This window comes from Streptomyces sp. NPDC001717, from assembly GCF_042892775.1.
GTDB lineage: Bacteria > Actinomycetota > Actinomycetes > Streptomycetales > Streptomycetaceae > Streptomyces.
On record NZ_JBIAUK010000011.1, the window covers coordinates 84230 to 140219 of the forward strand.

50 protein-coding genes (1 of these 50 only partly in view) are annotated in these 55990 nt (G+C 74.2%); 27 read left to right on the top strand and 23 right to left on the bottom strand.

Annotated features, from left to right (window positions below):
- Nucleotides 1-145: 145 nt before the first annotated feature.
- Complete coding sequence (locus tag ACFYZL_RS19645) at nucleotides 146-334, bottom strand: DUF6381 family protein (protein ID WP_384755307.1); 189 nt, start codon at nucleotides 332-334, stop codon at nucleotides 146-148.
- Nucleotides 335-510: 176 nt separating this feature from the next.
- Between ACFYZL_RS19645 and ACFYZL_RS19650 the strand changes: the two genes are divergently transcribed.
- From ACFYZL_RS19650 to ACFYZL_RS19660, 3 genes are read left to right on the top strand one after another with little or no spacing between them, the layout of a single operon-like run.
- The gene (locus ACFYZL_RS19650) at nucleotides 511-1122 is read left to right on the top strand and encodes a (2Fe-2S)-binding protein (protein WP_388680374.1); all 612 of its coding nucleotides are present in this window, start codon (nucleotides 511-513) and stop codon (nucleotides 1120-1122) included.
- Nucleotides 1119-2117 carry an FAD binding domain-containing protein gene (locus ACFYZL_RS19655; protein WP_388680377.1) on the top strand — a complete coding sequence of 333 codons (999 nt, stop codon included), beginning with the start codon at nucleotides 1119-1121 and terminating at the stop codon, nucleotides 2115-2117. The genes ACFYZL_RS19650 and ACFYZL_RS19655 overlap by 4 nt, the downstream gene beginning before the upstream one ends.
- A 27-nt stretch (nucleotides 2118-2144) precedes the next feature.
- On the top strand, nucleotides 2145-4235 hold the full coding sequence (locus tag ACFYZL_RS19660; protein WP_388680380.1) for a xanthine dehydrogenase family protein molybdopterin-binding subunit: 2091 nt from the start codon (nucleotides 2145-2147) through the stop codon (nucleotides 4233-4235).
- A 2-nt stretch (nucleotides 4236-4237) separates the two neighbouring features.
- Here the strand turns inward: ACFYZL_RS19660 and ACFYZL_RS19665 are convergent, their stop codons facing one another.
- Nucleotides 4238-4984, bottom strand: a complete 747-nt coding sequence (locus tag ACFYZL_RS19665) for a VOC family protein (RefSeq protein ID WP_384755310.1) — start codon at nucleotides 4982-4984, stop codon at nucleotides 4238-4240.
- Nucleotides 4985-5222: 238 nt separating this feature from the next.
- Between ACFYZL_RS19665 and ACFYZL_RS19670 the strand changes: the two genes are divergently transcribed.
- The 4 genes from ACFYZL_RS19670 (at nucleotide 5223) to ACFYZL_RS19685 (ending at nucleotide 8839) form a co-directional block, all read left to right on the top strand.
- On the top strand, nucleotides 5223-6236 hold the full coding sequence (locus ACFYZL_RS19670) for an isopenicillin N synthase family dioxygenase (RefSeq protein ID WP_388680383.1): 1014 nt from the start codon (nucleotides 5223-5225) through the stop codon (nucleotides 6234-6236).
- 148 nt (nucleotides 6237-6384) lie between these two features.
- A complete protein-coding gene (locus tag ACFYZL_RS19675) occupies nucleotides 6385-6918 on the top strand; it encodes a GNAT family N-acetyltransferase (protein ID WP_384755295.1) in 534 nt (177 codons plus the stop codon).
- A gap of 191 nt (nucleotides 6919-7109) precedes the next feature.
- Nucleotides 7110-7727 carry an ankyrin repeat domain-containing protein gene (locus ACFYZL_RS19680; protein WP_388680386.1) on the top strand — a complete coding sequence of 206 codons (618 nt, stop codon included), beginning with the start codon at nucleotides 7110-7112 and terminating at the stop codon, nucleotides 7725-7727.
- On the top strand, nucleotides 7724-8839 hold the full coding sequence (locus ACFYZL_RS19685) for a YncE family protein (RefSeq protein ID WP_388680388.1): 1116 nt from the start codon (nucleotides 7724-7726) through the stop codon (nucleotides 8837-8839). The genes ACFYZL_RS19680 and ACFYZL_RS19685 overlap by 4 nt, the downstream gene beginning before the upstream one ends.
- Before the next feature lie 7 nt (nucleotides 8840-8846).
- Here ACFYZL_RS19685 and ACFYZL_RS19690 read toward each other — a convergent pair whose 3' ends face one another.
- Genes ACFYZL_RS19690 through ACFYZL_RS19700 form a run of 3 tightly spaced genes read right to left on the bottom strand, consistent with a single transcriptional unit; the run spans nucleotide 8847 to nucleotide 10562 of the window.
- Nucleotides 8847-9536, bottom strand: coding sequence for a hypothetical protein (locus ACFYZL_RS19690; RefSeq protein ID WP_388680391.1), 690 nt, complete (start codon nucleotides 9534-9536; stop codon nucleotides 8847-8849).
- A 34-nt stretch (nucleotides 9537-9570) separates the two neighbouring features.
- A complete protein-coding gene (locus ACFYZL_RS19695; RefSeq protein ID WP_388680394.1) occupies nucleotides 9571-9852 on the bottom strand; it encodes a hypothetical protein in 282 nt (93 codons plus the stop codon).
- The gene (locus ACFYZL_RS19700) at nucleotides 9849-10562 is read right to left on the bottom strand and encodes an HNH endonuclease family protein (RefSeq protein WP_388680396.1); all 714 of its coding nucleotides are present in this window, start codon (nucleotides 10560-10562) and stop codon (nucleotides 9849-9851) included. Before ACFYZL_RS19700 ends, ACFYZL_RS19695 begins: the two co-directional genes overlap by 4 nt.
- 204 nt (nucleotides 10563-10766) lie before the next feature.
- Here ACFYZL_RS19700 and ACFYZL_RS19705 point away from each other — a divergent pair, with 204 nt between their 5' ends.
- The 5 genes from ACFYZL_RS19705 (at nucleotide 10767) to ACFYZL_RS19725 (ending at nucleotide 23795) form a co-directional block, all read left to right on the top strand.
- On the top strand, nucleotides 10767-11633 hold the full coding sequence (locus tag ACFYZL_RS19705) for a DUF4132 domain-containing protein (RefSeq protein ID WP_388680398.1): 867 nt from the start codon (nucleotides 10767-10769) through the stop codon (nucleotides 11631-11633).
- On the top strand, nucleotides 11630-16579 hold the full coding sequence (locus ACFYZL_RS19710; RefSeq protein ID WP_388680402.1) for a DNA-binding protein: 4950 nt from the start codon (nucleotides 11630-11632) through the stop codon (nucleotides 16577-16579). The genes ACFYZL_RS19705 and ACFYZL_RS19710 overlap by 4 nt, the downstream gene beginning before the upstream one ends.
- 69 nt (nucleotides 16580-16648) lie before the next feature.
- Nucleotides 16649-17809: an AAA family ATPase gene (locus tag ACFYZL_RS19715; protein WP_388680405.1), complete on the top strand. Its 1161-nt coding sequence runs from the start codon at nucleotides 16649-16651 to the stop codon at nucleotides 17807-17809.
- Complete coding sequence (locus ACFYZL_RS19720) at nucleotides 17806-21771, top strand: DUF5682 family protein (RefSeq protein WP_388680408.1); 3966 nt, start codon at nucleotides 17806-17808, stop codon at nucleotides 21769-21771. Before ACFYZL_RS19715 ends, ACFYZL_RS19720 begins: the two co-directional genes overlap by 4 nt.
- Nucleotides 21768-23795 (top strand): hypothetical protein, encoded by a 2028-nt coding sequence (locus tag ACFYZL_RS19725; protein WP_388680411.1) that lies wholly within the window; start codon nucleotides 21768-21770, stop codon nucleotides 23793-23795. The genes ACFYZL_RS19720 and ACFYZL_RS19725 overlap by 4 nt, the downstream gene beginning before the upstream one ends.
- On the opposite strand, the gene ACFYZL_RS19730 is transcribed toward ACFYZL_RS19725, so the two are convergent.
- A complete protein-coding gene (locus ACFYZL_RS19730) occupies nucleotides 23785-24273 on the bottom strand; it encodes an HAD domain-containing protein (protein ID WP_388680414.1) in 489 nt (162 codons plus the stop codon). The two genes, ACFYZL_RS19725 and ACFYZL_RS19730, sit on opposite strands and share 11 nt — an antisense overlap.
- A 66-nt stretch (nucleotides 24274-24339) precedes the next feature.
- Here ACFYZL_RS19730 and ACFYZL_RS19735 point away from each other — a divergent pair, with 66 nt between their 5' ends.
- Nucleotides 24340-25044: a hypothetical protein gene (locus ACFYZL_RS19735; RefSeq protein WP_388680417.1), complete on the top strand. Its 705-nt coding sequence runs from the start codon at nucleotides 24340-24342 to the stop codon at nucleotides 25042-25044.
- On the opposite strand, the gene ACFYZL_RS19740 is transcribed toward ACFYZL_RS19735, so the two are convergent.
- Nucleotides 25028-26692, bottom strand: a complete 1665-nt coding sequence (locus ACFYZL_RS19740; protein WP_388680420.1) for a carboxylesterase/lipase family protein — start codon at nucleotides 26690-26692, stop codon at nucleotides 25028-25030. The two genes, ACFYZL_RS19735 and ACFYZL_RS19740, sit on opposite strands and share 17 nt — an antisense overlap.
- Nucleotides 26693-26855: 163 nt before the next feature.
- On the opposite strand from ACFYZL_RS19740, the gene ACFYZL_RS19745 reads away from it, so the two are divergent.
- Nucleotides 26856-27845 (top strand): hypothetical protein, encoded by a 990-nt coding sequence (locus ACFYZL_RS19745; RefSeq protein ID WP_384748713.1) that lies wholly within the window; start codon nucleotides 26856-26858, stop codon nucleotides 27843-27845.
- Between the two features lie 365 nt (nucleotides 27846-28210).
- On the opposite strand, the gene ACFYZL_RS19750 is transcribed toward ACFYZL_RS19745, so the two are convergent.
- Together ACFYZL_RS19750 and ACFYZL_RS19755 are read right to left on the bottom strand one after the other, a co-directional pair.
- Nucleotides 28211-29245, bottom strand: a complete 1035-nt coding sequence (locus ACFYZL_RS19750; protein WP_388680423.1) for a PHP domain-containing protein — start codon at nucleotides 29243-29245, stop codon at nucleotides 28211-28213.
- 62 nt (nucleotides 29246-29307) lie between these two features.
- Nucleotides 29308-29796, bottom strand: coding sequence for a MarR family winged helix-turn-helix transcriptional regulator (locus ACFYZL_RS19755; RefSeq protein ID WP_388680426.1), 489 nt, complete (start codon nucleotides 29794-29796; stop codon nucleotides 29308-29310).
- 144 nt (nucleotides 29797-29940) lie between these two features.
- Between ACFYZL_RS19755 and ACFYZL_RS19760 the strand changes: the two genes are divergently transcribed.
- Together ACFYZL_RS19760 and ACFYZL_RS19765 are read left to right on the top strand one after the other, a co-directional pair.
- Nucleotides 29941-30351: an organic hydroperoxide resistance protein gene (locus ACFYZL_RS19760; RefSeq protein ID WP_384578983.1), complete on the top strand. Its 411-nt coding sequence runs from the start codon at nucleotides 29941-29943 to the stop codon at nucleotides 30349-30351.
- Nucleotides 30352-30459: 108 nt separating this feature from the next.
- On the top strand, nucleotides 30460-32091 hold the full coding sequence (locus ACFYZL_RS19765; protein ID WP_388680429.1) for an FAD-dependent monooxygenase: 1632 nt from the start codon (nucleotides 30460-30462) through the stop codon (nucleotides 32089-32091).
- A 13-nt stretch (nucleotides 32092-32104) separates the two neighbouring features.
- Here ACFYZL_RS19765 and ACFYZL_RS19770 read toward each other — a convergent pair whose 3' ends face one another.
- Nucleotides 32105-32470, bottom strand: a complete 366-nt coding sequence (locus ACFYZL_RS19770; RefSeq protein WP_384748724.1) for a DUF6204 family protein — start codon at nucleotides 32468-32470, stop codon at nucleotides 32105-32107.
- 131 nt (nucleotides 32471-32601) lie between these two features.
- Between ACFYZL_RS19770 and ACFYZL_RS19775 the strand changes: the two genes are divergently transcribed.
- A complete protein-coding gene (locus ACFYZL_RS19775; protein ID WP_384748727.1) occupies nucleotides 32602-33873 on the top strand; it encodes a VWA domain-containing protein in 1272 nt (423 codons plus the stop codon).
- Entirely contained in the window at nucleotides 33873-34709 is an 837-nt protein-coding gene (locus tag ACFYZL_RS19780; RefSeq protein ID WP_384748730.1) for a hypothetical protein, read from the top strand. The genes ACFYZL_RS19775 and ACFYZL_RS19780 overlap by 1 nt, the downstream gene beginning before the upstream one ends.
- 64 nt (nucleotides 34710-34773) lie before the next feature.
- Here ACFYZL_RS19780 and ACFYZL_RS19785 read toward each other — a convergent pair whose 3' ends face one another.
- The 3 genes from ACFYZL_RS19785 to ACFYZL_RS19795 form a co-directional block, all read right to left on the bottom strand.
- Nucleotides 34774-37122: a D-alanyl-D-alanine carboxypeptidase gene (locus ACFYZL_RS19785; RefSeq protein ID WP_388680434.1), complete on the bottom strand. Its 2349-nt coding sequence runs from the start codon at nucleotides 37120-37122 to the stop codon at nucleotides 34774-34776.
- A gap of 542 nt (nucleotides 37123-37664) precedes the next feature.
- Nucleotides 37665-38390, bottom strand: coding sequence for a hypothetical protein (locus ACFYZL_RS19790; RefSeq protein ID WP_388680437.1), 726 nt, complete (start codon nucleotides 38388-38390; stop codon nucleotides 37665-37667).
- 126 nt (nucleotides 38391-38516) lie between these two features.
- Complete coding sequence (locus tag ACFYZL_RS19795; RefSeq protein ID WP_388680440.1) at nucleotides 38517-39350, bottom strand: PhzF family phenazine biosynthesis protein; 834 nt, start codon at nucleotides 39348-39350, stop codon at nucleotides 38517-38519.
- 172 nt (nucleotides 39351-39522) lie between these two features.
- Between ACFYZL_RS19795 and ACFYZL_RS19800 the strand changes: the two genes are divergently transcribed.
- On the top strand, nucleotides 39523-39711 hold the full coding sequence (locus tag ACFYZL_RS19800; protein WP_384578972.1) for a hypothetical protein: 189 nt from the start codon (nucleotides 39523-39525) through the stop codon (nucleotides 39709-39711).
- A gap of 116 nt (nucleotides 39712-39827) precedes the next feature.
- Nucleotides 39828-40238, top strand: a complete 411-nt coding sequence (locus tag ACFYZL_RS19805) for a rodlin (protein WP_384579029.1) — start codon at nucleotides 39828-39830, stop codon at nucleotides 40236-40238.
- Nucleotides 40239-40408: 170 nt separating this feature from the next.
- Here ACFYZL_RS19805 and ACFYZL_RS19810 read toward each other — a convergent pair whose 3' ends face one another.
- Nucleotides 40409-40798, bottom strand: a complete 390-nt coding sequence (locus ACFYZL_RS19810; protein ID WP_384748743.1) for a PleD family two-component system response regulator — start codon at nucleotides 40796-40798, stop codon at nucleotides 40409-40411.
- A 98-nt stretch (nucleotides 40799-40896) separates the two neighbouring features.
- On the opposite strand from ACFYZL_RS19810, the gene ACFYZL_RS19815 reads away from it, so the two are divergent.
- Nucleotides 40897-41193, top strand: coding sequence for a hypothetical protein (locus tag ACFYZL_RS19815; RefSeq protein ID WP_384748746.1), 297 nt, complete (start codon nucleotides 40897-40899; stop codon nucleotides 41191-41193).
- A gap of 121 nt (nucleotides 41194-41314) precedes the next feature.
- On the top strand, nucleotides 41315-41593 hold the full coding sequence (locus ACFYZL_RS19820) for a hypothetical protein (RefSeq protein WP_384748749.1): 279 nt from the start codon (nucleotides 41315-41317) through the stop codon (nucleotides 41591-41593).
- Here ACFYZL_RS19820 and ACFYZL_RS19825 read toward each other — a convergent pair.
- Nucleotides 41575-42549: a helix-turn-helix transcriptional regulator gene (locus tag ACFYZL_RS19825; protein WP_384748752.1), complete on the bottom strand. Its 975-nt coding sequence runs from the start codon at nucleotides 42547-42549 to the stop codon at nucleotides 41575-41577. The genes ACFYZL_RS19820 and ACFYZL_RS19825 overlap by 19 nt on opposite strands.
- 104 nt (nucleotides 42550-42653) lie before the next feature.
- On the opposite strand from ACFYZL_RS19825, the gene ACFYZL_RS19830 reads away from it, so the two are divergent.
- Complete coding sequence (locus tag ACFYZL_RS19830; protein ID WP_388680445.1) at nucleotides 42654-43055, top strand: RidA family protein; 402 nt, start codon at nucleotides 42654-42656, stop codon at nucleotides 43053-43055.
- A 90-nt stretch (nucleotides 43056-43145) separates the two neighbouring features.
- Here the strand turns inward: ACFYZL_RS19830 and ACFYZL_RS19835 are convergent, their stop codons facing one another.
- Entirely contained in the window at nucleotides 43146-46619 is a 3474-nt protein-coding gene (locus ACFYZL_RS19835; protein ID WP_388680598.1) for a M28 family peptidase, read from the bottom strand.
- 180 nt (nucleotides 46620-46799) lie between these two features.
- Here ACFYZL_RS19835 and ACFYZL_RS19840 point away from each other — a divergent pair, with 180 nt between their 5' ends.
- Nucleotides 46800-47792: a LysR substrate-binding domain-containing protein gene (locus ACFYZL_RS19840; protein WP_384748757.1), complete on the top strand. Its 993-nt coding sequence runs from the start codon at nucleotides 46800-46802 to the stop codon at nucleotides 47790-47792.
- Here the strand turns inward: ACFYZL_RS19840 and ACFYZL_RS19845 are convergent.
- The 5 genes from ACFYZL_RS19845 to ACFYZL_RS19865 form a co-directional block, all read right to left on the bottom strand.
- Nucleotides 47746-48576, bottom strand: coding sequence for a class I SAM-dependent methyltransferase (locus ACFYZL_RS19845; protein ID WP_388680448.1), 831 nt, complete (start codon nucleotides 48574-48576; stop codon nucleotides 47746-47748). The two genes, ACFYZL_RS19840 and ACFYZL_RS19845, sit on opposite strands and share 47 nt — an antisense overlap.
- A gap of 116 nt (nucleotides 48577-48692) precedes the next feature.
- Nucleotides 48693-48932: an antitoxin MazE7 gene (locus ACFYZL_RS19850; protein ID WP_384748762.1), complete on the bottom strand. Its 240-nt coding sequence runs from the start codon at nucleotides 48930-48932 to the stop codon at nucleotides 48693-48695.
- Nucleotides 48933-48994: 62 nt separating this feature from the next.
- Complete coding sequence (locus ACFYZL_RS19855) at nucleotides 48995-50215, bottom strand: mannosyltransferase family protein (RefSeq protein ID WP_384748765.1); 1221 nt, start codon at nucleotides 50213-50215, stop codon at nucleotides 48995-48997.
- Nucleotides 50216-50306: 91 nt separating this feature from the next.
- Nucleotides 50307-50741 (bottom strand): hypothetical protein, encoded by a 435-nt coding sequence (locus tag ACFYZL_RS19860; RefSeq protein WP_384748768.1) that lies wholly within the window; start codon nucleotides 50739-50741, stop codon nucleotides 50307-50309.
- The gene (locus ACFYZL_RS19865) at nucleotides 50734-51231 is read right to left on the bottom strand and encodes a SigE family RNA polymerase sigma factor (RefSeq protein ID WP_384748771.1); all 498 of its coding nucleotides are present in this window, start codon (nucleotides 51229-51231) and stop codon (nucleotides 50734-50736) included. Before ACFYZL_RS19865 ends, ACFYZL_RS19860 begins: the two co-directional genes overlap by 8 nt.
- A 357-nt stretch (nucleotides 51232-51588) precedes the next feature.
- Here ACFYZL_RS19865 and ACFYZL_RS19870 point away from each other — a divergent pair, with 357 nt between their 5' ends.
- From ACFYZL_RS19870 to ACFYZL_RS19880, 3 genes are all read left to right on the top strand, one after another.
- Complete coding sequence (locus ACFYZL_RS19870) at nucleotides 51589-51792, top strand: cold-shock protein (RefSeq protein WP_030036890.1); 204 nt, start codon at nucleotides 51589-51591, stop codon at nucleotides 51790-51792.
- A 135-nt stretch (nucleotides 51793-51927) separates the two neighbouring features.
- Nucleotides 51928-53052, top strand: coding sequence for a serine hydrolase domain-containing protein (locus ACFYZL_RS19875; protein ID WP_388680454.1), 1125 nt, complete (start codon nucleotides 51928-51930; stop codon nucleotides 53050-53052).
- A gap of 68 nt (nucleotides 53053-53120) precedes the next feature.
- Nucleotides 53121-53810 (top strand): ribonuclease H, encoded by a 690-nt coding sequence (locus ACFYZL_RS19880; RefSeq protein ID WP_384755868.1) that lies wholly within the window; start codon nucleotides 53121-53123, stop codon nucleotides 53808-53810.
- On the opposite strand, the gene ACFYZL_RS19885 is transcribed toward ACFYZL_RS19880, so the two are convergent.
- Entirely contained in the window at nucleotides 53807-54448 is a 642-nt protein-coding gene (locus tag ACFYZL_RS19885) for a beta-glucanase (protein WP_384755874.1), read from the bottom strand. The genes ACFYZL_RS19880 and ACFYZL_RS19885 overlap by 4 nt on opposite strands.
- A 201-nt stretch (nucleotides 54449-54649) precedes the next feature.
- Nucleotides 54650-55990 carry the 3' portion of a SpoIIE family protein phosphatase gene (locus tag ACFYZL_RS19890; RefSeq protein WP_384755865.1) on the bottom strand. Its footprint extends 747 nt past the window's final position, so the window shows 1341 of its 2088 coding nt (coding positions 748-2088); its start codon lies beyond the right edge, outside the window — the gene reads right to left on this strand; it ends in the stop codon at nucleotides 54650-54652.

Sequence of the window (55990 nt, forward strand, 5' to 3'; positions counted from 1 at the left end):
GGGGGGGGGGGGCGCCCGGGCCACCCCCCCCTGGGCCCGGGGGGCGGGGGGGGGGGGGGGCCCCCACCCCCGGGGGGGGGGGGCGGCGGGGGGGGGGGCGGGCGCCCCCCCCCGGCCGGGGTACGGCACCTGGGAGGGGGACGGACTACATGGGGTCCATGCCCCGGTCGTCCATACGGCCCTCCTGCTCGCTCTGCTCCTGGAGGCGGCGCGCCTTCTCCTGCAGTCGGCGGCGCTCTTCCGGGTCGGTCGAACGCTCGGCCGCGTCGTTCAGCTCCTTGGCCTTCATGCGCATCTGCTGGGACCGGCCTCGGGACTCGCCTGAAACGCTCATGATCGCTCCTCGGATCAGTGGGGGAGAGCGGGCGGACCCAGCGAATCAGCACCGCCGCGCGCACGCATCTCGAACCGTCACCGAGCGTGAACCTGATGGGTGGCGTCGGAGCACGGGCCGTTCGCGAATGGCCCACCACGGATGCCGGAGCCGGGCCGCGCGGCGAACCTGTGGGGGTGAGCCCAACAGACCCGGACGAGGACGCCACCGGCACCGCCACCACCGCCGGTACCCCCACACGCACCCGCATCGTGCTGCGGGTCAACGGTGTCGAGCATTCCCTGGAGCCCGACCACCGCACCACCCTGCTCGACGCCCTGCGCGACCACCTCGACCTCACCGGGGCCAAGAAGGGCTGCGACCAAGGCCAGTGCGGTGCCTGCACCGTCCTCCTCGACGGGCGGCGGGTCTGCGCCTGCCTGCTGCTCGCGGTCGCCCAGGACGGCGCCGCGATCACCACGGTGGAGGGGCTCTCCGACACCGCGACCGGGGCCGCGCTCCAGCGGGCGTTCGTCGCGCGGGACGCCTTCCAGTGCGGCTTCTGCACACCCGGTCAGCTCTGCTCCGCCGTCGGCGCCCTCGCCGAAGCCGCCGCCGACCCGGCGGGCCCCGTCACCCTCACCGAGGCGGAGACCAGGGAACGGCTGAGCGGCAACCTCTGCCGCTGCGGCGCCTACCCGGCCATCGTCCGCGCCGTCCGGGACGTTGCCGTACGCGACGCCGTACAGGACGTCTGCGTACAGGACGTCGGCGTACAGGACGTCGCCGCACGGGACGCGGCCCGGTGAAGCCCTTCGGGTACGTCCGCGCCGCCACCCTCCGTGAAGCCGCCGAGGCCCACGCCGCCCACCCCGACTCCCGGTACCTCGCCGGCGGCACCAACCTCGTCGACCTCATGAAACTGGGCGTCGAACGCGCCGGCACCCTCGTCGACATCTCCCGGCTCCCGCTCGACGCCATCGAGGAACGCCCCGGCGGCGCCCTGCTCGTCGGAGCCACCACCCGCGCCGCCGACGTGGCCGCGCACCCCCTCGTACGGACCCGCTACCCGGCCCTCGCCCAGGCCCTGCTCGCCGGAGCCTCCGCCCAGCTGCGCAACGTCGCCACGACCGGGGGCAACCTCCTCCAGCGCACCCGCTGCACCTACTTCCAGGACCTCTCCAAGGCCTGCAACAAGCGGGAGCCCGGCACCGGCTGCTCCGCGCTCGACGGCGTCCACCGCGAGCACGCCGTGTTCGGCCACTCCACCCACTGCGTCGCCACCCACCCCTCGGACCTGGCCGTCGCCCTCGCCGCCTTCGACGCCGACATCGAGCTGTACGGGCCGCAGGGCACCCGCACCGTGCCGGCCACCGACTTCCACCGGCTGCCCGGGGACCACCCCGAACGGGACACCGAGATCCGCGACGGCGAGATCATCACCGGGGTCCTGCTGCCCGCCGCCGCGCCCGGAGCCCGCTCCCGGTACCGCAAGGCCCGCGACCGGGCCTCGTTCTCCTTCGCGCTGGCCTCCGTCGCCGCCGTCCTCGACGTCGACGCCGGGTCCGGCCTCGTCCGCAGCGCCGCCCTCGCCTTCGGCGGGCTCGCCCACCGGCCCTGGCGGGCCACCGCGGCCGAGCGGGCGCTGACCGGTGCCGCGCCGACCCCCGAAACCTTCCGGCGGGCGGTGGAGGCGGAACTGGCCGAGGCCCGGCCGCTGCGGGACAACGCGTTCAAGGTCGTACTGGCCCGCAACCTCGCCTGCGACGTACTGGGCGCGCTCGCCCGGGACACCACCGCATAGCCGCAGCCACGCAGAGGAGCAGCCCCCATGCCACCGCACCCCGCACTCGGCACCCCCACCGCCCGCGCCGAGGGGCCGCAGAAGGTCACGGGCGCCGCCCGCTACGCCTCCGACCGCGTCCCGCCCGGCTGCGCCCACGCCTGGCCCGTCCCCGCGACGATCCCGCGCGGACGCGTCACCGCCGTCGACACGGCCGCGGCCCTGGCCCTGCCCGGCGTGCTCGCCGTCCTCACCCCGTACGACGCGCCGCGCCTGGGCCCCTGGGACGACCCCACCCTCCACCTGCTCCAGGAGCCGGCCGTCCCGCACCGCGGCTGGTACGTGGCCCTGGCCGTTGCCGAAACCCCGGAGGGCGCCCGCGCCGCCGCCGAAGCGGTACGGATCGAGTACGCGACCGAGCCGCACGACTCCGTCCTGTACGAGGACCACCCGGCCGCCCACACCCCCGAAGAGGCCAACGGCGGATACCCCGCCCACCGCGAGCAGGGCGACCCGGACGCGGCGCTCGCCGCCGCCCCCGTACGGGTCGACTGCGTCTACACCGTGCCGCCGCTGCACAACCACCCCATGGAGCCGCACGCCGCCACCGCCGTCTGGGACGCCGAACGGGGCGGGCTCACCGTCTACGACTCCAGCCAGGGCGCGGGCCTCGTCCGCGAGGCGCTCTCCGCGCTCTTCGGGATGGCCGAGGACCGGGTCGAGGTCGTCTCGGAACACGTCGGCGGCGGCTTCGGCAGCAAGGGCACTCCGCGCCCCCACGTGGTCCTCGCCGTCATGGCCGCCCTGCACACGGGCCGCTCCGTCACCCTCGCCCTGCCCCGTCGCCACATGCCCGCCGTCGTCGGGCACCGCCCGCCCGGCCTGCACCGCATCGGGCTGGGCGCGCGCCCCGACGGCACCCTCACGGCCCTCACCCACACGGTCACCAGCCACACCTCCCAGGTGCGGGAGTTCGTCGAGCAGTCCGCCGTGGCCACCCGGATCATGTACGCCGTACCCGACATCCGCACCAGCCACCGCGTCGTCCCCCTGGACGTCCCCACCCCCTCCTGGATGCGCGCTCCCGGCGAGACCCCCGGCATGTACGCCCTGGAATCGGCCGTGGACGAACTCGCCGACGCCCTCGGCATGGACCCGATCGAGCTGCGCGTCCGCAACGAGCCCGCCGTGGACCCGGACAGCGGCCGTCCCTTCAGCGGCCGCCACCTCGTCGAATGCCTCCGCGAGGGCGCTGACCGGTTCGGCTGGACCGCCCTGCGCACACCGCGCCGGGACGGGCCGCTGCTGTGCGGGGTGGGCGTGGCCGCCGCCACCTACCCCGTCTGGCTCTCACCCTCCACCGCTCGGGCGCTGGCCCGGCCGGGCGGCGACTACCTCGTCGAGATCAACGCCACCGACATCGGCACCGGCGCCCGCACCGTCCTGATCCAGGTCGCCGCGGACGCCCTTCGAGTGCCGGCCGACGCCGTCACCATCGCCATCGGCAGCAGCGGTCTTCCGGCCGCCCCGCTGGCCGGCGGCTCCGCGGGCACCGCTTCCTGGGGTTGGGCCGTCCACGAAGCCTGTACCGCGCTCGCCTCCCGCCTGGCCCGCCACGACGGGCCGCTGCCGCCCGAAGGGCTGTCCGAGACGGCCGACACCACCGAGGCGGCCAAGGCGAAGCCCCCGTACGCCCGCCACTCCTTCGGCGCCCACTTCGCCGAGGTCCGCGTCGACACCGTCACCGGCGAGGTACGGGTGCACCGCCTGCTCGGGGTCTACGCCGCCGGACGCATCCTGAACCCGACCACCGCCCGCTCCCAGTTCGTCGGCGGCATGGTGATGGGCCTCGGCATGGCCCTGACCGAACACAGCTCGGTCGACGCGGCCCACGGGGACTTCGCCCAGAGCGACCTGGCCGCCTACCACGTTCCGGTGCAAGCGGACGTACCCGACATCGAGGCGCACTGGCTCGAGGATCACGACGCCCACGTGGGCCCCCTCGGCGCCAAGGGCATCGGCGAGATCGGCATCGTCGGGGTGGCCGCCGCCATCGGCAACGCCGTCTCCCACGCCACCGGGCACCGGCTGCGCAGCCTGCCCCTCACCCCGGACCGGGTCCTGGCCGTCCTCGGCTGAGCTCAGTCCGTGTCCGCCGCGAGGGCGGTGGTGAGGGTGAACAGCGCCCCGTCCGGGTCGCGGAGCGTCACCCACCGCTCCTCCGCGTTCGAGACGACGTCCGAGACCGGTCGCCCGCCGAGCGCCACGGCAGCCTCGATCGCCGGCCGCAGCTTCGGCACCCGGAAGTGGACGTGCCAGCGCGGCCGGGTGTGCGGGGAGTAGGAGGCCAGCTCGACCGGGCCGCTGTTCAGCCGGGCCACGGGCACGCCGTCCTGCCGCAGCACCACCTGGTCCTCCTCGTAGCTGACCTCGCAGCAGCCGGGTCGCTCGGTGGCCCACTCCAGCACCGCGCCGTAGAACATGGCCGCGTCCAGGGCGTTGCGGGTACGCAGCTCCAGCCAGGCCGGTGCCGGGCCCTTGCCCACCCGCCAGTCCGCGGCCACGTCACCTTCCCAGATCCCGAAGACCGCGCCGTCGGGGTCGGCCACCAGGGCCCCGCGGCCGCCGGACTCGAACGAGACCGGCCCGACGGCGATCGTGCCGGTGCGCTCCCGGATCCGGTCCACCGCCACGTCGACATCGTCGACCGCGAAGTACGGGGTCCAGGCCACCGGGACCGCCAGGTCCCCGGCGAGGGCGCCAATGCCCGCCACCGGGACGCCGTCCAGCAGTGCCACCGAGAAGGCCTCGCCGAGGCTGGCCCGCCGGAACCGCCAGCCCGCGACCGCACCGTAGAAGCGCTGTGCCGTGTCGAGGTCGCGGGCCATCAGGCTCACCCAGCACGGCGCCCCGAAGACCTCCCGCGTCGAAATCTCCACCGCTCGCTCCATCCCTCGCGCACCCCCGGTCCCATTCTGGTCCTTTTGAGGACGACCCACCCGGTCGACCACCCCCTTCGTATACGAGAAGTGGCCGGGAATCACGCTCCGTGGCGATCCGGCGGCGCCGCGCGGCGCTACCCTCGGTCGCGGACGCGCACCCGCACCCTCGGAAGGCAGGTCTCCCATGGCCGGTTCCCCGGTTCCCGCGACTTCCCCCACTCCCGCGACCCCCGTCGTCCCCGTCATCGATCTCGGGCCGTGGCGGTCCGGCGAACCGCATGCCCGGGCCCGTACGGCCGCCCGCGTCGACGAGGCCCTGCGCGCCGCCGGATTCCTGCTCGTCACCGGCCACGGCGTGGACCCCGCGCTGCCCGCGCGGATCCGGGAGACGGCGGCGGAGTTCTTCCGACTCCCGGCCTCCGCGAAAGAGCCGTACGCCGTCACGGTCGGCGGGCGGGGCTGGCTCGGGCCGGGTGCCGAGGCCAACAGCTACGCGGAGGGGGAGCCCTCGCCGCCCGACCTCAAGGAGTCCTGGTCCTTCGCGGCGGACGAGCCCACCGGGGTCCCTTCCGTCGACGCCGAGTGGTTCCGCCCCAACACCTGGCCCGCCGAGGTCCCGGCGCTGCGTCCGCTGGTGGAGGAGTACCTGGGGCTGATGCGGGCCCTCTCCGACGAGCTGCTGGAGCTGCTGGCCACGGCCCTCGGGCTCGCCGAGGACCACTTCACCCGCCACACCTCACACCCCACGTGGGGGTTCAACCTCAACTGGTACCCCGGCACCGACACCGTCGGCCCGCCGCTGCCCGGCCAGTTCCGCATCGGTGCCCACACCGACTTCGGCACCGTCACGGTCCTCGACCGCCAGCTCGGCTCGGGCGGGCTCCAGATCCACACCGACGCCGACGGCTGGCAGGACGCCCCCTTCGACCCGGCGGCGCTCACCGTGAACATCGGCGACCTCATGGCCCGCTGGACGGGCGACCGCTGGCGGGCGGGCCGCCACCGGGTGCTCCCGCCGCCCGCCCACAGCCCGGCCGAGGAGCTGATCTCCCTGGTCTACTTCTACGAGTGCGACGCGCACACCCGCGTGGAATCCCTGCCCGCCCCCATCGGCCGGATCGCCCACGACCCGGTGGACTCCCACGCCTACCTGCGGGGACAGCTCGACGCGATCAGCGTGCCTGCGACCTCTGACTGACCGGGGTCGCCGGGAGCCCTCCTCGACGGTCCGACCGCCGACGCCCCGGCGGTCCGCTTCCACAGCCCCTGACCAGGGCCGGGGCAGCCGCGACAGCCACGGCGGGGGCCGATTACGTCGATCCGCCGAACTTCGGCAGGATGGGCCCATGACCGAGATCCGCACCCCCCGACTCCTCCTCCGCCGCTGGACCGACGACGACCTCGTCCCCCTGTCGGAGATCAACGCCGACCGGGAGGTGATGCGCTGGATCGGCGACGGTTCCACGCTCGACCTGGACCAGACCGCCGAGGAGATCGAGCGCATGGAGGAGGAGTGGGACGAGGAGGGCTTCGGGCTCTTCGCCGTCGAACTCCTCGCCTCGGGCGAACTGATCGGTGTCGTCGGCCTCACGGTCCCGGACGGCCCGCCGGAGGTCCTCGCGGACATCGCGATCACCTGGCGCCTCGGCCGCCAGTACTGGGGCCAGGGCTACGCCTCCGAGGCCGCCCAGGCCTCGCTGGAGTTCGCGCTCCAGGACCGCGGACTGGACCGGGTGATCGCCGTGAACCGGGCCGGCAACGAGGAGTCCGAGAACGTCATCCGCAAGCTCGGCATGGAGCTCGAACGGGACACCACCGACCCGGAGCACCACCACCTCCTGCAGATCCACGGCATCGACCTCACCGAGTACGAGGCCTGAACCGGCGGACCGCACGCCGCCCGCGGCCGCATCAACCGATCGGTTGACCGCGGGGTCGTCCGAACGATCCCGCGGGCCGGCCCGCAGGCTGACCGGCCCGCGCCTGCCGCCCGGCGACGATGGACCGGGGCAGCGGGAGGGCGGACCGGACCCTCCCGGCACCTCCCCGCCCCGGAGCCGAGAGGGACACCATGAACACGCACGACCGACAGCTCCTCGACGGCGCCCGGCGCGGCGACACGGCGGCGGTGGGCGCCGCACTCGCCGCGGGCGCCTCCCCCGAGGCCCGCGACGACCAGCTGCGCACCCCGCTGCTGCTGGCCGCGCTCGGAGACCACGTGGCCGTCGCCGAGCTGCTCGTCGCCGCCGGAGCCGACCCGAACGCCCCCGATTCGCGCGAGGACAGCCCTTGGCTGGTCACCGGCGTCACCGGCAGCGTGCGGATGATGCGGCTGCTGCTGCCCGCCGGGCCCGACCTGAAGCAGCGCAACCGGTTCGGCGGGATCTCCCTCATCCCCGCCGCCGAACGCGGACACACCGCGTACGTGCGCGCCGTGCTCGAAGAGACCGCCATCGACGTCGACCACGTCAACCGGCTCGGCTGGACCGCGCTCCTGGAGGCGGTGATCCTCGGCGACGGCGGCCCGCGCCATGAGGAGATCGTCCGCCTGCTGCTCGCCGCGGGCGCCGACCCCGCACTGGGCGACCACGACGGCGTCACCCCGTACGAGCACGCCGCCCGCCGGGGCTTCGACGGCATGGCCCGGCTCCTGCGCGCGGCCGAGGCCGAGCGGGAGACCGGCCGGTGAACGGCCGCGCACGGGTCGCCCGTACGGTCATCGCCTCGCTCGCCGCGGCCCTGCTGCTCGGCGCGTGCACGCAGGCCGCGAGCTCGGCGCCCGACCCGGCACCGTCCGCGGCCTCCCCGCTGCCGGCCGGCGAGCCGACCCCGCAGGGGCTGCTGCTGACCGCCGACTTCGGCGCCGACACCGTCACCTTCGTCGACCCGCTGCGCGGCGCCGTCGCCTCCGTCCCCGTCGGACGGGCCCCGTACGGCCTCGCCGTCGGCGCGGACGGCCGGGCCTGGGTGGCGACCGCCGAGGGGGTCGCCGTGGTCGACACCCGCACCCGGACCCGGGTCGCGAACATCCCCTACCGCACCGGCACGGGCCCGGTCGGCGACGGCGAGTACCGAGGCGGGGGCATGGGCATCGCCCTCTCGCCCGACGGGGCGCACGTCTACGTCGGGGTCAACGTCCCGGGCAGGACCGGCGTGCTGGAGGTCGTCGACACGGCCACGAGCACGGTCACCGCGGCCGTGCCGGTGGGCCGGCGCCCCTTCGACGTGGACGTGTCGCCCGACGGATCCGAGGTCTACGCCACCGGCCACGACTCCTTCGACGTCACCGTGGTCGACACCGCCTCGCTGCGACCGCGCCGCATCGAGGTCGCCCCCTACGGAACCGAGGGCGGGCTCGGTTCCTGGCTCAAGCCGCACTACGCGGCCGTCCGCCCCTCCGACGGGATGCTGCTGCTCCCCTTCGAGGGCGAACGGCTCGCGGTGGTCGACCCGCGCACCGGCCGCACCACCATCGAGCCGATGACCGCCGACACCCACCAGCACGGGGTCGAGCTCACGCCCGACGGCCGCCTCCTGGTGGTCGGCACGGGAGCCGTGGAACCCGGCAAGGGCAAGGGCCCCTCCCTGACGGTCCGTTCCGCGGACGGCACGGAGCGCGTGTACCCCCTCGACGGCCCGCACGAGACGGTGACGGTCTCCCGCGACGGCCGCACCGCGTACGTCACGGGCGGCTACACCCGCGACGGCTACTGGAACGGCATCACCACGGTCGACCTCACCACGGGCACCACCCACCGCCTCCCGACGGGCAACCGCCCCCTGGGCATCGCCGTGCTCTGAGCCCGGCTCAGGCGGACCGGCCGCGCCGGAACCAGCGGCGGGGCGCGGCCGGTTCACCGGGTGCCGGTGCCGGTGCCGGTGCCGGTGCCGGTGCGTGTGCGTGTGCGGGTGCGCCGAAGGGCGGCTGGGACTTGAAACCGTCCTGCAGGGCCAGGGTGGGGGTGATCCGCGCGAGTGCCGTACGCACCAGCGTGAGCGGGTGGTCGGGGAACTGCGCGTCCCATTCCTCGTGGTCGGCGACGTGATGGGGGAGGCCGCCCTCGACACCGGGGGCGTACGGGTGCGGGGTGAAGTACCGGTCGGGGCCGACCCGGTCGGCGACGACGGCTTCCCGCAGGCCGGTCATCCGGCCCTCGGCGGCCTGTACCTTCACCACCGCACTGCAGCCGGCCTTCGGCACGGTCCAGGAGCCGATGAAGATCTGTCCGTGCCCGTTCGGACGCCGGATCTTTATCAACTGCCGGACGGCCGGGACGGAGTCCACCTCGCCGAGCACCGCCTCGATCAGCCCCCCGCCGGCCCGGGCGGCGGACAGGGCCAGTCCGTGCCGCAGGAGGTCGGGCCGGTCCAGAGGCGCGGGCAGGTCCGGGACGAGGCCGAAGTAGTGGACGGACAGGACGAGTCCCCGCTCGTCGGTCCACACGCCGGGCTCCCGTTCGGTGAAGCCGGTGAGGTCCATGCTGGTGATCGGATTCATACGGGACATCATCGCGACCCCCGGACACCCCCGCTCAGTCGGGCCGCGTGCCCGGGGCCTGGGCCCCGTGACCCGTGCGGATCTCGGCCAGGGCGGCGGTGTGCAGGGACCGCGGGCTGCCGCGGTGGGGGAGGGGGCTGCCCGTGAGCGTGTACCACTCGTCGGCGTCCTTGTACTGGACGTCGAACCGGACCCGGTCCCCGGGCAGGACCGTCGTGCGCAGGGTGAGCGGGCCCGTGATGACGCCGACCTCGTCGGTCATGGCGCCGCCCGGGCCGGCGGTCACGTCGTCCTGCCAGCGGAGCGCGTCCGTCATGAGGCGCAGGTGTCCAGCATCGTGGTCAGCATCTTCTTCTCCGGTTCGGTGACGGTCAGTCCGTACGTCGACTTCACGGTGGTCCAGGCCCGTCCGTACACGCACCAGCTCGCCTTGTCCGGCGGCTGCCACAGGTCCGGGCTCTGGTCGCCCTTGGAGCGGTTCGAGGCCGCGGTCACGGCCAGCAGCTGAGGATTGGTCAGGTCATTGGCGAAGGCCTTGCGCTTGGCCGCGTCCCAGCCGGCCGCACCGGAGCGCCAGCCCTCCGCCAGCGGGACCATGTGGTCGATGTCCATCTTCGCGGCGTCCGTGACGACCACCCCGTCGTAGAGGCTCTTCCAGGTACCGGACACGGCCCGGCACTCGGCGTCCCGCTTCACGTCCGTGCCGTCCCGCTCGAGGATCACCTCACGGGTGTCGCACTTGTTCCCCTGCTGGATCCAGTGCGTGAACTTGTCCCGGCTGTAGCCGGCCATCGAGCCCACCGGCGCCACCTTCAGCCCCTCCAACCGGGTGCGGGCGACGGCGACGCTCACCATGCCCGGCAGTACCTCACCGCCGGCGGGCTTCGCGTCGGCGGGCGGCGATGACGCCGCTCCGGACGGCTTCGCGTCCGGAGCGCCGGAACCCATCGTTCCGGAACAGCCTGCCAGTGCCGACAGCAGCGCGGCCGCCACCACCGCACCGCGCACCCTCGTATGACGTCCCATAACCCCACCCCGAACCGGCCACGCTCCGCAACTGACCCCGGAAGACTACCCAGAACCGGACATAAAACCGGCCAGGGACCCTCCGGCAGCCGTTGTCAGTGCCGCTCGCTAGTCTCCCGACATACCGCAGCTCAGGGGGGATTCGTCCCCCCTGTCAAGGCTGCGCTGATCCGTTGGGTACAGGCAAGCGAGGGGCACGGTCTGATGGCATGGCTGGCGGCGGGCGAGGGGTACGAGATCTCCCTCGTGGAAGGGCGGGTGGCGGCGCGGTCCACCACCGGCCGGGCGGCGGGACGGCAGTTGAAGTCACTGCCCAAGGCCCTCAAGGAACACCCCGAGGTGGACCGGCTGCGCCGGCTCTCCGAATGGCTCGACCGGCACGCCGCGGCCTGCGTCGCCCAGGTCGACACCTGGATGGTGTCCTCGCTGCCGGTACCGACCGAGCTGCTCGCCCGGGTCTGGCCGGACGAGGCCTGGCAGGGCGCACTGCGTGACGTCGCCGTCGTCGGCGACGACCCCGACGAGGTCGGCTTCCTGCGGGACGCCACCGAGTCCGGCGAGCTGAAGGTGGTCAACCTCGACGGCGAGACCGTACGCCTCTCCCCGCGCACGGTGATCCTGCCGCACCCGGTGCTGCTGCCCGACCTCGACGACGTACGCGAGTTCGCCGCCGAACTCGGCATCGCGCAGGGCGTCGAGCAGATCCACCGGGCCACCTGGCAGAAGCCCGACACGTTCACCGCCGGCGCCACCGAGGTCCGCGACTACGCGGGCGGGAAGTTCCCCACCCGCTTCAGCCTCGCCGCCCGCGCCACGAGCCTCGGCTACCGCGTCTCCGGCGGCTACGCGACCTGCAAGGTCCGGGACGCGGGCGCCGGCACGGAGGCGGCGGTGTGGATCGGCGAACCGTACTACGAGGACGAGACCACCACCGGGGCCCTGAGCTGGCACGACGAGAACGGCCGGACGGTGGGCCTGTCCGACGTCGGACCGGTGGCCTGGTCCGAAGGCATGCGAATGGCCGCGGCGCTGTACGCCGGGCGCAAGATCGAGGAGGGCACGGGAGCATGAGCACGAACCCGAAGGACAACGACGCCACCGCCACCGCCACCGCCACCGGCGAGGCCGAACTGCTGCTCAAGGCGGGCGCGGTGCTCCCGCCCGGCACCCCCGGCGCCGGGGCCACGGCCGTCGAGCTGACCGCTCGCTCCTACCACCACCCCGCCCTCGGCGACGACCGCGTCGTCGTCCGCCTCGCCCCCGCCGAACTCGGCGCGGCCGAGGACCTCGCCGCCGGGTTCCTGGGCCTCGTACCCCACCAGGCCGAGCCGCCCGTCGTCGGTCTGAGCCGCCGCCAGGCACTCGGCTTCCCCGAATGGGTCCTCGTGCACCACCCCGAGGACGGCCACCACGCCCTCGCCGTCGTCCCCGAACTCGACCGCATCGCACCCCAGGCCAAGACCAAGCCCAAGGCCGCCCTCGACGCCTGCAACGAACTCGCCGGCCGGCTCGCCGCCGCCGTCCCGCACTTCCTGCCCGTCTTCTACGAGCAGGCCGCCCGGATCTTCCTCGCCGTCGAGAACACCACCTACGCCTCCCAGCTGTTCGGCCGCGCCCGGACGGCCGAGGCCCAGCACGGGCTGAGCGTCGACGAGGACCGGCTCGACGCAGTCTTCCTCGAATTCGCCCTGGCCGGCGCCCTGCCCGTGAAGGTGCTCACCGGCTACGGCAAGGACCTCGCCGCCCGCGTCACCCCCGCCGAGGCCCACGACCGCTTCCGCCGCCTGTGCGTGCGCCGCACCGCGGGCGGACTGCCGCCCTCCGCGCAGGCCGCCACCGAGCTGCGCCGCCTCGCCCGGGCCGCCGGCCACAAGGGCACCGAGGCCGAGCAGGAGTACCTCGCCGAACTGCTGCCGCTGCCCGCGACCCTCCGCGCCGCCACCGGCTGGTGGAAGGCCCACCGCACCGCGCTCGTCGCACTGGCCCGACGCGTGCCGGCCGCGCGGGGCACCCTCCTCGGACTGATGCCGCCCGGCGGCGACGTCGAACTGTCCGACCTCTGGCTGCAGATCCTGGAGGAATCCGGCGCGACCGCCGGGCTCGTCGACGCCGGCCTGCCCGCCGAGCAGCGCTGCACCGACGGAGCCGTCGGCTGGCTGGAGCGCTACCACACCGCCCGCCACTCCGGTTGGGGACAGCGCCCCACGCCGCCCGCCCTCCTCGACCTCGTCACCCGCGCCGCCGACCGGCTGCGCGCCGAACTCGCCGAGCCCGGCCGGGAGGCCGGCCTGCGCATCGGTGTCCAGGACGTCGACCTGCTCGACCTGGTCCTCACCCTCGGCATCCGCGTCGCCGACCCCGAGGAGAACGCCCCCCGGTACTACCGCCACGACCAGCTGAACGTGGCCGACTGGGCACGCGCCGACGAGCGCCGCGACCTGCTCGCCCTCGCCGCCGACCAGCGGTTCCGCCCCGCGTTCGGCCGCGCCCTGAACGCCTTCGGCGACGCGACCTCCGGCGGCGACGTCATGCGCCGCCTCGCCGCCTCGCCCGGCGGCCGGCCCATGCTCACCGAATGGATGCGGGAAGTCGCCCGCAACTCCAAGGCCGCGGGCCTGCCCGGGCTGCCCGAGGCGATCAGCCGGCTGACCTGGCTGCCCGCCGAGGCCCTCGAACTCGCCCGCGAGGAAGTGGCCGAGGCGGCCGCCGCCGACCTCGGCGCGATCCTCGCCCGGACCCTGCGCGGAGGCCTCTTCGAGGAGTTCGTCTGGCCCGCGTTCGAGGAGGCGCTCGTCGAACTCGCCGACCGCAAGGCCCTGCACCGCACCAACCTGACCGTCGTCGAGGCCTGGCCCCACCTGATCGTCGCCAACGGCATCCAGGCCCGCGTCATCGACGCCGACTCCACCGTCCTCGTCCACGACCTGCGCGTGCCGACCGGCGGCTCCTACCGGTACGGATTCCACTACGTCGACGGCGCGCTGCTCGTCTTCTGGTCCACCTGGGGCAGCGACGTCCAGGGCTACTGGCACACCGACCCGCAGCACGTCTTCACCCTCAAGACCGACCGCGCCCACTGGTCGCTGCGCTCCGACGAGATCAGCCTGCCCCTGACCGGCGGCGGACGCACCGTCGGCGGCGGGGTCCTGCACGCCGGGGACACGGCACTGCCCGACGAGCGCGCGGTGCTGTGCGACGGCACCTCGTACTGGGTCTGGCGGTCCCGCGACAAGGAGCAGGGCGGCGCCGGCTGGTGCGAGTACAACCCCGCCGACGGCACCCACGGACGCTTCTCCCAGCCGGCCTTCCTCACCGACACGCTGGCCGTCCGCCCCCCGACCTCCAACTCCTCCGCCCGCTCCGCCTGGCTGCGGCCCGCGCCCACCGTCGAGGGCTCGGCCCTCGGGGAACCCGCAGACGGCCTCCTCGGCTGGTGCGCCGTGCGCGTCCGCGACGAGGGCTGGTTCGGCACCGACACCGCAGGCCGTACCGTCCGCACGCCCGAGGACGGCAACATGCCCGTCGCCGCCCTCGCCTTCCCCGGAGCCGACCGGCCGCGCGCCCTCACCCACCGCTGGCGCGAGCTGGGCATCACCGACCCCGACGGCGTCGTCACCGCGCTGACCAACGGCGACCACCGCAACGAGGGCTTCGCCACCGGCAGCGTCGACCTCCCCCCGCTGCCCTTCTGGTACGCCCTGCGCCCCCGCGACCCCGAGGGCTCCACCGCCCTCCGCTCCGCCGACCGCGACACCGTCGCCGCGCTGCTCGCGTCGGCGGCCGCCGTGGAGAAGGTCACCGACCTGCCCGAGGTGGTCGGCGCCGCCTTCCCGCAGATCACCGCGCCCGAGCTGCTCGGCGGCGTCATCGAGGTCCTGCGGTTCGCTCTCGCCCAGCAGAAGTCCCTGGACGAGATCGCCGCCCGGCTCCACGCGGACCAGGACGGGGCCGGGCAGGAGGAGACCGGTCCCCTCGACCGCCTGATCGGCGAGGCACTCGGCGGTCTCCTCGGTACCACGTACTACTACTGGGGTTCCGACCACGACGGTGCCCACCGGCTGCTGCGCTCTCTCGACGCCGCCCGCGCCGACGGCGACGCACCCGAGGTGCCCGGCCGCCTCCACTGGGACATGCCCGCCCTGGAGTACTCCAACTTCGCTTGGACGCCCTGGCTCGACCAGCCCGCCGCCCTCGCCTACCGCGCCGCCGGTTTCGCCGCCACCGACGAACAGCGGGCCGCCCTGCGCTCCCTGCTCGACGCGGTGAGCCGGCTCGGCCTCGACTCGGCCGCGGGCTCCGCGGGCCACTGGCGCCGGGTCCTGCTCCACCTCGACCAGCGCCACCTGCGCACCCCCGACGGCTTCGAACGCAGCGTCCACCACCGCAGTCTGCTCCCGCTCGGAGGCGGCGCCGTACTGGCCCTCACCGAACACAACACGTCCGTCCCCGACGGGCACGAGTTCGGCGCGCTGCTCCACGACCCCACCGGCCGGTTCGCCGTCCCCGGCCCCTACACCCTGCGCGGCGAGGCACCGCTGGGCGACCGGGAGCGGGCCGCCGGCTGGCTGCGCACCTTCCTCGACGCCGCCGACGAGCACGGCCCGGTGCCCTTCCGCCCCGAGGCCGCCGAGGAGTTCGCCCGGCTCACGGGCGTCTCCGGCACCCTCGCCAAGCTGGTCGTCGCCGGCCTCCCGCACGTCGACGACCGCCAGCACAACTTCCTGCCCGCGCCGCTGCGCGCCGTCCTCGGCGTCAAGTCCGCCGACGCCGACCACGCCCGCGACGAACTCCGGGACCTCGACGCCGAGGTCCGGCGCGAGGTGGTCGCCGCCCTGCTGCCCGCCGACCCCGAACGGCTGTGGAGCGACGGCCCCGACGCGGCCGCCGCCGCACAGGTGTGGAACCGGCGCGTGGGACGACGTACGCCCGTTCCCGACTGGCTGCTCACCGAGGCCGCGCGCGCCGTGCGCACCGGATGGTCCCCGCACCGCGCCCTGCCCGCGGTCCTCGACCCCGAGGCCTCGCCCGAGCTCTCCGCCGACGTGCCCTGGAGGGTCAAGGGCGACCGCGCCGAGCCCTCCGAGCCGGCCGCCGCGCCCTTCACCACGACCGTGCTGACCGGCGCACTCGCCATGGCCGCCTGGATGGCCCACCGGCTGCCCGCCGGCGACCCGGTACGAGCGGCCCTGCCGCCCGTGCTGACCGCCCTGCGTCAACGGCTGGCCGCACCCGAACTGCTCCTGCTCATCGGGCACTACACCGACCTCGCCGAGTTCCGGAAGGCGGCCGGCACCCCCACCGAGATCGTGGAGGGCACCGACGGCTACGAACGCTACGGCGCGGTCATCCTGCCCACGCACGACGACCGGCCCATGCCCGTGCTCCGCCCGACGCTGCTGGACTCCACCGGCCGCGACCCGTACCTGCCGCTGCTGCGCGGCGCCGACCAGCAGCCCAGCCGGAACGAGAGCGCCCTTCGCCTCGTCCACGACCCGGCGTTCGCCGCGCTGCTCGCCGACCCGGGAGCACCGGCGGCGGGCACCGTCGACGCCGACGGCACCTGGTGGCCGCAGGACCCGAGCCGTTCCGTGCCCGACCTGGTGGCCGAGGCGCAAGCCGCGCACGGCCTCGGCGCGGACGCGGCCACCCTGTACCTGATGCTGCTCGCCATGCCCGACCCCACGGACCGCAACACGGCCCGCTGGACCGGCTGGAAGCCCGCCCGCCTCAAGGCCGCCCGCGCCGAACTCGCCGCCGGCGACCTGGTGGTGGAAGCCTCCCGGAGCAGGGCCGGGCGCTCCCTCTTCCTGCCCGGCGCATGGTCGGAGCAGAACTCACCGGTACTGCCGGTGGAGCAGTGGAAGCTCCCGATGTACGAGGCCGCCGCCGTGGGCCAGATGGTGCCCGCGCAGCCCGTCGCCGACCTGTACCGCAGGGCCTGGCAGCGGGTCCGCGAGGGCGACACCCCGCGCTTCGAGGAACTCAAGGTCAAGCGCACCCGCGCCCGCCGCCGCTGACCCGCGCGGCGCGCCCCGCCCGGGGCGCGCCGCCCCTCCCTCCCCTTCTCCCTCCCAAGGAACACCCCCATGACCCTCACCGAACAGCCCGCCGCGGCGGCGCCCGCACGCCAGGTACTCCCGGCCGAGGAGCGGTACGCCGCCGAACTGGCCTTCCTCGCCGCCCAGGACCCGGGCCCCCGCCCGCCCGGCTGGGCCCTGACCCCGCGCGCCGTCGTCACCTTCGTGTGCGGCAGCGACGGAACCGAGCTCGCCCTGCCCGGCGGCGGCAAGAGCGGCACGAAGATGGCCATCGCCCCCAAGTTCGTCGGCGAACGCGCCCTGGTCGAACGCTGCGTGGTCACCCTCGCCGGAGAGCGCGGCCTGCTGCTCACCGGCGAGCCCGGCACCGCCAAGTCGATGCTGTCCGAGCTGCTGGCCGCCGCCGTCTGCGGGACCAGCGCGCTCACCGTCCAGGGCACGGCCGGCACCACCGAGGACGCCTTCCGCTACGGCTGGAACTACGCGCTCCTCCTCGCCCAGGGCCCGAGCGCGGGAGCCCTCGTCGACTCACCGGTGCTCGCCGCCATGCGGACGGGGCGGGTGGTCCGCGTCGAGGAGATCACCCGCTGCCTGCCCGAGGTGCAGGACGCCCTCGTGTCGATCCTCTCCGACCGGCGGATCAGCGTTCCCGAACTGACCGCCACCGAGGACGCCGTGGTCAGCGCCGCCCCCGGATTCACCGTCATCGCCACCGCCAACCTGCGCGACCGCGGCGTCAGCGAGATGTCCGCCGCGCTCAAGCGGCGCTTCAACTTCGAGACCGTCGCCCCGATCGCCGACGCCGACGCGGAGGCCACCCTGATCCGCCGCCAGGCCGTCGCCGCCGTCCAGCGGGCCGGGGCGCCCTTCGGTGTGGACGACGCCGTGCTCGACGCGCTCGTCACCGTCTTCCGCGACCTGCGGGACGGGCGCTCCGCCGAGGGCTGGGACGTGGAACGGCCCAGCACGGTGATGTCCACCGCCGAAGCCGTGCAGGTGGCGGCCTCGCTGGGGGTCTCCGCGGCGTACCTGCCCGGCGGTGACGTGCTCGACCTGCTGCCGGGGCACCTGCTGGGCGTGGTCCGCAAGGAAGACCCCGCCGACCACGCCCGCCTCCTCGGCTACTGGGACGGCCCCGTCCGCCGCCGGGCCGAGGACGGCTCGGCGATGTGGCGCCGCCTGTGGGACCTGCGCGGGAGCCTGCGGTGACGCCTGACCCGAAGGCCGCGCTGGACGCCCTCGCGGCCTCCCGTACGCCGTACCTGCTCGGCGTCCGTCACCACAGCCCCGCGCTGGCGGCGGTGGTCCCCGCCCTGCTGGACGCCTCCGGCGCGGACGTGGTGTGCGTGGAGCTCCCGGCGGACTTCCAGCCGTGGCTGACCCACCTGGCCGATCCGGAGACCCTGGCCCCGATCGCCCTGGCGGGCACCTCCGGGGACGGCCGCCTCGCGTTCTACCCGTTCGCGGACTTCTCCCCGGAACTGGCGGCCATCCGCTGGGCCGCGGCGACCGGCGCGACGGTCCTGTGCTGCGACCTCCCCCTCGGCGCGTCCGCCTGGACCACCGGCGACCCGACCGAGGGCTCCCTTCCGGCCCCGCCCCCGGCGAGTCCGGGCAAGCCCCCGGCCCCGACGCGCTCCACGCCCTCTCCGTCCGAGACCCCGGCCTCGGCTACGGGCTCGGGCTCGGCCCCGGCCTCGGGTTCGGCCTCGGGTTCGAGCTCGGCCCCGGCCCCGGGCTCGGTTCCGGGTTCGGCTGCGGCCTCGGGTGCCGGGTCGCCGACGGGCCCGGACCAGGACGCGAACCCGGACCAGGACCCGGGGCGGGACCTGGGCTCCGGGCGCGGGAGGCGTTTCGCGGACGGGCTCGCCGCCGCCGGCTCCGGGCGGGACGGGGACGACATGTGGGACCGGGCCGTCGAGGTGCTCGCACCCGGCTGCGCCCCGGAAGCCGTACGCCGTGCCGCGCTCGGCGTCGGCTGGGCGCTGCGCGCGGACACCGGAGCCGTCGCGCCGACGGACCTGGCCCGCGAGGCCCACATGCGCGAGGTGATCGGCGGCGCCCTCGCCGCCGGCCACCGCGTGGCCGCCGTGATCGGCGCCTTCCACGCCCCGGCCCTCCTGCCGACGCCCCCCGCCGGGGCCTCCGCGAACCCGGCGGCGGGGGAGGAACCGGCCGCCGGGTCCGGGGCGGATGCCCCGTACGGCACCGGTCCGGCGAGCGCCGACGAGCGCCCGAACACCTCCGCCCCGGTGCCCGCGGCCCGCGTACCCGCTCCCGGGCGCGGCGGCGAACCGGTCGCCGGGGCCTCGGCGGGTGCCCCGTACGGCACCGTGCCCTCCGGGGCGGCGGCGGCCGGCGGCAATCGCCATCCCGGTCACGCCACAGCGGCGAGCGTGTCGGCCGATGCCGTCACCTCGCTCGTCGCCTACTCCTTCGATCTGCTCGACTCCCGTTCCGGGTACCCCGCCGGGATCCGGGACCCGCTCTGGCAGCAGGCCGTGCTGGAGGCCGGTGGCGATCCGGCCCTCGTGCGGGAGGCGGCCTCGGGGGCCGTCGTCCGGCTCTGCCGGGAGCTGCGCCGCGCCGGGCACACCGCGGGGACCGGCGAGGCCGCCGAGACCCTGCGGCTCGCCTGCGACCTGGCAGTCCTGCGCGGGCTCCCCGCGCCCGGCCGCGGTGAGCTCCTGGAGGCCGTCACCACCGTGCTCGGCCAGGGCGAACCCCTCGGCCGGGGACGGGCGCTGGCCCGCGCCCTCGAGGCCGTCCTCGTCGGCACCGCCCGCGGCCGGGTCACCCCGCACGCCCCCCGTTCCGGTCTCGGCCCCGCCGTCGAGGCCGAGCTGGCGGAGCTGCGGCTGCCCGGCCCCGACGACCCGGCCTCCAAGGAACTCCGCCTCGACCCGCTCCGCTCCGCCCTCGACGCCCGCCGCGAGGTGCTGCTGCAGCGGCTCCTGGTCTGCGGCGCCTCCTACGGCGAGCCCGCCCCCGTCGCCGCCACCGGCGACGGCACCGCCCTCGGCACCAAGTGGCGGCTGTCCTGGACCCCTTCCGTCCCGGCCCGCCTGGACCTCGCGGGCGTCCGCGGCGTCACCGCCGCCCAGGCCGCCGCCGGAACCCTCCGTGACACGGCCCGACGGGCCGCCGCCGACGGCGGGCCGACCCCGGCGCAGATCCTCGCCGGGCTGGGCGCCGCCGCGCGGTGCGACCTGCCCGAGCTGGTCGACGTACGGCTGCACGAGGCGGCCACCGCCCTGCCGCAGACCGCCACCCTGCCCGAACTCCTCGAAGCCCTCGACCTCCTGGAAGCCCTCCACCGAGGCCACCTCCCCGGCACCACCGACGGGTCCCGGGCCACCGCGAGCGCGCTCACCGCCGATCTCCTCGAAGCGGCCGTACGCTCCCTGCCCGGCCTCGCCGGCAGCGAGGACCCCGCCGACGCGGCCGCCCTCGTGGCCCTCGCCGACCGGGCCTCCGCCCACCGCCTGGGCCTGCGCACGGACGAGGCGCTCGCCGCCCTCGCCGCCACGGCCTCCCCACTGATGCAGGGCGCGGCCCTGGCCGTACGGGTCCTCCTCGACCTCGACCCGGCCGCCCTGCTCGGTTCCCGCGCGGCAGGATGGATCGACGGCGCGGCCGGACCCGACGGCCGGCGCGCCCTCAGCCGTCGGCTCGGCGGACTCCTCACCGCCGCGGGGCCACTGCTCCAGGCCTCCCCGGCCGCCCTCACCCCGCTCCTCGACCGGGTCGAGCGCCTCGACGACGAGCTCTTCCTCGACCGCCTTCCCGCCCTGCGCGGAGGCTTCGACGTCCTGTCGCCGGCGGCCCGCGACCGACTCCTGGACACCGTCACCGAACGCCTCGGCGACCGGATCGACCTCGGACTCGACGCCCCGCCGGCGCTCCTCGCCCTGTGGGCGGCGGCCGACGCGGCCGGACTCGCCGCGGTCCGGGCCCTTGCGCTGCCGTCCGGCGCGGAGGCCACCCGGGTTCCCGAGACCGGGCAGGACCCCGCCCCCGAGCGGGAACCGGTACGTTCCGCGGAACGGCCCGCCCGCCTGGCCCCCGCCGACCGCTGGCGGCTGCTGCTCGGCCGCGAACGCGACCGCCTGCCCGCCGACGCCCGCCGCTACGCCCACGCCCTGGACGAGCTGTACGGCGCCGGACGCGGCGAAGGCGCCGGCGACGCGGGCGGAGCAGGCCGGGGCGGCGGCCAGGAGGCCTCGTTCCCCACGGCCCGTGAGTGGTCCGAGGAACTGGCGGCCCTCTTCGGCGCCGACGTACGGGAAGAGGTGCTCGCCGGCGCCGCCGAAGCCGGCCGCACCGACGTGCTCACCCAACTCGACCCGGCGTCCGTACGGCCCTCGGTGGAGCTCCTGAGCTCCGTGCTCTCCCTCGCGGGCGGCATGCCGGAAGCCCAACTCGCCCGGCTGCGCCCCCTGGTACGGCGACTCGTGGACGAACTCGCCAGGGAACTGGCGACCCGGCTGCGACCGGCCCTCTCCGGCATCGCCACCCCGCGCCCCACCCGCCGCCCCGGCGGCACCCTCGACCTGGCCCGCACCCTGCGCGCCAACCTCGCGCACACCAGCCGGCGCGCCGACGGCAGCGTGGTCGTCGTCCCCGAGCGGCCCGTGTTCAGCACCCGGGCGAGCCGCGAGGCCGACTGGCGGCTGATCCTCGTCGTCGACGTGTCCGGATCCATGGAGGCGTCGGTCGTCTGGTCGGCGCTCATCGCGGCCGTGCTGGGCGGCGTACCGACCCTGTCCACCCACTTCCTCGCCTTCTCCACCCAGGTGGTGGACCTCACCGACCGGGTGGACGACCCGCTGTCGCTGCTGCTGGAGGTCCGGGTCGGCGGCGGCACGCACATCGCCGCCGGGCTCGCCCACGCCCGCTCCCTCATCACCGTCCCGAGCCGCACCCTCGTCGTGGTGGTCAGCGACTTCGAGGAGGGCGCCCCCATCGGCGGGCTCCTCGGCGAGGTCCGCGCGCTGGCCGCCTCCGGCGCCCACCTGCTGGGCTGCGCCGCGCTCGACGACACCGGCTCGCCCCGCTACAGCGTCCCCGTCGCCCGGCAACTCGTCGCGGCCGGCATGCCGGTGGCCGCCCTCAGCCCCCTCGCCCTCGCCCGCTGGGTCGGGGACCGCCTCCGTGGAGAAGCCAGTTGAGCACCGAACTGCCCGCCGTCGCGCCCGAGGTGCTCGCCGAAGCCGTCGAGGGCCTCACCGCGCGGCTGCGCAAGAAGCTGGACGCGGCCATCGAGAGCTGCGGCGAGGGCGCCACCCGAGAGGCGGACGGCAGCGTCACCGTCCGCTTCGGCGAGGACGCGGTGGTCACCCTGACACCGGGTCCCGAGGGCACGGTCACCCGTGCCGAACAGGCCGTGTGCAGCTGCCTGCTGGCACCGCGCTGCCTCCACCGCACCGCGGTCCTGGGCGCGGCCCCGCTGGCGGACGCGCCCCTGGACCCCGACCCGTCCCCGGACGCCGAGCGGCCGGCCCCGGTGGCCGAGCCGCTCCCGGTTCCGGGCGGCGCGCAGCCGGAGGGCGTCGGCGAGGGCCCGTCGGCCCCGGAGCCGCCGCAGACCTCCAGGGGACCTGGAGAGCCGGAGCCTTCGCAGGCCCCGCAGCGTTCGCCGGAACGGCCGCCCGTCGGAGGCTCGCCGGCCGCGGAACCGGCGCGGGTCCCCGGGGCCTCCCGCGCTCCGGGGACCCCTCACGATCCGGGGGCCCCCGCGGCGCCCGAGGCCCCCGTGCCGGCCAAGCCGCTCACCGCGGCCCAGGTGGACGCCGCAGCCGCGCTCTGGCAGGCCGCCGCCGAGGCGCTCGCCGCCGGGGTGACGGCCGGAGGAGCCGTGGTCCAGGCCGAGTTGCTGCGGGCCGCGCACACCGCCCGCCTCGCCGGGCTGCCCGCCGCCGAGGCCGCCGCGCTCCGGGTCGTACGCGGACTGCGCGCGGCCCGCGAGCGCCGGGCCGGCCAGCGGCTCGCCGACCTCACCGGCGTCTTCCGCGCACTCCTGCACACCACCGCACTGCTCGCCGCCGGTTCCGCCGATCCCGCACTCACCGGCACCTCCCGCCGGGCCTACACCCCGGGCGGCAGCCTCCAGGTGTACGGGCTGTGCCGCGAACCGGTGCTCTCCGCCACCGGCTACGGGGGCGTGGTCACCCACCTGCTCGCCCCGGACGGCGCCCACTACTCCGTGGCCGACGTACGCCCCGGCGGTCTCGCGCGCGCCCGCGGGGCGGGGTCCGCCTCCGTGGCCCTCGGCGGTGCCACCCTCGACCACGCCGGACTCGCCCGCGGCGGTCTGCGCATCGTCGGCGCGACCGTCTCCCCGGAAGGCCGCCTCGGCGCCGGACGCTCGGTCAGGGCGACCCCCCTGCGGGGTGCGTCCTGGACCGGGGAGCCCGCCGCCGCGCTCTTCGCCCGACCGGCCGCCGAGGCCGTCGCCGGGCAACTGGCCGCCGGATCCGACGAGTCCGCGCCCACGCTGCTCGGCTGCGACGTCACGGTGGTCGGCGCTGCGGGGGAGCACCTCGTGGTCCGCGAGCTGCGCGAGGACGCGCCGCTGCTGCGGCTGCTGCCCGCGCACCCCCACCCGGAGCTGCCGCACGCGGAGAACCTGCGCAGGCTGGCCCGGCACCCCGGACTCGCACTCCGCGTGCTCGGCCGCCCCGACCTGGACCGCGCGGCCACGCTTCGCCCCCTCGCCGTCGGTCCCGTACCCGGCGCGGAGTACACCCTGCGGCTGCCCGAGGAATGGCTCGGTCGTGCCGACCTGGGCTACGACCGGCTGCAGGGCGCCCACTTCCCGCACCCGTCCACCACGCCCGCCCCGGCTCCCGCAGCCGCCCCCGACCTCCCGGACCCGCTCGCCGACTCCCCGTTGTGGCGTACGCGCCGCCTCCTGGAGACCGGGATCGCGGGAGGCCGCCGGGCCGTCGCCGAGGCCGCCCGCGCCGACGGGCCCGTGGCAGCGTACGGACCGCTGCGTCGGGCAGGCCTCACCGCGGCCGCGGAACTGGCCTCCGCCCTCGCCGCCGAGGCCGACCGGCGGCCCCGCGACGCCTTCGGCCGCCTCTGCGACCCCTCGGCCGACGGTTACGCCCGCGCCTGGCTGGCCGCGGCCACCCACCTCGCGGCGGCGGAGCGCCTGCTGGTCGCCGCCTCCTGGGCGGCTACCCGGTGAGCAGCCACGCCCGCAGCGCGCCGAAGTCCGCGTCGGTGAGGCCCAGTCCGGGATCGACGCGGTGCAGGAGGGCCCGACCGGGGTGGTGGTCGGCCACCCAGGCGCGGTCGGCGGCCGTGATCTCGTCGTCCACCCAGACGAAGGGGCGCCCGGCCGCGTGCCCGACGAGGCCGGGGGTCTTCCAGTGGACCCGGCTCGGCACACCGCGCCCGGCCTCGTCGCAGGGCTCGGGCCACTCCAGCACGGGCAACGGCGGCAGGCCGAGCCGGGGAGCGAGGCACTCGTTGGCCTCCTCCATCCAGGTGGTGGCCCACACCAGCTCGCACTCCAGCGCCGCGAGCCGGGGCCCGACCGTGGGATCGACCCTGGCGAGCAGGGGGTTGTCGTCGTCCCCCTGCGGGTACGGGCCGGCCCCGAACGGGATGAGCGGTCCGTCGACATCGAGGTACAGGAGCGGGCGGGCCGCGGAAACGGTCATGCCCGCACCGTACGCCGTGGAACCGGACCCGGTGTTTTCCCCTCTTGGGAGCCAGGGGGGAGCACCATGACGCAGAGGAACACGAAGGCGAAGACGACGGGCCGAATCCTGGCGGCGGGGCTCTTGTGCGCCGTGCTGGTGGCCTGCGGGACCGGGCGGGCGGGACAGGCCTCGGGTCCCGCCCCGGTCCCGAGCCCGACATCGGAGAAGTGCGCGCTCGACGTACCGACGGAGGAACAGACGGGCGGCTACGCGGGGCCGCCGACCGATCAGGAGACGGGTGGCTACGCGGGGCCGCCGACCGATCAGGAGACGGGTGGCTACGCGGGCCCGCCCACCGATCAGGAGACCGGTGCCTACGCGGGCCCGCCCACCGACCAGGACACCGGCTCCGCCGGCCCGCCCACCGACGGCGACACCACCACGGACGCCGAGATCGGGAACGGCGGTGGCCCCTGCGGCCCGGCGGACTGGTTCGACATGACCCGGGACTTCACCGCCTACGCCGCCGCGCACCGCGCCGAACACGACGAGTTCCTCGTCCGGCAGACCCGCGTCCGCAAGGTCCGCACCGTCGGCGAGGCGAACATCCTCTTCAGCACCGCAGAGGTGGGCAAGGGCCGCGGCGACACGGCCCGGCGCATCGCCGAGCTGTTCTCCTCCTGGCGGCACGAGGTGTACGGGGACCACGGCACGCTGGTCCTCCGCACGGGCGACGGCAGCGACGCGAGCGACGCGAGCGCCGGGATCGTGATCACCGAACGCTGGTGACCCCCGGCCACACCGCGTCCCACAGCGCGCAGTGGTGCTCTGCCCGCGCGTCCACCGTACGGATCCCCCGCGCGCCCGGCGCCAGCGACAGCACCGAGTCCGGCCCTCGGTACCGGGGCCACCGCACGCCGCCCGGACCCGGCTCCGGGCGCCCGGTACGGGCGAAGGACGTCCAGTACCGGGTCATCCGGTCCGCCAGCTCCCGCTGCGGTCCGGCCAGTGGAGCCATCGTGAACAGGTAGGGCAGCTCGAAGCCGTGCGAGGCCCCGTACGGCAGTCCGGCCGGCTCCGGCAGTCCCGTGAAGTTCGGCGCGTCCCGGTCGGCGAACCGGTAGCCGTACGTCGGCACGTGCCGGGCGAGCGCCCCGTCGTCCCGCAGCGCCGGACAGGTGAACGAGGCGTCGGACAGCGCCGCGGCCCAGGCCGCCGCGGGCGTCGGGTGGTCGGACACCGGATACGCCGTCTCGACGGCCCGTGCGGTCCCGGCGCCGAACGACCGTTCCAGCCGTGCCCGGTACGCGGCCGCGTCGGCGACCGGATACGCCGTCAGGGTCTGAGCGACGAAGACCCGCATCTCGTCGCGGGTGGTGCCCTGGAGCACCGGCACCCGGTGGAACCGCCCGCTCTCCAGGGCCCGCCTCGGTTCGACGGGCAGCAGGCCGTTCCCGTACGGCACGAGCGAGAACCGCTGCATCAGCTCGGGGACCGCGAGCGTACGGGCGTCCAGCCGGCGCAGGCAGTCCAGCACCCCGCCCGCCGGTCCGTCGCAGCCGAGCCGGCGGGCCGCCCGGGCCCCGTCCGCGACGGTCCGCGCCTCGGGCACGAAGGGCTCGTACCTGCCCAGTTCGGGCAGCAGCGAGCGCGCGGGAATCGTCGTCGAGCACGAGCCGCTCTGCACGATCGCCTTGTGGAAGAGGCCGGCGGAGGCGGGTGAGGCGAGGTGGGCGCACACGCTGAGCGCGCCGGCCGACTCGCCGAAGACGGTCACGTCGCGCGGATCCGCCCCGAAGCGCGCCGCGTTGGCCCGCACCCAGCGCAGCGCCGCCTGCTGGTCCGCGAGGGCGAGCGCGGGGGCCCCGCCGAGCTCGGGGTGGCCGAACAGCCCGAAGACGCCCAGTCGGTAATTGACCGTCACGACCACCACCGCGCCGCGGACGACGAGCCGCTCCGGCCGGTAGAGGTCGCCCGCGCCGTTGACGAACCCGCCGCCGTGGAACCACACCATCACGGGCAGCCCCCGCGGGCCGCCGCCGCCCGCCGGCGCCGTCAGGTTGAGGAACAGACAGTCCTCCGCGCCGCTCGGTCCACCCGGCCCGATGGCCGGCAGTTGCACGCACCGCGCTCCCGCGGCCCCGGCGTCGCGGATGCCCGCCCAGCGGGCGGCCGGCCGTGGCGGCCGCCAGCGCAGGGCGCCGGTCGGGGGAGCGGCGTACGGGATCCCCTCGAAGGTTCGGTACCCGTCGTGCGCCCGTCCCCGGACCACGCCCCGGTCGGTCTCCACCACAAGCGGCCCGGGCGACGGCGAGAAGACCGGCGCGGGCACGGGCGCCGCGCCGGTCAGGAGCAGTACGACGGGCAGTACGACAGGGAGTACGAGGGTCAGGAGCGGAACGGGCCACCCCCGGCGCCGGGCAGTGGTGTCGGGCACGGGTGACGCCCTTTCCCCGTGGGGCCGGGCGGCCCCCGTTTGCCCGCCCCGAATGGCGCAGCGAGCGGATTCGACCGTAAATGTAACAAAGCGTGCGCTTCCCATGACGCACGATGACCGGCGCGCGATGTGTAGACCCGCGCGTCGGCGAACGGAGCTTTCCATGAATGACCCCATCGCCCTCGCGGCTTCGGACCACGACGACCGCCCCGGGACCCCCGACACCCCACCGCCTCCGGAAGTGCCGGAGGTGCCGGGAGCGCCGGACGCCCGGCCGATACGCACGCTGCTGGAGACCGCGGTCACCTGCCGTCCGCTCGAAGAGGTCACCGCTCTGGTGAGCCTCCTCAAGGAGGACGGCCGCCTCCCCGACGCCGGACACGAGGCGCTGCGCACGGCCGCCGTGACCCGACCCGTCCAGGACGTCCAGCGGATGGTCGCCCTCCTCGGCGAGCCCCCGCACGAGACCGTCGAAGCCGACATCACCCTGCGCGCCGCCGCCGTGGGGCGCCCGATCGAGGACGTCGCCCTGCTGGCGACCATCCTCGGCCACGAGGAGCACCGCACCGCGGACCGGAGGGGTGCCCCGGTGCCCGACGAGCCCGAGGCTCCCGCCCCGGTCCACGAGGAGCCGTTCGCGGAGGAGCCGTACGACCCCGGCTACTCGGAGCTCTACGACGCCCCCTACCAGGAGCGGCCGCGGCGCACCCCCGTGGCGGCGGTTCCGGTCCCCGTCGCCGCCCCCGTGCCCACTCCGGCCGGTGCCGGGGGCCAGGTGCTGCGGCACGTACTGCGCTGGCCCGTGGCGATCGCCCTGCTGGTCAGCGGGGTGCTCCACCTCCCCGCGGACCTGACGGCACTGCAGTCCGCGCCGCCCGAGCGGTACCTGCCGCTGCTGGTCACCGTGGTCTGCCTGGGGCTCGGCGCGCTGCTGGCGCTCCGGGACACCGCGGCGGTGTGGCGGGCCGGGGCGGTCGCCGCCCTCGGCGTCGTCGCCCTGCACGTGGCGGGCGGTGCGGCGGGCTTCGACCCACTGGCCGGGGCGTTGGGCGGCTCCGTGGCCTGGGCGGGCGTCGCGGTGGTCCTCTGCGCGGCGGCCGGTGCCCTCCTCGCGGGCCTGGCACTGCGGACCCGCCAGGAGAGCTCGGCCTGACCCGCGGCCGACCCGGTACGAAGCGGCACCCGGCGCCCCGAGGCGCGGGGTGCCGCTTCACGTGGTGGGTGCCCGACGCTGCGCGAGCTGTGCGAGCAACTGGACATGCGCACGCCTGATGCGCGACCACGCCTGAGGCGCCCCGTCGCCCCACCGAAAGGGAGCAGTCATGCAGGACACCACCCCGCTGCGCGACGCCCATCGCGCGCCGCTGGACGCCGCCGACACGGTGGCGGGCTCCGGGCCCGCGGTTCCCGCCCCGGCGCCCGGGCCTCGCGGAACAGGAGGTGCCGGGACACACCAAGCAGCTCCTGGACCTCCTGCCGGCCTGAACCGGAAGCCCTCCGACCCCCGGCCGGGCCGGCTCAGGGCGCCCGCCGGGTGCGGGTCCACTCCCGCACCTGGTCCGCGGACCAGGTGTTGATCACGCGGCCGGTGGGGACCCCGCACTCGACGGCCCGTTCGCAGCCCAACGGCTGCCAGTCCAGCTGGCCCGGGGCGTGTGCGTCCGTGTCGACGGCGAAGAAGGTCCCCGCCGCCACGGCGAGCCGCAGCAGCCGCCTCGGCGGGTCCAGCCGTTCGGGGCGACTGTTGATCTCCACGGCGGTACCGGCCTCCGCGCAGGCGGCGAAGACCGCCTCGGCGTCGAACCGCGACTCGGGTCGCGTCCGGCCCGTCACCAGCCGCCCCGTGCAGTGGCCCAGTACGTCCATCAGCGGATTGCGCACCGCCGCCAGCAGCCGGCGGGTCATCGCGGGCGCGTCCATCCGCAGCTTCGAGTGCACCGAGCCGACCACGAGGTCCAGCCGGTCCAGCAGCTCCGGCTCCTGGTCCAGCGAACCGTCGTCGAGGATGTCGCACTCGATGCCCGTGAGCAGCCGGAACGGAGCCCACGTCTCGTTGAGCGCGGCCACCACCCCCAGCTGCTCCCGCAGCCGTTCCGCCGAGAGCCCCCGGGCGATCGTCAGCCGCGGCGAATGGTCGGTGAGGACGGCCCACTCGTGGCCCAGCGCGGCCGCGGCCCGCCCCATGGCCTCGATCGGGCTCCCGCCGTCCGACCAGTCCGAGTGGAGGTGGCAGTCGCCGCGCAGCGCCGCGCGCAGGGCGGCGCCGGCGGGCGTGGTCGGGGGCGCCTCCGGGAGCGCGGCCGCCTCGTCCTCCAGGTTCCGCAGATAGGCCGGTACCTCCCCGGCGAGTGCCTCGCGCACGACCTGCGCCGTCTTGGGGCCCAGCCCCTTGACCTGCTCCAGGGAGCCGGCCCCGACGCGGTCGGCCACCTCCCGGCCGTCCATCCGCCCGAGCGCGGCCGCCGCCGTACGGAAGGCCCGGACCCGGTAGGTGGGGGCCTGCGCGCGCTCCAGCAGGAAGGCGATCCGGTCCAGCGCCGCAACCGGGTCCATCGCGCACCTCCTGACGTCCGGACCCAGTGTCCGGCGGGGGCCGCCTCCGCGCCTGTCGCGCGCTACGCCTCCCGCGCCTCCTCTTGCGGTACGGCGGCGTCGAGTGCGGCGGTGAGCCGGTTCAGGCGGGTCTGGAGCTCCAGGATCTCGCCGAGCTCGAACCCCGTGGCGGTCGCGATCCGGCGCGGCACCTCCACGGCCCGGGCGCGCAGCGCGGCGCCTTCCTCGGTGAGGTGCGCGTGTACGGAACGCTCGTCCTCGGCGCTGCGCTCACGGCGCACCAAACCGGCCGCCTCCAGTCGCTTGAGCAGCGGGGACAGCGTCCCCGAGTCGAGCCGCAGGTGCTGCCCGATCTGCTTGACCGGCATCTCGCCGTGCTCCCACAGCACCAGCATCACCAGGTACTGCGGGTAGGTGAGCCCGAGGTCCTTGAGGACGACGCGGTACAGCCCGCCGAAGGCGCGGCTCGCAGCGTTCAGCGCGAAGCAGATCTGGCCGTCCAGGCGGAGGAAGTCCTGGTCGGGGTGGAGGGCGGTCGGCTGCTCGGTCATGCGGCCAGTGTACCCGGGGCGGACTTGCGAGGCATTTAATTGTGCACAACTGAATTGTGTGCTCTACTCATGGAGCGACGCCGAGCACGGCGCCGCGACGGTCGATCTCTTCGACTTCTTCGATCTCTGCGAGAGGGAACCCCGATGGACGCGCTGTACACCGCCGTAGCCACCGCCAACGGCCGCGAGGGCCGCACCGTCAGCTCCGACGGGCAGCTCGACCTCGCCCTCGCCATGCCCCCGGCGCTCGGCGGCAACGGACAGGGCACCAACCCCGAGCAGCTCTTCGCCGCCGGCTACGCCGCCTGCTTCGCCAGCGCCCTCGGCCTGGTCGGCCGCCAGGCCAAGGCCGACACGAGCGAGGTCTCCGTCACCGCCGAGGTCTCCATCGGCAAGGACGGCGCGGGCTTCGGCCTGGGCGTCGTCCTGCGCGTCGAGCTCCCCGAGTCCCTGGCGGGCGAGACGGGCACCCTGCTGGTCAAGCAGGCGCACGAGGTCTGCCCCTACTCCCGCGCCACGCGCGGCAACATCGAGGTGGACCTCGTCATCGAGTAGGTCCCCCGATCCACACGGGTGCGGTGCGGCGAAGATGCCGGGGGCCCGGCGGGCGGCGACCATGGAGGAGCACCGACCTCAGTGGGGGCCGCACGCCGGGAGACGCTCATGGCGCACACCTACGCAACCGACGTACTGGTCGTCGGCGCGGGCCCGGTCGGGCTGACCGCGGCCGTGGAACTGCGGCGACGCGGAATCCGCTGCCGGATCATCGACCGGCTCCCCGAACGGCTGCCGTTCGCGAAGGCCGTCGGCATCCAGCCCCGCACCCTGGAACTCTGGGACCGCATGGGGCTGGTGCGCACCGCCCTGGAGGCGGCCGTCCCGCTGAGCGGGCAACTCGTCTACGTCAACGGCGTCGAGCAGCCCCGCATGGACCTGGCCCTGCCGCCCGAAGTCCCGTACGGATTCGCGGCCCTGCCGCAGTACGAGACCGAACGCGTCCTCACCGAATTCCTGGCCCGCTTCGGAACCGCGATCGAACGCGGAGCCGAACTGGACTCGTTCACCCAGGACGCCGACGGAGTGACCAGCCGGGTCCGTACCCCTTCCGGAGCGGAGGAAGAGGTACGGACCCGGTTCCTCGTGGGCTGCGACGGCGCCCACAGCGCCGTCCGCAAGGGGCTCGGGCTCACCTTCGAAGGCGGCGCCTTCCCCGACGGGTTCATGCTGGCCGACGTGGAACTCGACTGGGACCTCCCGCACGACTACACGGTGCGCGCCATGCACCAGGACGCCTCCGGCGCCGTGGACGACGTACTGGTCTGCATCCCGCTGCCCGGCGCGGGCCGCTACCGCGTGTCGATGATGGTCCCGCCCGAGCTCTCCACCGCCCAGCAGGCGCAGGAAGCCCCCGACGGAGTCGCGCACGGGCTGCAGAGCGGCGGCCGCGCCCCCGAACTGCCCGACATCCAGGCCGTCCTGGACCGGCTGGCACCGAAACCGACCACCGCCTCGGCCGTACGCTGGACCTCCGTCTTCCGCATCAGCCACCGCATCGTCGACACGTACGGCGACGGCCGGGTCTTCGTCGCCGGGGACGCGGCCCACATCCACCCGCCCACCGGAGCCCAGGGCATGAACACCGGTATCCAGGACGCCTGGAACCTGGCCTGGAAGCTCGCCCTCGCCGTCGACGGCCTCGCCCACCCCGACCTGCTCGCCTCCTACGACACCGAGCGCCGGCCCGTCGGCGAGGAAGTCGTGGGCCGCACCGTGCGGCACGCCGCCCACGGTGTCCAGGCAGACCCGGAGGACCCGGCCACGCTGATGCTGCGCGAGGCCCAACTCCTCGTCGGCTACCGGGGCAGCCCGATCACCGACCCGCCGGGGGAGGGCCGCGGCCCCCGCCCCGGCGACCGCGCTCCCGACTGCGTCGGCCTCAGCGGCGAGATCGCCGCCTACCCACTGCGCCTCTACGACCTGCTGCGCGACCGCGACCACGTACTTCTGCTGTACGGCGGCGCCCAGGACCCCGGCGCACTCGCCCGCACGGCGCGGGAGGCGTCCGGCGCCCGGATGGAGACCCTCGTGCTCCTCACCGCGGGCAGCCCGCACACCGCGGCGCGGGGACTGCCCGTCTACACCGACACCGCGGGCCAGTTCGCCCGCCTCTACGAGACGGACGGCCCGACGGCCTTCGTGATCCGCCCCGACGGCCACCTCGGCGCCCGCCTCGCCCCGCCCACCCCGGAGGCACTGCGCACCCACCTGGCGCGCGTCTTCGCCCCCACCGGCTGAGCAGGGCCCACCGTCACCTGTGGTCGTCCGCCTTCGCGGCCTCACGGCGCTGCCGCTTGCCCAACGGTGCCTGCGACAGGTCCTCGGCCGTCGACTTGAGCTGCTTGAAGCCGTACCCGCGCTCGGCCAGCCAGCTCTCCGCCGCCAGCTCCGCGCGGGCCGTCGCGTCGAGGATGTCCTCCTCCGCCTCGCCCGAGTCCAGGAAACGGAACGTGAAGAAGGGCCGGGCCGCGAGGTCGTACGTGAGGTGCCCCTCGGCGGTGAAGGCGGCGCGCAGCACGTCGTGCTCGGGCGCGGCTGCGAGCAGCTCCGAACGCTGCTCGTCGGTGAGGTGGTCGAAGGAACCGCGGACGGTGATGCGGAAGGTACGGGAACTCATCCCGGCAGCCTAGATCGGGCACCGTGCCCACGCACCGGGATTTCCATCCGCACAGCGGCCGGGGCCCTGCGAAGTCCGGACCGGGGATCACGATTTTGGAGTTGCCGGAGGATCCTCAATACGATCCGGCGATGATCACAAGAAAACGGCTTGCGGCCGGGGCGTGCGGACTGCTCGCCGCCCTCGCCGTCGGGCTCTTCCCGGCCAGCGCCGGCGCCGCCGACGGAACGACGAAGGAACCTCCCAAGGTCGATCTCGTCCTCGACGTCAGCGGCTCCATGCGGGCGACCGACATCGACGGCCAGTCCCGGATGGCCGCGGCGAAGCAGGCCTTCAACGAGGTCATCGACGCCGTCCCCAATGAAGTACGGCTCGGCATACGCACCCTGGGGGCCACCTACCCCGGCGAGGACAAGGCCCTCGGCTGCAAGGACACCAAGCAGCTGTACCCGGTCGGCCCCCTCAACCGGACCGAGGCGAAGACCGCCGTGGCCACCCTCGCCCCCACCGGCTGGACCCCGATCGGCCCGGCCCTGCTGGCCGCGGCCCAGGACCTGGACGGCGGTGACGCCACCAAGCGGATCGTCCTCATCACCGACGGCGAGGACACCTGCGCCCCGCTCGACCCCTGTGAAGTGGCCCGCGACATCGCCGCCAAGGGCATCCACCTGACCATCGACACCCTCGGCCTGGTCCCGGACGCCAAGACCCGCGCCCAGCTCACCTGCATCGCCGAGGCCACCGGCGGCACCTACACCTCGGTGCAGCACAAGGCGGAACTCTCCGGCAGGGTCCGCCAACTCGTCGACCGGGCGGCCGATCCCGTCGTCAACCCGGTCGCGACCGAGGGCGCCAAGCAGTGCGAAGGCGCCCCCCTGCTCAAGCCCGGCCTCTACAGCGACCGCGAGACCTTCGGCGAGCACCGCTGGTACCGCGTCGAGGTCCTGCCCGGCCAGGAGCTGCGCGCCTCGGTGAGCATCGCCTCCGACCGCGCCGTCAACAGGGACTACGGAGTCCTGCTGCGCGCCACGACCGTCCACGGCCGCGAGATCGTCCGGGGCTCGGAAGCCGGTGACGGCCGCACCGACGCGATCTCCACCGGCCTGCGCTACCCGAAGGCCGAGATCGACGGGACCGACTCGGACAAGCCGGCCGCCGAGACCGTCTGCGTCCAGGTCAGCAACTCCTTCTCCGCGCCCGCCTCCGTCAAGACGACGCCCGGCATGCCCGTCGAGCTCACCGTCGAGCTGGTGGACGGACCCGACGAGGCCTCCGACGCCGCCGCCTTCGGCCTCGGGCGCGGCTGGTGGCTGCTTGCCGCGCTCACGATCGTCGGGCTGCTGGCCGGACTGGTGTGGGGCTGGGTCTCGCGCTGGCGCATCTCCGTCTGGAGGACCAACTGATGCGTACCGTACGCACACTGACGGCCGCACTGCTGGCCGGTGCCGCCGCACTCGCGGTGGCGGGCTGCTCGGCCGAGGCCGACGGTTCCTCGGCCACCGCGTCGCCCTCCGCGTCGGCCACGGCCACCGGCGACAAGGCCGGCCCCGACAAGAACGCCGGCAAGACCGGAACGGCGCCGACCGAGGCGGGCACCAGCTTCCGCACCGCCACCGCCTTCCTACCCGGCGAGAAGGCCACGGCCGGGGCCTCCACCGGCGACTACCTCTACTGGGTCGTCCCCGTCGACGCCGAGCAGCGCGCCACGGTCAAGGCCACCGTCACCCTCCCCGACTCCGCGAGCCGGCACGGCGCCGCCACCTGGCAGCTCGACGTGTACGACGGACTGCGCCGCCGCCAGGCGTGCACGTACGGCAACCAGACCCGCGCCGCCGCCAAGGAGGCGGCCACGGTCGAACTGTCCTGCACCCTGCGCACCGTCCGCGCGTCGGCCGAGCAGTGGGCCAACGACCCGCTGCCCGGCAGCTACTACGTACGCCTGACCGTCCTCGACGTGCCGGACGAGGACAAGGGCCTGCCGGTACGGGCCTCGGTCGAGGCCGACGTGAAGGACACGGGCGGCGCCCACGCGGTGGACGGATCGCTCTCCACGCCGCTGGTCCCCGCCACCGTCACCGGCACCCGGCGCGCACCGGAGGCCGGTTGGTCCGGCGGCTGGTGGACGGACCGCTGGCTCTGGACCGCGGCGGGCGGAGTCCTCGCGGCCCTCGCGGGCCTCTACGGGTACTCCCTGACGCGCGGCTCCGGCCGGCCGCCCGGGGTCCCGCCGCGGGCCTGACCGAGCGCATCGCCGGGGCCGTGAGGGACTCCTTCACGGCCCCGGCCCCGTACGAACGGCACCACTAGCGCAGACGCGTGAGCCTGGTCCCGACCGAAGGCTCGGCCAGGTCCCCGCGCACCGCCACCGGCACGCTCTTGGCCCCGTCCCCGTCGCCCACCGTGAGCACCCCGACCTCGGTACCGTCCTTCGCGGTACGAACCGTTCCCGAAGCCCCGGCGGTGAGCGAGATCCGCATCCGCTGGCCCGGAACACCGATCACGTTCAGGTCCTTCGTCGCCACGAGCGGGGTGCGGCCGCCGAGCCCGTCGTCCACGTAACCGACCTGTTGGCCCTTGCGGACGGCCGGAGTCGAGGCCAGCGCGCCCCGCACCGCCTCGATCACCTTCCGGCTGTTCTCCTTCACCAGGACCAGACTGTTCGCGCCGTCCGGGTCCGGGCCGTCCACGTGCTGGTCCATCATCGTGCCGAGGATCCGGGGGGTCTCGTCGCCCACGGTCTTGTACGCCGCCCACATCAGCGTCCCGCCGGCCGGCGTGCTCGAACCCGTCTTGATGCCCTTGATGCTGAGGCCCGACGCGGTGAGCAGATTGCCGTTGTTGTTGTAGATCGGCTTGGGCAGGCCCTTGATGGTGGCGTCGGGCAGGGCGACGACCGCGCGGAACGCCTCGTCCTTCATCACGGCCTCGGCGAGCTTGAGCTGGTCGACGGCGGTGCTGACGGTACCCGCGTCCAAACCGCTGGGATCCGTGTACGTGGTGTTCTTCATCCCGAGTTCCCCCGCGGCGGCGTTCATCTTCGCGACGAAAGCCGTCTCGTCACCGCTGCCGGTGTCCCACCGGGCGAGGAGGCGGGCCACGTTGTTGGCGGACGGGATCATCAACATCTTGAGCATGTCCTGCTGGCTGAACTTCGTACCGGCGGTGAGCCCTTCGGCGCGCGACTCGCTCTCGGAGTTGCCTTCCGCCACCGCCTTCGCGTCGACCTCGACGGAGGGGCCCGCGTCGTCCTTGTTGCGCAGCGGGTGGCCCTTCAGGATCACGTAGGCCGTCATCACCTTGGCGACGCTGGCCGTCGGGACGGGCTTCTGCTCCCCGAACGTACTGATGTCACCGGATCCGACGACGCGGATGGCCCCCTGCCCCTTGGCGGGCCAGGGCACGGTGAACTGCCCGTCCAGGGCGTGGACGGACTCGGCGGCGACGAACACCGGTGCGGGGAGCGGCCGCAGCAGCTGCGCGCCGACGCAGGCACCGCCGAGCAGCAGGAGCAACGGCGTCCACACCTTGACCCGCCGCACGATGGTCCGCCGGGGGGTCTCGGGAGGGGGAGCGGTATTGGTGAGCGAGGCCAACAACTCGAGCGGCGGCACCGCCGCCCCGGCCCCGGGCGCCGCCCCGCCGCCCGCACCGTCGAGCCCTCGCACCCCCGCCCCGACCCCCGGGCCTCCCCGGAGCCCTTCCGCCGGGCCGGGCGCCACTTCGACGCCCGGCCCGGTGGAGGCCGTGGCCTCGCGGAGTGCCCGGGGGGCCGCCCCTGCGGCCGCCTGCTCCTCGGCGTCGGGTGCCGTCCCCCTGCCGGGACCGGCGACCGGGTCCCCAAGGAGCCCCTTCACCTCGCCCGGCGCCGTCTTCACGCCCGGTCCGGTGTCGGGGTCTCCCCGGAGCCCTTCGGCCGCGGACGGCCCGCCCGTTGCCGGCTCGGCGTCCCGATCCGGCCGGAGGGCCGCCTCCGCGTCGGCCGTTGCCTCACGGAGTGCCGGGGGCGCCTCAGCGGCGACCCGCTCCTCGTCGTCCGGTGCCGCCCCCGCGTCGGAGTCCGCGCGGTCGCCGGTTTCCTCGTCGGCATCCGCCGTGGTGCGTGCTTCTGCACCGAGACCCGCCGGGTCACCGTCCTCCGTGTCCGTGTCGGACGTGGTGTGTGCTTCTGCCTCCGGGGCAGACCGGTCGTCGGCTCCTTCGTCCGCGTCCGTGACGGCGGGCTCCTCGTCCGGTGCCGCCCCGGTGTCCGCTTCCGCGTCCTCGGCCGGGTCGGCGTCCGTCGCGTCGTCCGGGCTCGCCTCCGCGTCCGGTGCGGCCTCGGCGTCAGTACCGGCCCCCGACTCCTCACCGGTCCCCTCGGAATCCGGGTCCGTCTCCCGAGCCCCGTCCCGGAGGTCCCCGGAGCCGGGTTCAGGGCGTGTTCCGGCGCCCTCGTCGGGCTCGCGGTCGGCCGACACCTCGGGGTCCGCCTCGGACGTACGGGCGGGCTCCGTCCCGACCGCGGCCCGGGGGTCGGCGGGGGTTTCGTCCCCCGCCGGCGCCCCGTCCGGGTCCGCCCCCGGGTCGGGGGTGGTCTCCGGCATCCGCAGAACGGTGGTCCGTTCCATCTCCCCGCCGTCCGAGGACCCGTCCGCCGCCGTCACTGCCTTCATCCCAGCCCCGCTCTGCCGCTCGCACCCGGTCCTCGCCGGGGCCCGCACGCGGTGCCCGGCGTTCGGCCGGTCATTGCCGATACCGTGAGGTGAGGGCCCCGACGGGCCCTCGCCGCATGCCTAGATGTCCACGGTGGGGCCGGCCGTTCCCCGCGTCCGATCCTGTGACCGTTCGGTCATATTCAGCGACTTCAGCGGCGCGACACGGCACCCTGAACAGGTCAGGAGCGGCTTCCGGCGCGCGAACGGGCCCGGTATCCCGCGAGCTTCGCCAGGTTGCCGCAGCGCTCCGTCAGCACCAACGCCGCCGCCCACCGGGGAGTCGTCGAGGAGCACCAACGAACAGTCCGGGTTCTCGCACTCGTTCACCCGCGCCGGCTCCCGTCCGTCCCCGCCCATCGCCGCCCGCAGGGCCAGGTGGCGCTGCGGTGCGGATCGCGGCGGATGCCGGGGCACGAGTCATCGCCGTCGCGAGCTCGGCCGCCGAAGCGGCCCGGGCCACCGGGCTCGGCGCCCACGGGGATGACGGCGTCGGCGGGGCCTCAGCGCGTGCTGTGCCCGAGTACGAGGTGGGCCGCGACCTCCCGGTCGGCGTCCGTGTCGATGAAGGACACGATCACCGGACTGCTGCCCGTCGGCCCGCCGGCGGTCGCGCGCATCCGGTAGCGCTCGACGCGGACGGCCTCGCGGGCGAGCGGCGCACCGCCCGTGAACAGCGAGAGCGGCTTGACGTCGTTGGCGATGCGCAGGTCCGCCGGCCGCCAGGCGCCCGAGGCTGCGTCGAGGCGCTCCAGCAGGAAGCCCGGTCCGCTGCCGGGCCGGTCTCCGGGTTCGCCGACGAGGAACTCCATCTGGAAGGCGACCAGCACGTGCCGGTATTCGGCTGAGTTCCCGTTCCGCAAGGTCACGGTGAACTCCTGCCCGGCGCCGCCGCGCACCAGTGAGAGCGCGCCGCCCGGAGTGTCGACGGCGACCGACGGTCGGGTCGGAGCCGCCGGGGGAGGAGCCGGCGTACGCGAGGCAGACGCGGAGGGGAAAGCCGAGAACGACGGCGACGCCCCGGAAGCCGCGGCTGTCGCCGGTGAGGTCGCTGTCGCCGTCGCCGTCGCCGCAGGGGAATCCGACGCGGAGGCGGTCGCCGGCGCGGAGGCCGCCGCGCCCGCCGGAGGCGCACCGGCCTTGTCCGCGCATCCGGCGGCGCCCGCCAGCAGGACGGCGGACAGGGTCGCGGCGGTGAGGACCCGGCGGGTTCCTCCGGGTGCGGGCATGCGATCGGTCTCCCCGAGGTCGTTTCGCAGGAAGCTAACAACCGGAATCCGCCCGGACGAGGCCGGGAGGGACTCGGGCGGGCGACGTTTCGGTCACGACGCGCCACCGCGGGTGGCCCCGGGCGCTCAGACGATCAGGGTCGCCTCGAGCACGGTGACCGCATGCCCGCCGAGCAGTACGCGGTCTCCGCGCAGGGCGGTCCTGACCACACCGGTGCGTGCCGAGGCCTGGAATCCCACGAGCCGGTCACGGCCGCCCAGCCGCGCCGACCAGAAGGGAGCCAACGAGGTGTGGGCGCTGCCCGTCACCGGGTCCTCGGGAATGCCGTTGGCGGGCGCGAAGAAGCGGGACACGAAGTCGTGGCCCCGCTCGTGCCCCTCCGCGGCCGCCGTGACGATGATCCCGCGCAGTCCCTCGCGCACGGTCAGCGCCGCGATCGCCCCGAGGTCGGGACGCAGCGCCCGCACGGCGGCCTCGTCGGGCAGGACCGTGAGCAGATCACCGAGGGCGCCGGTGCGGAACGTGCCCTCGGGCCGCACGCCGAGCGCCTCGACGAGACCCGCGGGGACGGGCACCTCGTCCGCCGGGGCGGCGGGGAAGTCCAGGGTGAACTCCCCGTCCGCCCCCGCGTGCGCGATGAGCAACCCGTACGAGCGGCTGCGGAAGCGCACCGAGTCGCCGGTCAGCAGCCCTTCGCGGTGCAGCGTGTGCGCCGTGGCCAATGTGGCATGCCCGCACAGTCGGGCCTCGACGAGCGGGGTGAACCAACGGATCTCCCAGTCGGCCTCCTCCCCGGCGGGGAGGGGCAGCGCGAAGGCCGTCTCCGGATGGTTCAGCTCGGCGGCGATGCGCCGCAGCCGGGAATCCCGCGGCCAGGGCCCCGCGGGGAGCAGGCACACGCCGGCGGGGTTTCCGGCGAAGGGGCGCGTGGTGAAGGCGTCGACGATCTGGATACGCATGCCGAGAACGTATCGAGGCCAATGGGCGCCGCTGCAAGGCCAATTGCGCGGAAGTGGCCTGCGCGCCGAACCGTCCGACGCGTGGCCGATTCGTATGGTCCGACTGATAGGAGGATGTCCGCATGCCGGACGTCGTCCACCGTTGTCAGACCCTCCGCCTACTCTTGATCACGTGAGCCCGACCCCTGAAAGTGACGCCCGCCCGGTCCCCGAGCGCCCCCTCTCCGAGATCAACGCCGACATCCGCGGTCTCTTCGCCCGCGCCGAAGGCCGCCTGACCGACGCGGAGCGCGTCCGGCACGCCTCGCTGTTGCAGGAGTGGGCGCAGGCCATCCGGGCCTCGGTCGTACCGGCGGCGTAGGCCTCGGCCCGGAGGTCGTGCGCATCTGATCGGGTGAAGCAGCGGAACCTGGAGCGATCGCGGCCGTTGATCAAGGCGCTCACCACCCTGCACTTGTGCAACAGCAAGGACCAATGATGATCAAGAAGATGATGGCCACCGCCGCCGCCACCGCATCCATCCTCGGCGCGGGTGCCGCCGTTGCAGCCCCGGCCATGGCCATCGGCAACGACAACGGCATCAACACCGTCAACGGCAACGGTTCGCAGCAGATCTACGGCAACCAGAAGACCCACGGTGACCTGAGCCCGCAGCTCGGCGTCGTCCAGGGCACCCTGAACAAGCCCTGCATCGGCCTGCCCGCCAAGGTCAACGCCCAGTCGATCCTCGCCGCGCTCAACGTCGGTGTCCAGGACATCAACGTCCTGTCCAACCCGCAGAACCAGCAGTGCACCGAGAACTCCACCCAGGCCAAGGGCGACGAGCCGCTCTCGCACATCCTGGACAACATCCCGGTCCTCTCGGGCAACCTCTCGGCCAACAGCTGACGCAGTCCCCTTTGCGAGCCGGGGCCCCGGATGCCCGCGCGAGTGCCCACGGGGCCCCGGCTTGAACCGAACGCCGCAGGCGCGCTTCGGTTCCGCACGCACACCACAGAGCCTCCGGGCCCGGAAACCGGGACGGAGGCTCTGTGGCGCGCGTACGCGGGGATCGCGGTCTAGGACGACCGGCGGAGGGCCAGACGCTCGACGCGGCTCAGGAACTCCGTCGGGTGGAACGGCTTGGCGAGGCAGTCGTTCACCCCGGCCTCCAGCGCACGGGCCGTGCACTCCGGGTCGGCCGGCGGCAGGGCGAGGATCGGAACGAGGCCGTGGTCGGGGTGGCGGCGGATCTCCTCGAACAGCGCCACCTCGTCCAGACCCGGCCCGGTGCGCTCGCACACCACCAGATCCACCGGGGCCTCACTGCCCAGCAGGGCGATCGTGTCCTTCCCGCTCCCGCCGTCGACGACGGCATGGCCCCGGGCCACGAGGAGGCGCTCCAGCAGGCCGCGGAGGGTGCCGTCCTTCGCCACAAGGAGGATCCTGCTCGGGGAATCGCCGCTCATCGTGTTCCTCTACGTCCGCTGGTGGGGCTCCCGCAGAGGGTACGAGGTCGGGCGCGTGCCCGCCTGCTCCGGGGCGGCTTATCGGGTAGTTTCGGGATATGACCCCTGAGCCGCAGAGCTTCGAGATCCTGCTGGTGCCCGAGCACATCGAGAACCTGCGCGGCGGGTCGGCAGCCGACAGGGCCCTGCGCGTGGCCGTGGTCGAGGCGACCGGCGAGACCGGGGCCTCCGGCTACCCCCACTACCGCGGGCAGGGCGTCGAAGCCGACATCGACCCGCGGACGCGCGCGATCGAGGCGCTGCTCGTCGACGGTGCGGAACTGGACCTCGGACTGACCGCGATGGTCGCCCCGGAGGGCGGCAAGGGATCCGCCAAGGCGCCCGGGCGCCGGTAGCACGATCCACTGACCCGCCTCGGATTCCTCCCCCGCGCGGGGGAGGGGTACGTCCGGAGGACGTCGACGGCGGGCTCTTGTCACGGCCGCCCCACCGGGCAACGCAACCCTCGGCCTGCCGATGGCGCCGGTCGCCCTGCTGCTGGTCCGCCCACCGGCCGCCCGGTGGGCCAGGCGGGGTGCGGTGCCGGTTTCCTGGGCGGGCATCCCGATGGCCGGGGCCGGGGTGATCGGCTTCGGCGCGCGGGCAGCGGGTCCGGCCCCCGGCCCGGGCGCCACGCCTCCCGACGGGGGAACCGCCCTCGCGGCACTGGCCGTCGGCGCACTGTGGGTGACGGGCTGGGCGGTGGCCGCGGTCGGCGCCACGCGGAAACGGAACGCTCAGGTGGACGTTCCGTAGCGGGCGGCGATCGTGGTGGCGCGGTCGTGCAGGGAGTCGCGCAACCACCGCGGGGACAGGGCCTCGGCGTCCGTGGCGAGCTGCCACAGGGCCCACTCGGCGTGCCGCGGGTCCTGGAAGGTCACCTCCAGTCGTAGCCGGCCGTCCGCGGTGGGCTCCTCGGCGTGGACGGCCAGCGCCGTGCGCACCAGTTCCTCCCGCCGCGCCGGGTCCATGCGTACCAGCACGGTGACTTGGTCGCCGCCGGTCCGGAACCGCGTGCTGCGTTCCTGCCAGGCGCGGTCCAGGTCGACGCGGTCCGGTCGCCGCGCCGGTTCGGCGAGTTCCTCGGCGGTCAGGATGCGGGACAGCCGGTAGGTGCGGTCCTCGCCGGACCGGGTCGCCAGCAAATAGCCCTGGTCGCGCACGGTGACCAGGCCGATCGGTTCCACCGTGCGCCACTTCGGGGCCTGGTCCACGGCCGCGTAGCGGATGCGCAGCCTGTGTCCGGCGAGCACCGCGCGCCGGACCTCGGCCACGACCGCGTCGGGAACCTCCTCGGCGGCCTGCCGGCGCGCCAGGAGATCGGTCTCCGGGTCGACGAGCAACCGCTCGACGGCACCCGCCGCCACGGCACGTTGCCCTTCGGGCAGTGCGTCGACCACCTTCAGCATGGCCGAGGCCAGCGCCGAACCGAGTCCGAACGCCTGCGCGCCCCGCCGGGAACCGGCGATCAGCAGGGCGAGCGCCTCGTCGTGGTTCAGCCCCGTCAACTCGGTCTGGAAACCGGGCAGCAACTCGAAACCGCCGTGCCGACCGCGTTCGGCGTACACCGGGACCCCGGCCGCGGACAGCGCCTCGATGTCCCGCAGCACGGTGCGGGTCGACACCTCCAACGCGCGGGCGAGCGCGGCCGCGGACAGCCGGCCGTGCTGCCGCAGCAGCAGCACCAGCGATACCAACCGGTCGGCGCGCATGCGAAAACCCTACGGGAATACACGACAGAGGATGTCGTGAATGGTTGCGAGGCTTGACGGCGTCACACAGGAACAGGCTCCATCGCACGCGAAGGGTGATCCCCATGGCACACGCCATCATCAATCCGGCCGGCCTGCACGACCCGGTCCCGTTCGGCTACAGCCACACCGCCGCCGTCCCCGCCGGCGCCGAACTGGTGCTCGTATCGGGGCAGTACGGCTCGGCGCCGGACGGCAGGGTCGTCTCGGACGACTTCGCCGAACAGGTGGAGCAGACGTTCCGCAACATCTCCGTCGCCCTCGCCGCCCACGGGCTCGACCTCGGCCATGTCGTCCGGCTCAGGACGTACGTGGTGAACCACGACGTCGGCAAGCTCGGGCCGATCGCCGGGGTCGTGCAGGGGATCTGGGGCAAGGAGCCGCCCACGCAGACGCTGATCGGCGTCGCGAGCCTGGCCGCGCCCGACGTGCTGTTCGAGGTCGAGGCGCTCGCCGTGCGGCCCTGACGCGCGGCCCGACGCGTCCGGCCCGACCCCCGCGCGGGCGGGGACCGGGCCGGACCTCGGTTGTTCGGCCTCTCGGAGAGGCGGGTGGCGTCAGCTCACCTGGACGGTGACGTCGTCCACGACGAAGGAGGTCTGCAGGGACTGGTCCTCCACGCCGTTGAACTTCAGGGTGACGGTCTGGCCGGCGAACTGCGCCAGGTTGTAGGTCTTCTGGACGTAGCCGGACGTCGGGGTCAGGTTGGAGAAGGTCTCCAGGGTCTGGCCGCCCACCGAGACGGTGAACTTGTCGTAGACCACGGGGTCCGTCTCGTCCGTGTCGACGTGCAGGAAGAACGAGAGCTGGTACGAGGAGCAGCCCGACGGCACGGTCAGCGACTGCGAGGCGCTGTCCGTGTGGCTGGAGCCGTATCCGTTCAGCCACGCGAAGTAGCTTCCGCCGTGCGGGACCTGGCCGGACTGGTTCGTGACGACGCCCGCCGTCGCGGTCCACGGGGAGGATCCGCTCTCGAACCCTCCGTTGACCACGAGCTGGCGCGGCGTGCAGCCGCCGGTCCCGGTCACGGTCAGCGTGTAGGTGGTGCTGTGGCCGACGGTGCCCGAACCGGTGATCGTCAGGGTGTAGGTGCCGGGCGCGGTGCTCGCCCCCACCTGGACGGACAGCGTCGAGGAGCTGCCCGACTGGACCGAGGTCGGGTTGAGCGTGGTGGTCACCCCGGCGGGCGCGCCGGAGACGGAGAGGGCGACGGTCTGGGCGGCGCCGCTCACGGTGGAGGTGTTCACGGTGGCGGTGGTGGAGCCGCCCTGGGTGGCGCTGCCCGCGGTCGGGCTGACGCCGATGGAGAAGTCCTGCGCGGGCGTCTCACCGCCGACGGCGGTCTTCCACACGGCGTAGGCGACACCGTCGGCGCTGCGGTCCAGGACCGTGGCGCTGATGTTGTTCGTGGTGTCGCAGGCGCTGTGGTAACAGGAGTCGTAGGCGGCGTTCGCGGTGCCGCCCCACTTGGTCGCCTGCGCCGAGGTCTTGCGGGCGCTGGCGCCGGCCGCGTAGCCGGAGGTCGGGATGCCGCCCTGCTGGAACGAGTAGTCGTCGCTGCGGCCCTGGCCCTCGGTGTTCTCCTCGGGGGCGAGGTTCAGGGAGGTCCAGTACGCCTTGAGCGGCGCGGCGGTCGTGGAGTTGAGGTTGTTGATGAAGTAGCCGCCGTTGGGCGAACCGACCATGTCGAAGTTGTAGTAGCCCTTGATGGCGGCCTTCGCGGTGCTGCTGAGCTGGCCCACGTAGAACTCCGAGCCGTTGAGGCCCTGCTCCTCGTCGGTCCACCAGGCGAAGCGCACGTGCTTGGTCATCGTCGGGTTCTTCTGGGCGAGTGCGAGCGCGTTCTCCAGCAGGGTCGCGGAGCCCGAACCGTTGTCGTTGATGCCGGGGCCGGCCGAGACGCTGTCGAGGTGCGCGCCGAACATGACGACCTGGTCGGCGGGGCCGCCCGGCCAGTCGGCGATCAGGTTGTTCGACGGATAGGTGCAGGAGGTGCAGTTCTGCTCGGTGACCGTGTAGCCGGCGGCCTGGAGCTTGCCCTTGATGTAGGCCACCGACGCGGTGTAACCGGCGCTGCCCGCACGGCGGTTGCCGCCGTTCTGCGAGGCGATCGTGTTCAGCTGGGCGAGGTGGGCCTGCACGTTGGCCACGTCGATGTTCGGCGGGTCGTTCGACGGCTGGGTGCCGCCGACGTTCAGCGCGAAGTCGACGGTGTGCGAGAGCGTGCTGCCCTGGCCCTTGACGACCACGGTGGCCGCGCCCGGCGTGGCGCTCGCGGTGGCGCTGAGGGTCAGCGTCGAGGACTGGCCGGACTGCACGGTGGCGGGGTTGAAGGAGGCGCTCACGCCGGCCGGCAGGCCCGTGGCGGTCAGCGTCACCGACTGGGCGGTGCCGGTCGTGACGGCGGTGCCGACCGTGGTGGTGACCGTACCGCCCTGCTGGACGGTGCCCGACGTCGGGTTGAGGCTCATCGAGAAGTCGTTGTTCTGACCGCTCGGGGTGCACGTCGGGTCGGCGGTCTGGGCGGGCACGCTGATCGCGTCCCAGGCGGCCTTGGTCTTGTTGAAGAGGTCACAGGTGGTGTCGAGCGACTTGGCCGAACTGAGCGTCGCCGTCCGGTACTTCTTGTAGGACATGCTGCTCGTCTTGAGCAGCATCCCGCCGTAGAAGATCTTTCCCGCGTTCTGGACGCCCACGCCGGTCACGGTGGAGGAGTTGCAGGTGGGGCTGTTCGGCTTGCCGCCGCCCGGGTTGCTGCCCTCGGCGAGCAGGTAGAACCAGTGGTTCAACGGGCCCGCGGCCGCGTGTACCTCGGTGCCGGGTATCGCCGAGCTGTAGCAGTTCGGGTCGTTGTCGATGGCCGACGGGTTGTACATGTTGCGGATCGGACCCTGGCCCTGGAGATTGATCATCTCGCCGACCGTGTAGTCCGGAGTGTCGTACGGCGACTGCTCGCCCGCGTACGCCTCGGTCAGCGCGCCGAAGATGTCACCGGTTCCCTCGCCGAGGCCGGCCTCCTGGCCGCTGGTGCCGCCGGGGGTGTTGGAGTCGATGGCGTGCCCGTACTCGTGGGCCACCACGTCCAGCCCGGAGATCCACTCGTTGGCGCTGTTGTGCCCGATGGTGACCGAACTGCCGTCCCAGTAGGCGTTGAGGTCGCCCAGACCGACCTTGCCGGGGAAGCTGCGGCCGTTCCCGCTGACGCCGTTGCGGCCCAGCCACTGGCTCAGCATGTCCCACTGCTTCTGCGCGGCGAACATCAGGTCGACGCAGCCGGTCTCCTTGGCTGTGGGGTTGCCGGTGCCCCAGGAGTCGGAGGACTTCGAGAAGACCGTGCCTGAGCTGTAGTCCGCGCAGCTCAGGCCGGTGCGGTTCGGGTCGCGCAGCGAGTACGTGCCGCCCGAGTTGGTGGTGTCGATGGTGAGCGGATTGGGGCCGTTCCACTTGCTGTTGCCGGTGCCCGCGACCACGTCGTCGTAGCTGTCGACGACGGCGCCCGTGCGGGCGTCCACGAAGACGTGCAGCTTGCTGGGCGCCGTCTTCGTGCGGCCGATCAGGACGGTCTCCCAGGCCAGCACGGGTTTGTCGTCCTTCAGTCGGACGACGAGCCGGCTGCTGTCGACCTTGTCGACCGAGGCCAGCTTCGAACGGGACGTGGACTCGGCGTCCTTGGCGCTGACGGTCGCCCGGGTCGAGACGTCGATCCGTACGGAGGAGGCCGACTGGAGGGCGCGGACCTTGCCCGCGCCGTCGGCGAGCACCACCGCGTCGCCGCCGACCACGGGCAGGCCGCGGTAGCTGCGCTCGTACGCCACGGAGAACAGGTCCTTGACCCAGGGGGTGACCTGGCGGCGTTCGTACTGCTCCTGCGAGGAGTTGACCAGGGTGTCGAGACCGCTGGCGACGGCCTGGTCGGCGGCGGCGACCGCGCGCGCCGCCGGGGTGTCCTTCTGGGACGGGGCGGGTTGTGCTTGCTGCGCCGACGCCGTTCCGGCGGCCAGGGCGCCGGCGAGGCCCGCGGTCAGCACCATCGCTGCCAGGGCCGCCGTCCATCTGGTGGGCTGCAACGTCCACTCCGATCGTGGGGGGTTGGATGGGTGAGTGTTCGTTCGCGGCCGAGTATGAGCGTGTACATGACGGCTTTGGGTCATCTCGGCGGACATAAGGTCCGCGTTATGGTGCCGTGGCGGCCCGCTGCGTACGCTGCCCGGATGCAGCTGGAGTTGAGGCACCTGCAAGCCGTCTGTCGGATAGCGGAGGCGGGCAGCCTGGGGGGCGCGGCGCGGCGGCTGGGGGTTTCCCAGCCGGCGCTTTCGGCGCAACTGCGGCGGATCGAGCGGGTCACGGGCGGGGAGCTCTTCGTGCGCGGCCGCAGCGGAGTGGAACCCACCGCGCTGGGCCACTTCGTCCTGGCCAAGGCGCGACGGGTGCTGAGCGAGATGGACGCGCTGGGCGCCGAGGCGCGGGCCATCGGCAGCGGAACCCCGCTGCGGCTCGGCTGCATCCTGCTCGTACTGGTCGACGGGCTCCTCGCCCAGACCGACCTGTTCATGTCAGGTCAGGAGATCACGGTCAACCTTGAGCACTCGGTGACCGCACTGGCCCGGATGCTGGGCACCGGACGGTACGACGCCATCGTCTACGGAGAGGTCAACGACCACGAGGTGCCGCTCCCCACCGGAGCCCTCGCGCGCACGCTCGTCCCGAAGGAGCCGTTCTGCATCCGCCTCCCGGCGGGCCACCCCCTGGCCGGCCGGGAACGGGTCGACCTCGCCGACCTCGCCGGGGAATCCTGGCTGACCCTGGTGGAGGAGGACGACGGCGGACCCGAGGCGCTCATCGCCGCCTGCGCGAACGTCGGTTTCACCCCGTCACTGCGCTACCGGATCACCGACCGCATGATGCAGTACGACCTGATCGCCGCGGGCCGCGCCATCTCGCTCAGCCAGCCCACGGCGCCGCAGGTGCCCGGCACGGTGATGCGCCCGCTCGCGGGCACGCCGATCACCGGGCGCATCCGCCTCGCCTGGAACCGCTCGGCGGTCTCGGCCGGCCAAGCGGAACTGCTCTACCGCGCCGCGGCCCGCGCCTATCTGGCGAACGTGGACAACAACGGCTTCCACAAGGAGTGGTGGGACGCCCACCCCGAGCTGCAGGTCAGCCTCGGCGGTGAGCCGTCAGCAGCAGGTACTCCCACTCCATGACGCCGTCCGCGGTGTGCTCGGCGGCGAGCGCGTCGAGGTCACGGTCCAGGGCGGCGACCCGCTCGGGATCGTCGGCGATCGACCGGTAGACGGCGACGGTCGGCCCGTACAGGGCCTTGAAGAACTCCCGGAAGTCCGAGGGCTTGGTGAACCGGTCCACGCGGACCGTCTCGCGCCGGGCGACCAGATCGGTCACGCCGGTGCCCAGCAGCTCGTGGACGTGCTCCGGGTCGCCCCACAGCGGCGGCGGCTGCGCCCCGGGCGGGGGCGGGGGAGCGTAGGGCTTCATGGTGGCGAACATCCGGCCGATGAAGCCCTGCGGGGTCCAGTTGAGCAGCCCGATGGTGCCCCCGGACCGGCAGACGCGCAGCAGCTCCTCCGCCGCGGTCTGGTGGTGCGGCGCGAACATCACGCCGAGGCAGGACATCACGGTGTCGAACTCGCCGTCCGCGAAGGGCAGCGCCTCGGCGTCCGCCTCCCGCCACTCCAGCTGCGCCCCGCGCACGGCGGCCAGGTGCCGCCCGACCTCCAAGAGGTCGGGGGTCAGGTCGGAAGCCACGACGTCGGCTCCGGCCAGCGCGGCCGGAATGGCCGCGTTGCCGGAGCCGGCGGCCACGTCGAGCACCCGGTCCCCGCGGCTCACCCCGCACTCCCGGACGAGCACGGCGCCCAGCTCCGGAATGAGGTGGGAGGCCACGGACGGGTAGTCGCCCATGGCCCACATGGCGCGGTGCTTGGCTTTCAGTGCGCGGTCTGCCTGGGCCGCGTCGATCGACTCGGTCATCACAGCCGCCCTCCAGGAGTCGGGTCAGGGCTCTCTTTCCGAGCATAGGTACGTTCCGCCGGGGCGGCCTCTCGGCCGTGGGAGCCGGGCTCCGGGGCAGCCGAAGCCGACGTCTCTCACGCCACCCGGTGCCCCTCCCGGCCGGCGCCGAAGTCCCGCTCGAAACCCTCGCGGAAGCCGGGCCGCTCGACAGCCCGCTCGAAGGCCTGCGCGGCGCGGGCGAGAGCGGCTTCGTTCTCCTGGGCGGCCGTGAGTTCGGCGAGGTACGCGCGCAGGCTCAGTCCGCGGGCCGTGGCGAGTGCGGTGAGCCGCTCGTGCACATCGGTGTCGACCTCGACTGTGGTGGTGTCAGCCATGCTCCGAGTATGCGCGTCCGCGACCCCGCCAAAGGCCCGTTCGGCACACTCACGTGAGTACCTCAGCCCGCCCAGCGCCCCGTCAGGAAGGTGACGGCCACCAGTGTGGACAGCGGGCCCACGACGCACACGTACGCGGTCCGCAGCCGCGGACGGCGCAGGCTCCAGCCCGCCAGGGCGATCCACAGGGGCCACCACAGCAGCGTGGAGCGGGGGATGGAGGTGTACCAGTACGAGGTGCCCAGGGCCCACAGGGTCAGGGCCGTGTAGAGGGCCTCGGGCCACTGGCGGCGCCGCACGAGCAGGACCAGGAGCGCGACGCCGACGACCATCGCCACCAGCTCGGCCTGCCACATCAGGGCGTACCCGGTGGGCTGCGTATGGTGGAAGGCGGCGTTCCAGGTGTTGCTCCAGGCCTCCCACGGTGTGTGGAAGTCCCGGTACCAGCCGCGTTCCTGGGCGTGCTTCCAGGCCATCCAGTCCCCGGTCCACGCGTGCAGGAACCAGCTGTACGCGGCCGGTGCGAGGACGGGCAGGCACAGCCACGGGGCCGCCCGCCAGTCGTGCCGGCCGCGTGCCGTGAGGACGAAGAGGAGTGCCATGGCCGCCATCAGGAACAGCCCCGTCACGCGCACCGAGGAGGCCAGGAACGCCAGCGTCGCCGCGGCGGGCCAGTTGCGCCGCTGTGCCGCCAGCCAGGCGGGCAGGGCCAGGGCCAGGAACAGGGCCTCGGTGTATCCGGCGGCGAGGAAGACCGCGAAGGGCGAGAGCAGCAGGAACAGGACCGTACGCCGCCCCGCCTCCGCGTCCCGCAACGCGTGCCGGGCGATGCGCGCCAGCGCCAGGACGGCGACGCCCCCCGCGAGGAACGAGATCAGCGCTCCCGCCGCCGCCCAGTGCGGCACGACCGTGTGGACGGCGCGCAGGGCGAGCGGGAAACCGGGCAGGAAGGCCTCCCGGTTGTCCCAGCCGGCCGTCCAGGGGCCCGCTCCGGCGGGGAAGTAGCCGTCCTGGGCTATGTGGAGGTAGTGCGACCAGTCCCACTGCTCCCAGGGCGAGAACAGCGAGCGGGGCCACGGGGTCCGGCCGTCGCCGGGCGGGAAGAGCCAGCGGACCGCGGCCGCGGTCGTCCAGACCCCCACGCGCGTGAGCACGTACAGCCAGAGCACCTCACGGTCGTCCGGGCCGGGCCGCCGGCTCCGCAACCGGGCTCCCGGCACGCGTCGCGCGGGAGCGGACGGGCCGGCGGCGGCGATCGGCCGGGGCGGGGCGGAAACGGGCATACGGGATCTCCTGATCGGCTCTGGGGTGTGCGGAACCGCCGGCCGGGGTCGGGGCGACGAAGTCCGGGCCGGTGGCGGTGCGGGTGCTGCCTCAGGGTTGCGGGGGGTAGGGCGTCGAGCCGCGCGTCGAGGTCGGGGTCGAGGTGGGGGGCGTGGTCGGCGGCGGGGAGGCCGACGCGGTGTGGGACGCGCCGGGGTACGCCGTTCGGGTGGTGGTGGCAGTGGCGGACGGCCCCGTCGACGGCGGGGCGGAGCGGTTCGGTACGGGGGACGGCGCCAGGGGAGGGGGAGTGGTCGCGGGGAGGCTCGGGCCGGGGTCGCGCGGCAGGAACGCGGCGACGGCCGTGGCGGAACCGCCGATGACGAGGCAGCAGGCGAGCGCGAACCCGGCGATCCGGCGTCGCCGCGCCCTTTCCCCGCGCCGAGCGATGACGGACACGGGAGGGAGGGCGGCGCGGGACCGTCCGGTGGAGGCCGCTTCCCGGAACAGGGACCGCAGCGGGTCGTGGTCGTACGGGTCAGGCATCGGGAGCCTCCTCCATGCGGGGGTCGTTCAGCTCGCGGGCGAGGGTGGCCCGGCCCCGGGACAGGTGGGTCTTGACCGTGCTCGCGGACAGCGAGGTCTCGGCGGCGATCTGCTCGACGGTCAGATCGCACAGGTAGTGGAGCGCCATGGTCCGGCGCTGCTTCAGGGGCAACAGGCGCAGTGCCTGTACGAGTGCCACCACCTCCGGCCCCGGCCCCTCCACGTGGCCCGCGGGCTCGGTGCGCCGCCAGGCGTCCGCGCTGCGGCGCCGTCCGCGCCATCGGCTCACGGCGAGCCGCCACGCGACCGTGCGGATCCAGGCCTCGGGCCGGCCGTCGCGGTCCAGCCGGCGCCGCCGGTCCCAGGCCTTGACGAAGGCTTCCTGCACCACGTCCTGTGCCTCGTGATGATCGCCGAGCATCACGTACAACTGCCCTGTGAGCCGTCCCGCCGCCTGCGCGTAGAACTCCTCGAACTCCTCGACGGTCAAAAAATCGCTCCCGAATCCATGTGTCCCTCTCGACAGGCATACGCCCGGCGCCGGGGATCCGGTCGACACGGTACGGCCGGAACTTCGTGTGAGTGCGGTCACACGGCGGACGGCCGCTCGGGGGAGGCGAGGGGAGCCGGATCCGGCCGGATCCGCAACCCGCCGTCAAGGACCGATCAAACCCCCTGGTGACGGTGCGTGCAGACGTGTACCTTCACGGGTAGCTGTCGTGGTTCCAAGTGCCTTGCCCGCGCCATTCGGTGTGGGCACTTTTGCTGTGTTGTGCCGTAGGACCAGGGCGATCACCTCCGTCTCCCACGCGGTGTGGGAGACGTACGTCAAATGGAAGGCATGAACATGGCTACGGGAACCGTGAAGTGGTTCAACTCCGAAAAGGGCTTCGGCTTCATCGCTCAGGACGGCGGCGGTCCGGACGTCTTCGCGCACTACTCCGCGATCAACGCCACCGGCTACCGCGAGCTCCAGGAGGGCCAGGCCGTGACGTTCGACATCACGCAGGGCCAGAAGGGCCCGCAGGCGGAGAACATCACCCCCGCCTGATCATTGCGCCTGATCTCCGGTGCCCACCCCCGGGTGGGCGAGGAACCGTTTCATCGCTGAGGTGATGGAACGACTGAAGCGCGACACCAGGGCCGTGCGGCGATCGCCGCACGGCCCTGGTGGCATGATGCCCGCGTGAATCGCAGGGCGAACGCGGACGTACAGGGGCGCATCGAGGGCCTTCTCGCCGACTTCGTGGAGTCGGGAGCGGAAAGCGGCTTCCAGGTCGCGGCCTACCTGGACGGCGAACCCCTCGTCGACGTGTGCGCCGGATGGGCCGACCGGGCCGCGGAACGCCCCCTCGGCCCCGACACGCCGGTCCACAGCTTCTCCACCGGCAAGGGCTTCACCGCGACCCTCGTCCACGTCCTCGCCGAACGCGGGCTGGTCGACTACGACACGCCGATCGCCCATTACTGGCCGGAATTCGGTGCCGAGGGCAAGGAGCGGGCCACCGTACGCCACGCGCTCACGCACACCCTCGGGATCCCGCAGTTGCCGCCCGCCGTCACGGCGGCCGAACTGTGCGACTGGGACGCCATGTGCGCCCACGTCGCCGGGGCGCGTCCGCTGTGGGAGCCGGGCTCCGCGAGCGGGTACCACGGGTGGACCTTCGGCTGGATCCTCGGCGAGACGGTCCGCCGGATCACCGGCCTGACCCCGGCCGAGGCCCTGCGCACGTACGTGAGCGAACCCCTGGGGGTGGGCGACGAGCTCTACTTCGGCCTTCCCGAGAGCGAGGTCGCGCGTGCGGCGTCCCTCGTGGAGGGGAACTGGGCGGCCTGGCTGGAGACGCTTCCGCCGGACGCGCCCTTCCGTCGGCTCGTCGTGCCGAACCGCGAGGTGTGGACCACTGCCGAGCTCGCCAACCGTCGTGCCTACCTCCTTTCCGACCTGCCCGCCTGCGGGACCACCACCGCGCGCGCCGCCGCCCGGATGTACGCTGCGCTGCTCGGCGAGGTGGACGGAGTGCGGCTGCTGTCCCCGGAGCGGGTGGCGCTCGTCGCCGACGTCGCCGTCGAAGGCAAGGACCGGATGCTCCTGGGCCGCTACGCGAAGGGGCTCGGCTATTTCCTCGGCCTGCCCGAGGCCGGTGGAGAACGCACCGCCTTCGGTCACCACGGCAGCGGCGGCAGCATCGCCTTCGCCGACCGCGAGCGCGGCCTGTCCTTCGGCCTCACCCGCACCCGCCTGGTCGCGGGCGAGGCGGCCGCCGCGGCGCGCGTCCTGGCGGACGAGATCCGCGCGGCCGTCTCCTGAAGCCCGTGGGCGCCGGCCCCACCCGACCGGGGCACCGCGCCCCCGTGCGGATGCGGCATGATCGGGGGATGTCCGAACGTATCATTGCCGCCTGTGACGGAGCGGCGAAAGGTAATCCCGGCCCCGCCGGATGGGGATGGGTCATCGCCGACTCCCAGGGCCGCCCCGAGCGCTGGGAGGCCGGTCCGCTGGGGCGGGCCACCAACAACGTCGGGGAACTGACCGCCCTCCAGCGCGTGTTGGAGGCCGTCGATCCCGGGACGTCGATGCAGGTGCGGATGGACTCGCAGTACGCGATGAAGGCCGTGACCCAGTGGCTCCCGGGCTGGAAGCGCAACGGCTGGAAGACCTCCTCGGGGCAGCCCGTCGCCAACCGCGAACTCGTCGAGCGGATCGACGGACTGCTGGCCGACCGGGACGTCACGTTCCTCTACGTCCCCGCCCACCGCGAGGACGGGGACCACCTGAACGCCATCGCCGACCAGGCCGCCAGTGACGCGGCCGTCAGCCAGCAGGCCGCCGGCACGGCCCACGGACACGCGGACATGCCGGTGCCCGCACCGGTCGCACCCGCGCGCCGCAAGGCGGCCGCGCCGAAGAAGCGCACGGCCGAAGGCGCCTCCACCGGCCGCGCGCCCCGGGCCATCAAGGCGAAGTTCCCCGGCAGCTGCCCCTGCGGGCAGCCCTACGCCGCAGGCGACATGATCGCCAAGAACGGCAACCGCTGGGGCCACGAAGCCTGCGCCGCCGCCTCCTAGGGCCGCCGGACGCGCAAGTGCGCGACCTCGAACGACATGCGTGACACGTCCTGGTCGGGCGCCGGGTGGTAACGCCCGGCGCACACCGAGAGGTTGACGATCAGGTACGCCCGCCAGCTCCGCCCCACGCCCCGGCGGTCGGCGAACACGCGGGTCCCGTCGACCCACCACACCACCGAGCGGGAACCGAACTCGACCTTCAGGTCGACCCAGCCGCCGGGGGTGATCGAGGGGTCCCGGTGGTAGCGCTGCCCGCCTCTGACGTGGTTGGAGAGTTCGAGCAGGTCCGGGTTGTCGGGGTGGTACTCGAAGACGTCCACCTCGTTCCCGCCGTCCCGCCAGGTCCAGATCGCCGGCCAGGCCCCGAGCTCGGTCGGCAGGCGCACCCGGGTCTCCAGTACGTCGCCCGTGCGGACCATGAACCCCTCGTCGCTGCCCTCGGTGGTCAGCAGGCCGGAGTCCCAGTCGCCGTCCGCCCGGCGGGTGGCCAGGAACGTGCCGGTGCGGCTGTAGGCGGGATCCGCCACCAGATGATCGAGCTTGTTGTCCCCGGGATTGGTGGGGCCCCCGTCGGGATAGGCCCAGGAGCGGCCGGCGACCCATTGGGAGGCCGAGCCGAAATCGGCGGTGAACACCACGGCGCCGGCCCCCTTGCCGGTGCGCCGCTCCAGTTGTCGTACGAGCCGGGCGAGAAGCTGAGTGGCCAAGGCGATCCTTTCACCGTGCGGATGCCTGCCTCATGCCCCGTTCCCACAGGAGCACATACCGGCGCACAGGTGCGCGATCACGGCGCAAGGTGCGAAATCGTACAATCCTAAGAATGTATGGACAACCGGATCTCAGGGTGTCTCCGGCCCGTGGGTGCGGGCGATGAGCAGGGCCACGTCGTCGTGGGTGTCGGGGCGGCGCAGGGCCGACAGGAGGAGGTCGCAGGTCTCCTCGATCGGGCGGTGGGGGCCCGCGAGCAGGTCCGTGAGGGTCTGGATGCGGGTGTAGATGTCCTGGTCGCGGGTTTCGACGAGCCCGTCCGTGTAGAGGACGAGCCCGTCTCCGGGGGCGAGGGTGATGGTGGTCGTACTGAACGGGATGCCACCCACGCCCAGTGGCACCGCCGTCTCCAGCTCCACGACCTGTGGCTGCCCCGCGTGCAGGTGGACCGGCGGCAGGTGCCCGGCGTTGGAGATGTGGCACAGCCGGGTGCGCGGATCGTAGACGGCGTAGATGCAGGTCGCCATGGCGTCGCCCACGTCGGCGGTGACCGCGTCGAGGTGGCCGAGCACCGTCGCCGGCTCCAGCTCGAGCCGCGCCAGCGTGCGGGCGGCCGTACGCAGCTGCCCCATGGTCGCCGCGGCGTTGATACCGCTGCCCATCACGTCCCCGACGACCAGCGCGGTGCGCTCCCCGGCGAGCGGGACGACGTCGAACCAGTCGCCGCCGGTCTCGTCCGCCACGCCGGCCGGCTGGTACCGGTAGGCGATGTCCAGCCCCACGGCCGTGGGAGGGTGCTGCGGCAGGAGGTGGCGCTGGAGGGCGAGGGCGGTGTGCCGCTGGTGCTGGTACCAGCGGGCGTTGTCCACGGACACGGCGGCGCGGGCGGCGAGTTCGGAGGCCAGCAGTACGTCGTCCGGGCCGAACGGCTCCGGATTGCGGGCCCGCTTGAGGTCCAGCGCGCCGAGCACCTGGCCGCGGGCGATGAGCGGCACCGCCAGGTAGGAGTGCACCCCCGCCTCGGCGAGGAGCCGTACCGCGTTCTCGTCGCGGGCGATGCGCGGCAGGTCTTCCGGCCGTACGTGCGGGACCAGCACCGGACGGCCCGTGCTGGCACAGCGCGACACCAGCCGGGTCGGGCCGTACAGGGCGACGTCCCCGACGGGGTCCGCCGCCTCCTCCGCCGGGGTGGTGTAGGCCGTCTTCAGCGCCAGCGCCCGGAACCGCACGGCCTCGCCGTCCGCGCCCTCCCCGGGACGGGGCCCCGTGAGGACGGTGTCGAGGATGTCCACGGCGGCGATGTCGGCGACCTCCGGGACCGCCACGTCCGCGAGCTCCCGGGCGGTCACGTCCAGGTCGAGGGTGGTGCCGATGCGGACCGACGCGTCCGCGATCAGCGACAGGCGGCGGCGGGCGTGGGCCGCGGAGACGGCGGCCAGGTGCTGTTCGGTGACGTCCACGACCGAGACGGC

Coding starts and splice junctions, on each gene's coding strand:
- ACFYZL_RS19645 (WP_384755307.1), bottom strand. CDS start 334: ATGAGCGTTTCAGGCGAGTCCCGAGGCCGGTCCCAGCAGATGCGCATG.
- ACFYZL_RS19660 (WP_388680380.1), top strand. CDS start 2,145: ATGCCACCGCACCCCGCACTCGGCACCCCCACCGCCCGCGCCGAGGGG.
- ACFYZL_RS19665 (WP_384755310.1), bottom strand. CDS start 4,984: ATGGCCCGCGACCTCGACACGGCACAGCGCTTCTACGGTGCGGTCGCG.
- ACFYZL_RS19670 (WP_388680383.1), top strand. CDS start 5,223: ATGGCCGGTTCCCCGGTTCCCGCGACTTCCCCCACTCCCGCGACCCCC.
- ACFYZL_RS19675 (WP_384755295.1), top strand. CDS start 6,385: ATGACCGAGATCCGCACCCCCCGACTCCTCCTCCGCCGCTGGACCGAC.
- ACFYZL_RS19680 (WP_388680386.1), top strand. CDS start 7,110: ATGAACACGCACGACCGACAGCTCCTCGACGGCGCCCGGCGCGGCGAC.
- ACFYZL_RS19690 (WP_388680391.1), bottom strand. CDS start 9,536: ATGAATCCGATCACCAGCATGGACCTCACCGGCTTCACCGAACGGGAG.
- ACFYZL_RS19695 (WP_388680394.1), bottom strand. CDS start 9,852: ATGACGGACGCGCTCCGCTGGCAGGACGACGTGACCGCCGGCCCGGGC.
- ACFYZL_RS19700 (WP_388680396.1), bottom strand. CDS start 10,562: ATGGGACGTCATACGAGGGTGCGCGGTGCGGTGGTGGCGGCCGCGCTG.
- ACFYZL_RS19705 (WP_388680398.1), top strand. CDS start 10,767: ATGGCATGGCTGGCGGCGGGCGAGGGGTACGAGATCTCCCTCGTGGAA.
- ACFYZL_RS19710 (WP_388680402.1), top strand. CDS start 11,630: ATGAGCACGAACCCGAAGGACAACGACGCCACCGCCACCGCCACCGCC.
- ACFYZL_RS19715 (WP_388680405.1), top strand. CDS start 16,649: ATGACCCTCACCGAACAGCCCGCCGCGGCGGCGCCCGCACGCCAGGTA.
- ACFYZL_RS19730 (WP_388680414.1), bottom strand. CDS start 24,273: ATGACCGTTTCCGCGGCCCGCCCGCTCCTGTACCTCGATGTCGACGGA.
- ACFYZL_RS19735 (WP_388680417.1), top strand. CDS start 24,340: ATGACGCAGAGGAACACGAAGGCGAAGACGACGGGCCGAATCCTGGCG.
- ACFYZL_RS19745 (WP_384748713.1), top strand. CDS start 26,856: ATGAATGACCCCATCGCCCTCGCGGCTTCGGACCACGACGACCGCCCC.
- ACFYZL_RS19750 (WP_388680423.1), bottom strand. CDS start 29,245: ATGGACCCGGTTGCGGCGCTGGACCGGATCGCCTTCCTGCTGGAGCGC.
- ACFYZL_RS19755 (WP_388680426.1), bottom strand. CDS start 29,796: ATGACCGAGCAGCCGACCGCCCTCCACCCCGACCAGGACTTCCTCCGC.
- ACFYZL_RS19760 (WP_384578983.1), top strand. CDS start 29,941: ATGGACGCGCTGTACACCGCCGTAGCCACCGCCAACGGCCGCGAGGGC.
- ACFYZL_RS19765 (WP_388680429.1), top strand. CDS start 30,460: ATGGCGCACACCTACGCAACCGACGTACTGGTCGTCGGCGCGGGCCCG.
- ACFYZL_RS19770 (WP_384748724.1), bottom strand. CDS start 32,470: ATGAGTTCCCGTACCTTCCGCATCACCGTCCGCGGTTCCTTCGACCAC.
- ACFYZL_RS19775 (WP_384748727.1), top strand. CDS start 32,602: ATGATCACAAGAAAACGGCTTGCGGCCGGGGCGTGCGGACTGCTCGCC.
- ACFYZL_RS19780 (WP_384748730.1), top strand. CDS start 33,873: ATGCGTACCGTACGCACACTGACGGCCGCACTGCTGGCCGGTGCCGCC.
- ACFYZL_RS19785 (WP_388680434.1), bottom strand. CDS start 37,122: ATGAAGGCAGTGACGGCGGCGGACGGGTCCTCGGACGGCGGGGAGATG.
- ACFYZL_RS19790 (WP_388680437.1), bottom strand. CDS start 38,390: ATGCCCGCACCCGGAGGAACCCGCCGGGTCCTCACCGCCGCGACCCTG.
- ACFYZL_RS19795 (WP_388680440.1), bottom strand. CDS start 39,350: ATGCGTATCCAGATCGTCGACGCCTTCACCACGCGCCCCTTCGCCGGA.
- ACFYZL_RS19805 (WP_384579029.1), top strand. CDS start 39,828: ATGATCAAGAAGATGATGGCCACCGCCGCCGCCACCGCATCCATCCTC.
- ACFYZL_RS19810 (WP_384748743.1), bottom strand. CDS start 40,798: ATGAGCGGCGATTCCCCGAGCAGGATCCTCCTTGTGGCGAAGGACGGC.
- ACFYZL_RS19815 (WP_384748746.1), top strand. CDS start 40,897: ATGACCCCTGAGCCGCAGAGCTTCGAGATCCTGCTGGTGCCCGAGCAC.
- ACFYZL_RS19820 (WP_384748749.1), top strand. CDS start 41,315: ATGGCGCCGGTCGCCCTGCTGCTGGTCCGCCCACCGGCCGCCCGGTGG.
- ACFYZL_RS19825 (WP_384748752.1), bottom strand. CDS start 42,549: ATGCGCGCCGACCGGTTGGTATCGCTGGTGCTGCTGCTGCGGCAGCAC.
- ACFYZL_RS19830 (WP_388680445.1), top strand. CDS start 42,654: ATGGCACACGCCATCATCAATCCGGCCGGCCTGCACGACCCGGTCCCG.
- ACFYZL_RS19835 (WP_388680598.1), bottom strand. CDS start 46,619: ATGGTGCTGACCGCGGGCCTCGCCGGCGCCCTGGCCGCCGGAACGGCG.
- ACFYZL_RS19840 (WP_384748757.1), top strand. CDS start 46,800: ATGCAGCTGGAGTTGAGGCACCTGCAAGCCGTCTGTCGGATAGCGGAG.
- ACFYZL_RS19845 (WP_388680448.1), bottom strand. CDS start 48,576: ATGACCGAGTCGATCGACGCGGCCCAGGCAGACCGCGCACTGAAAGCC.
- ACFYZL_RS19850 (WP_384748762.1), bottom strand. CDS start 48,932: ATGGCTGACACCACCACAGTCGAGGTCGACACCGATGTGCACGAGCGG.
- ACFYZL_RS19855 (WP_384748765.1), bottom strand. CDS start 50,215: ATGCCCGTTTCCGCCCCGCCCCGGCCGATCGCCGCCGCCGGCCCGTCC.
- ACFYZL_RS19860 (WP_384748768.1), bottom strand. CDS start 50,741: ATGCCTGACCCGTACGACCACGACCCGCTGCGGTCCCTGTTCCGGGAA.
- ACFYZL_RS19870 (WP_030036890.1), top strand. CDS start 51,589: ATGGCTACGGGAACCGTGAAGTGGTTCAACTCCGAAAAGGGCTTCGGC.
- ACFYZL_RS19880 (WP_384755868.1), top strand. CDS start 53,121: ATGTCCGAACGTATCATTGCCGCCTGTGACGGAGCGGCGAAAGGTAAT.